At 44.6% G+C, this 57671-nt stretch carries 38 protein-coding genes (2 of these 38 cut by a window edge); 33 read left to right on the forward strand and 5 right to left on the reverse strand.

The features are described 5' to 3' along the window. From HQN88_RS14325 to lacZ, 7 genes are all read left to right on the forward strand, one after another. Positions 1-1116 carry the 3' portion of a sensor histidine kinase gene (locus HQN88_RS14325; RefSeq protein ID WP_173112879.1) on the forward strand. 651 nt of this gene lie to the left of the window's left edge, so 1116 of the gene's 1767 nt are visible here — the last part of the coding sequence; its start codon lies off the left edge, out of view; it ends in the stop codon at positions 1114-1116. Next, a complete protein-coding gene (locus HQN88_RS14330; RefSeq protein WP_173112882.1) occupies positions 1113-2678 on the forward strand; it encodes a response regulator transcription factor in 1566 nt (521 codons plus the stop codon). Before HQN88_RS14325 ends, HQN88_RS14330 begins: the two co-directional genes overlap by 4 nt. Positions 2679-2735: 57 nt before the next feature. After that, the gene (locus HQN88_RS38650) at positions 2736-3038 is read left to right on the forward strand and encodes a hypothetical protein (protein ID WP_420874466.1); all 303 of its coding nucleotides are present in this window, start codon (positions 2736-2738) and stop codon (positions 3036-3038) included. A 361-nt stretch (positions 3039-3399) separates the two neighbouring features. Continuing rightward, on the forward strand, positions 3400-4326 hold the full coding sequence (locus HQN88_RS14340) for an ABC transporter permease (RefSeq protein ID WP_173112885.1): 927 nt from the start codon (positions 3400-3402) through the stop codon (positions 4324-4326). An 18-nt stretch (positions 4327-4344) separates the two neighbouring features. After that, complete coding sequence (locus tag HQN88_RS14345; protein WP_173112888.1) at positions 4345-5250, forward strand: carbohydrate ABC transporter permease; 906 nt, start codon at positions 4345-4347, stop codon at positions 5248-5250. A 65-nt stretch (positions 5251-5315) separates the two neighbouring features. Continuing rightward, on the forward strand, positions 5316-6869 hold the full coding sequence (locus tag HQN88_RS14350) for an ABC transporter substrate-binding protein (protein ID WP_173112891.1): 1554 nt from the start codon (positions 5316-5318) through the stop codon (positions 6867-6869). 139 nt (positions 6870-7008) lie between these two features. After that, positions 7009-10131 carry a beta-galactosidase, LacZ type gene (gene lacZ / locus HQN88_RS14355; protein WP_173113128.1) on the forward strand — a complete coding sequence of 1041 codons (3123 nt, stop codon included), beginning with the start codon at positions 7009-7011 and terminating at the stop codon, positions 10129-10131. 56 nt (positions 10132-10187) lie between these two features. Here the strand turns inward: lacZ and HQN88_RS14360 are convergent, their stop codons facing one another. Continuing rightward, entirely contained in the window at positions 10188-11372 is a 1185-nt protein-coding gene (locus tag HQN88_RS14360) for an RCC1 domain-containing protein (protein WP_173112894.1), read from the reverse strand. 221 nt (positions 11373-11593) lie between these two features. Here HQN88_RS14360 and HQN88_RS14365 point away from each other — a divergent pair, with 221 nt between their 5' ends. After that, positions 11594-12382, forward strand: a complete 789-nt coding sequence (locus HQN88_RS14365) for an SDR family oxidoreductase (protein ID WP_173113131.1) — start codon at positions 11594-11596, stop codon at positions 12380-12382. Between the two features lie 69 nt (positions 12383-12451). On the opposite strand, the gene HQN88_RS14370 is transcribed toward HQN88_RS14365, so the two are convergent. Continuing rightward, positions 12452-13321, reverse strand: a complete 870-nt coding sequence (locus HQN88_RS14370; protein ID WP_173112897.1) for an AraC family transcriptional regulator — start codon at positions 13319-13321, stop codon at positions 12452-12454. Positions 13322-13385: 64 nt separating this feature from the next. On the opposite strand from HQN88_RS14370, the gene HQN88_RS14375 reads away from it, so the two are divergent. The 11 genes from HQN88_RS14375 (at position 13386) to HQN88_RS14425 (ending at position 29890) form a co-directional block, all read left to right on the forward strand. Beyond that, a complete protein-coding gene (locus HQN88_RS14375; RefSeq protein WP_338118529.1) occupies positions 13386-15698 on the forward strand; it encodes a GH92 family glycosyl hydrolase in 2313 nt (770 codons plus the stop codon). A 3-nt stretch (positions 15699-15701) separates the two neighbouring features. Continuing rightward, positions 15702-16406, forward strand: a complete 705-nt coding sequence (locus HQN88_RS14380) for a GDSL-type esterase/lipase family protein (protein WP_173112900.1) — start codon at positions 15702-15704, stop codon at positions 16404-16406. A gap of 174 nt (positions 16407-16580) precedes the next feature. Further along, the gene (locus tag HQN88_RS14385; protein WP_173112903.1) at positions 16581-18650 is read left to right on the forward strand and encodes a polysaccharide lyase family 8 super-sandwich domain-containing protein; all 2070 of its coding nucleotides are present in this window, start codon (positions 16581-16583) and stop codon (positions 18648-18650) included. 5 nt (positions 18651-18655) lie between these two features. Further along, a complete protein-coding gene (locus tag HQN88_RS14390; RefSeq protein ID WP_173112906.1) occupies positions 18656-21220 on the forward strand; it encodes a polysaccharide lyase family 8 super-sandwich domain-containing protein in 2565 nt (854 codons plus the stop codon). Positions 21221-21321: 101 nt separating this feature from the next. Further along, positions 21322-23031, forward strand: coding sequence for an extracellular solute-binding protein (locus HQN88_RS14395; RefSeq protein ID WP_173112909.1), 1710 nt, complete (start codon positions 21322-21324; stop codon positions 23029-23031). A gap of 104 nt (positions 23032-23135) precedes the next feature. After that, positions 23136-24092, forward strand: a complete 957-nt coding sequence (locus tag HQN88_RS14400; protein ID WP_173112913.1) for an ABC transporter permease — start codon at positions 23136-23138, stop codon at positions 24090-24092. Positions 24093-24104: 12 nt separating this feature from the next. Continuing rightward, positions 24105-24983, forward strand: a complete 879-nt coding sequence (locus tag HQN88_RS14405; RefSeq protein ID WP_173112915.1) for a carbohydrate ABC transporter permease — start codon at positions 24105-24107, stop codon at positions 24981-24983. Between the two features lie 117 nt (positions 24984-25100). Beyond that, entirely contained in the window at positions 25101-26828 is a 1728-nt protein-coding gene (locus HQN88_RS14410; protein WP_173112918.1) for a sensor histidine kinase, read from the forward strand. Positions 26829-26836: 8 nt separating this feature from the next. Further along, positions 26837-28444, forward strand: a complete 1608-nt coding sequence (locus tag HQN88_RS14415) for a response regulator transcription factor (RefSeq protein ID WP_173112921.1) — start codon at positions 26837-26839, stop codon at positions 28442-28444. A gap of 24 nt (positions 28445-28468) precedes the next feature. Further along, positions 28469-29572, forward strand: a complete 1104-nt coding sequence (locus HQN88_RS14420) for a glycoside hydrolase family 88 protein (protein WP_173112924.1) — start codon at positions 28469-28471, stop codon at positions 29570-29572. 105 nt (positions 29573-29677) lie between these two features. Next, complete coding sequence (locus HQN88_RS14425) at positions 29678-29890, forward strand: alpha/beta-type small acid-soluble spore protein (protein WP_173112927.1); 213 nt, start codon at positions 29678-29680, stop codon at positions 29888-29890. Positions 29891-30244: 354 nt separating this feature from the next. On the opposite strand, the gene HQN88_RS14430 is transcribed toward HQN88_RS14425, so the two are convergent. Further along, positions 30245-31627: an extracellular solute-binding protein gene (locus tag HQN88_RS14430; protein WP_173112930.1), complete on the reverse strand. Its 1383-nt coding sequence runs from the start codon at positions 31625-31627 to the stop codon at positions 30245-30247. A gap of 141 nt (positions 31628-31768) precedes the next feature. Between HQN88_RS14430 and HQN88_RS14435 the strand changes: the two genes are divergently transcribed. From HQN88_RS14435 to HQN88_RS14445, 3 genes are all read left to right on the forward strand, one after another. Further along, entirely contained in the window at positions 31769-34018 is a 2250-nt protein-coding gene (locus HQN88_RS14435) for a hypothetical protein (protein WP_173112933.1), read from the forward strand. Beyond that, positions 34012-34893 carry a DMT family transporter gene (locus tag HQN88_RS14440; protein ID WP_274319336.1) on the forward strand — a complete coding sequence of 294 codons (882 nt, stop codon included), beginning with the start codon at positions 34012-34014 and terminating at the stop codon, positions 34891-34893. Before HQN88_RS14435 ends, HQN88_RS14440 begins: the two co-directional genes overlap by 7 nt. A 93-nt stretch (positions 34894-34986) precedes the next feature. Continuing rightward, on the forward strand, positions 34987-36204 hold the full coding sequence (locus tag HQN88_RS14445) for a multidrug effflux MFS transporter (RefSeq protein ID WP_173112939.1): 1218 nt from the start codon (positions 34987-34989) through the stop codon (positions 36202-36204). A gap of 153 nt (positions 36205-36357) precedes the next feature. Here the strand turns inward: HQN88_RS14445 and HQN88_RS14450 are convergent, their stop codons facing one another. After that, positions 36358-37728, reverse strand: a complete 1371-nt coding sequence (locus HQN88_RS14450; RefSeq protein WP_173112942.1) for a DUF455 family protein — start codon at positions 37726-37728, stop codon at positions 36358-36360. Between the two features lie 121 nt (positions 37729-37849). Here HQN88_RS14450 and HQN88_RS14455 point away from each other — a divergent pair, with 121 nt between their 5' ends. The 5 genes from HQN88_RS14455 to HQN88_RS38380 all read left to right on the forward strand — a co-directional run bounded on the left by HQN88_RS14455 (position 37850) and on the right by HQN88_RS38380 (position 41820). After that, on the forward strand, positions 37850-38710 hold the full coding sequence (locus HQN88_RS14455; RefSeq protein ID WP_173112945.1) for a helix-turn-helix transcriptional regulator: 861 nt from the start codon (positions 37850-37852) through the stop codon (positions 38708-38710). 219 nt (positions 38711-38929) lie between these two features. Continuing rightward, positions 38930-39676: a phytanoyl-CoA dioxygenase family protein gene (locus HQN88_RS14460; RefSeq protein ID WP_173112948.1), complete on the forward strand. Its 747-nt coding sequence runs from the start codon at positions 38930-38932 to the stop codon at positions 39674-39676. A 4-nt stretch (positions 39677-39680) separates the two neighbouring features. After that, positions 39681-40658, forward strand: coding sequence for an aldo/keto reductase (locus HQN88_RS14465; RefSeq protein ID WP_173112951.1), 978 nt, complete (start codon positions 39681-39683; stop codon positions 40656-40658). A gap of 39 nt (positions 40659-40697) precedes the next feature. After that, on the forward strand, positions 40698-40919 hold the full coding sequence (locus HQN88_RS14470; RefSeq protein WP_173112954.1) for a hypothetical protein: 222 nt from the start codon (positions 40698-40700) through the stop codon (positions 40917-40919). A 37-nt stretch (positions 40920-40956) separates the two neighbouring features. Next, entirely contained in the window at positions 40957-41820 is an 864-nt protein-coding gene (locus HQN88_RS38380) for a helix-turn-helix domain-containing protein (protein WP_173112957.1), read from the forward strand. A gap of 89 nt (positions 41821-41909) precedes the next feature. On the opposite strand, the gene HQN88_RS14480 is transcribed toward HQN88_RS38380, so the two are convergent. Continuing rightward, positions 41910-44000 (reverse strand): beta-galactosidase, encoded by a 2091-nt coding sequence (locus HQN88_RS14480; protein ID WP_173112960.1) that lies wholly within the window; start codon positions 43998-44000, stop codon positions 41910-41912. A 122-nt stretch (positions 44001-44122) separates the two neighbouring features. On the opposite strand from HQN88_RS14480, the gene HQN88_RS14485 reads away from it, so the two are divergent. The 6 genes from HQN88_RS14485 to HQN88_RS14510 form a co-directional block, all read left to right on the forward strand. Next, on the forward strand, positions 44123-44965 hold the full coding sequence (locus HQN88_RS14485; protein ID WP_173112963.1) for an AraC family transcriptional regulator: 843 nt from the start codon (positions 44123-44125) through the stop codon (positions 44963-44965). A gap of 164 nt (positions 44966-45129) precedes the next feature. Continuing rightward, a complete protein-coding gene (locus HQN88_RS14490) occupies positions 45130-50577 on the forward strand; it encodes a family 43 glycosylhydrolase (protein WP_173112966.1) in 5448 nt (1815 codons plus the stop codon). A gap of 30 nt (positions 50578-50607) precedes the next feature. Beyond that, positions 50608-51660: an S-layer homology domain-containing protein gene (locus tag HQN88_RS14495; protein ID WP_173112969.1), complete on the forward strand. Its 1053-nt coding sequence runs from the start codon at positions 50608-50610 to the stop codon at positions 51658-51660. A 747-nt stretch (positions 51661-52407) separates the two neighbouring features. Continuing rightward, positions 52408-55212, forward strand: a complete 2805-nt coding sequence (locus tag HQN88_RS14500) for a family 43 glycosylhydrolase (RefSeq protein ID WP_173112972.1) — start codon at positions 52408-52410, stop codon at positions 55210-55212. 187 nt (positions 55213-55399) lie between these two features. Further along, on the forward strand, positions 55400-56431 hold the full coding sequence (locus HQN88_RS14505; protein WP_056615286.1) for an ABC transporter substrate-binding protein: 1032 nt from the start codon (positions 55400-55402) through the stop codon (positions 56429-56431). Positions 56432-56537: 106 nt separating this feature from the next. Continuing rightward, on the forward strand, positions 56538-57671 hold the 5' portion of the coding sequence (locus HQN88_RS14510) for a sugar ABC transporter ATP-binding protein (RefSeq protein ID WP_173112975.1). 387 nt of this gene lie beyond the right edge of the window; only the first 1134 of its 1521 coding nucleotides appear in the window; its start codon is at positions 56538-56540; its stop codon lies beyond the right edge, outside the window.

A 57671-nucleotide genomic window follows, 5' to 3' on the forward strand; every position in this document is an offset into this window, starting at 1 on the left:
GCCAAATATCCAGAGCAGGGTCTTGGCTTACGTTTCTACGACCAGCGGACTGGCCATACGTTATTCGAGCGTAATCCTGGGGAGAGTGGCGAGAAGTTTCTGAATTTGCGGGAAGACATTGAAGGCAATTCGTTTACGATTGAAGTTCGCGTTCCACTCGATTATTTGAACAAGGATGCGAAGCGGTTGCAGGTGACGATCGGGCTGATCTGTGCAGTAAGTTTTCTTGTGATGGGGCTAATCGGATTTGTCGTAGCGACATTGTCTGGACGAAGAATGAAACGAATTGTCTTGTTCATTCGATCCTTTCAGGAGGGCAAACTCGATCGACGGCTTTCTGTGAGTGGCAACGACGAGTTTGAACTCATCGCCCATTCCTTCAATCGCATGGCAAGCAGTATTCAGCAACTCATTCAAGATGTGTACAATCAAGGGGTTCAAAAAAAGCAGGCAGAACTTGAGGCCCTGCAAGCACAAATTAATCCTCATTTTCTATACAATACCTTGTCGACAATCAGCTCCTTAAGCAATCTGGGCAAGACACGCGAAGTGACAGAGATGGTAAAGCTGCTCTCTCGCTTCTATCGATTGACGCTAAACGAAGGGCAAGTTCTTATTCCGCTGCAAAAAGAATTAGATCAGGTTGAGGCGTATCTTGACATCCAAAAGGTTAAATATGCGTCTGCGTTTCAAGTGTTTATTGACATGGACCCGGAAGTCAAAGATGTGCAAATCATTAAATTGCTGGTGCAGCCATTCGTTGAAAATGTGTTTAAACATGCTTGGTTCGGTGAAACCATCGCGATTCGTATAACGGCGAAGCGTGTAGAGGAGCGGTTGGAGTTGAAGGTTATTGATAACGGCATCGGCATGCGGCCAGATACCGTAGACAAGTTGCTTCGCGGCGGGGCACAATCCAACGCATATGGATTGAAGAACGTGAATGAAAGAATAAAACTCCGATATGGCGCTGATTATGGCGTGCAAATTGCCAGTATTTTCGGCGGCGGGACAACCGTTCAGATTTTGTTGCCTTTTCATATAAACGCGTTTCCAGAGGTCGACATAACGAGTTTCTCTCTAAATCCTACAGGAAGGGGTGGCGATCAAACGTGAACATTCACATACTGCTTGTCGATGACGAAGCGATTGATTTGGAATGGCTGCGGGTAAGGGTAGAGGCAACTCATCCTCAAGGACTGCGAGTTGTAGGTACGGCGAAGAGTGGTTTTGCCGCACTTGCTTTAATGAAGGAAGAAAGAGTGGATATCATCCTGTCTGATATCCGCATGCCGATTATGTCGGGGTTCGAATTCGCGCGCAAAGCGAGAGACATTAACCCGGAGGTCCGGATTGCTTTTATAAGCGGACATGAAGACTTCAGCTATGCGAAGGAAGCCATGCAACTAGAAGCCTATGACTACTTGTTGAAACCCGTCGATGACGGTGAGCTGGCTAAGATGATTACAGGTCTTTGTGCGAAGGTAGAGGAGGATCGTCGTCATCGCTCCACGCTAATTGAGGCATTGCCCTATGTACAGCGGGAATTGCTGCTTCGCTGGTTCCAAGAAGCGTCTTCGGCTGCAGCTGAAGAGCGATTGAACGAGTTTGTGGCGCCTTTTATTGAAAAGGGTACCGCGGTGGCTTTAATTGAGGCTGATGACTTTGAAAGACATTCGAAAGAACTGACCGTAGAAGAGCGGCGCGAATTATGGACAAGCGTAGAGCAATATCTGATGGATACGGTTAAGAAGAATGGATTGGGAAGTCTAATGAACGGTTTCGCAAATCGATTCGTTCTTTTGTCAACGGGAGGCGTCGAAACAGAGCTAGAAGATTTGATACGTGTTTTCCGGGAGGCTTTTCCGTTCACCATAACCATTGGCCTTGGTGTTCGCGCGCATAGCCAAGATGAGCTTCATAATTCGTATCGTCAAGCAGAGGTGGCGCTCAGCATCAAGTGGATGCTGGGTAAAAATAGAGTGATCCGCGAAATGACATCCCAACAACTTATGAGAACGGGAACTGTTCAAGTTGAACAGATTTTTGATGAGTTACTGCAAGCCATACTCGACTATGATTTGGTGAAAATTGATGATTGCTTAATGGCTATATTCCGTCCCGACTTTGCGCCACATCGCAAGAGTGAGGCCTATGATCTGATTATCCGTATGACATCCAAATTACATGGGGATATACAACAATTACAGGAGAATTTGTATGAGCTTCTCAACTGGGAATCCCATCAACCCGATATTCTGTTCGAATTCGAAACGATGAATGATATTGTATCCTGGCTGCGCAGAAGACTATTCGAGTTGTCTGAGCTGCTGTTTATGAAGAGGCGGAAACAGGACCGCAAATTGATTGCGGATATGATGAACTATGTGGAAGGATTAATAGAGAACAAAGTGACGCTGAAGGAAGTTGCCGCGAAATTCGACTTTACGCCCAACTATTTGGGTCATTTGTTTAAAGCGGAGACGGGGATGGGCTTCAGTGACTTTATGAATAACGTCCGCATGAAGCGTGCTTGTGAGCTGCTTGATGATCCACGGATGAAAGTGTACGAAATCGCAGACAAAATTGGTTACAAAAATGTTATTTATTTTAATCGCTCCTTCAAGCAGGCAACAGGTATGACGCCAAGAGATTATCGTAAAAAGAACAAAATTTAAAATGGCTTAGATTTTGTATTAATCTTAGTTGTTCTGCTAACTAATATCTTATTATCTATCCCTCTATACCCATTTAAAGGTCGAAGTAGGCGGAGATATTTTTTCCACAAAGGAACAGAGCCAACCCACGCGAGAACGAGGGAGGAGCTTGCCAATCCCAATATGCGTCGCGGATACGAGCTTTGGTTAATGCGCGAAGCGAAGAAGCGGAATCCGAAGATTAAACTTGATATTTTGCAATGGGGAGCCCCTGGTTGGATTAACGATTTACGACAACATTGTAATTACAGGAAAAGCAGTAGAGGAATGATCCTCTGCTGCTTTTTACTGTTCAAGTATAAACTTATAAGTTTGGCATAATTGAGGGTTCGTAGTCGAAGGGGAACGGTGGTGCGCTAATTGAAGCAAAAGTACCGTTTCGTTTGTCGCAGGGGAATGAGGATGCGCTATTGATGCAGGTAGCAGTGGTTTTAAGCTGTTTCGGAGGAAATAGAACATCTAAGTTCCCTTCCCAAGGGAACATAGATCATTGGAGATAAAATAGCGGCGCTACGTTCCCTTCAAGTTACCAGAAGAATATATCCTGAGACATGATTCGTAAAATTGTTTCACAAGAACAATTTTATATATTCGTAGATTTAGTATTAATTTTAGTTGTTCTGCTGAATGATATCGAATTATGGATCCCTCTATAATAAGAAACAGAGAGAGGAGTAGAGATATGATAAAGAGACAACAAAGATTCTGGCATGAACTAGTAAAGAATAGAACCTTGCTTCTTATGATAATGCCAACTGTGCTTCTATGTTTACTGTTTTCATATATCCCAATGGCTGGGATCGTAATTGCTTTCAAGAAATACAACTACACTGGGGGTATTTTTGGAAGCCCGTGGGCAGGGTTAGATAATTTCAAATTTTTCTTCCAATCCGGCAACGCTTGGCTGGTGACGCGGAATACGGCGCTGTATAACCTAGGCTTTATTATTATCGGCAATGTATTGCAAATCTCAGCGGCGATTCTGCTATTTGAAGTCGGCGGCAAATGGTTTCGTAAAATCATCCAATCAGCGATGTTCCTGCCTTATTTCATCTCTTGGGTGGTCGTCGGCTCGATTGCTTACAGTTTCTTCAGCTACGACATTGGCACAATCAACAATTTATTGACATCGCTTGGCATGGAGAAGATCGATATTTACAATACGCCGGGGTATTGGCCGTACATCTTGTTATTCTTCAATATCTGGAAGTCTCTCGGTTATGGCACAGTGATGTATCTAGCGGCTATTACAAGTATTGACACCGAAATGTACGAAGCAGCTGAAATTGACGGAGCGAACGTGTTCCAGCGTATATGGCATGTGACTGTTCCCAACTTAATACCGACACTGACGATTCTAGTGTTGCTATCTGTTGGCCATATCTTCCGCGGCGACTTCGGTATGTTCTACAATTTGGTTGGCAACAACGGCATGCTGTTCTCGTCAACGGACGTGATTGATACTTTTGTCTTCCGCTTACTGATGACCACCAATGAGATCGGCATGTCCGCCGCTGCGGGTGTCTATCAATCAGTGCTCGGCTTTGTGACAATTCTATTGGTCAACTATGCGGTACGTAAATACGATAAAGATCGTGCTTTATTCTAAAAGAGGGGGACAAATCATATGCACGCGACAGCCGTTAAACGCGGCCTACAGAAGGATAGGTTCTTTCTCTCCATCATCGGGTACATCACGCTAATTAGTATGGCTCTAATAAGCATCATACCCTTTTGGATCGTTCTGGCCTCGTCGTTCAACGATGAGAACGCAATCCGTATAGATGGATATAGTATGTTTCCGAAAATATTTGCGACTGAAGCCTATCGCTTGATCTTCGAATTTCCAGATGCGATTCTTAGGGCATACGGCGTAACCATTACGGTTACCGTCGTCAGCACCGTGCTCGGCTTGTTCCTGACAGCAATGACCGCATATGTGCTATGCCGCAAAGATTTCAAGTGGCGTAATCATTTCGCCTTTTACTTCTTTTTTACCACGCTGTTCAGCGGAGGGCTTGTTCCGTGGTACTTGCTAATCGTCAACTATTTGGACATGAAAGATAAATTGATCGTACTTATTTTGCCGACGCTGGTGAATGTGTTCAACATTCTTGTCATGAGAGCGTTCATGAGCGGTATTCCTGATGCGATCTCGGAGTCAGCCAAAATAGATGGCGCTGGCGATTTTCGAATCTTCCTTAATCTGATTCTTCCGCTTTCCAAGCCCGCGCTGGCGACCATCGGTCTCTTCATCGCACTCAGTCATTGGAACGATTGGTATATGGCCTTGCTGTTTGTTTCCGACGAAAATCTGATGCCGCTGCAATACTACTTGTATAAGATGCTAGGCAACCTGGAGGGTATGCGTGATGCTATGGCAGGATCTGGGTCGAGCGTGACGGTCACGATTCCGGGGGAAAGCTTGAAAATGGCCATGACCGTCGTTGCCACGGGTCCAATCATCCTTGCCTATCCGTTCATCCAAAAGTATTTCGTAAAAGGATTAACAATCGGTGCTGTTAAGGGGTAATCCCAGGGAAACCTGGTTATCAATATAAATACGTGAAGTGGAATCGAAAGGGGCTTGCAATAATAATGAGTACAAAAAAATCACTAGGGATCGTGTTAACAAGTCTTTTGGCAGCATCTATGATGCTTAGCGCATGCGGAAATAGTGACAAAACGAACACCGCTGCGAATAATGCCCAGAGCACAGCTACGGCAAATCCGAAAGATGGGGCTATTGATACTTCCAAAGCCGTTACTTTGAAGATGATCTTGCTCGGACCGAAACCAGCCGATTACGATCTGGTATTCGGAGAAATCAATAAAGTCTTGAAACAAAAAGTAAACGCTACCCTTGAAACAGAGTTCTTGGATTGGTCCGACTGGAAGCAGAAATATCCGCTGAAATTCGCGGCTAATGAAGATTTCGACCTCGTCTTTACGGCCAACTGGGCGAATTACGCTGACCAAGCCAATAAAGGCGGCTTCCTTGAACTAACGGATGCAAACCTTGCCAAGTATGCGCCGCTAACCTGGAAAGCCATGGATAAAGTAAAGTGGGATCAAGCACGAGTTAAAAGCAAGGTTTACATGGTTCCTTACAATATCGCGAACGAATATAAGGAGAAGCTCGTCATTTATCGTGAAGATTTGCGCGAGAAGTATAACTTGCCACCTATTACAGACGCGGCTTCATTCGCGAAATTTACGGATGCGATTGTGAAAAATGAAAAAGGTGTAACGCCATTTGGCCCTACGCTTATGAGTATGAATGCGCTCGACACGCCGTTGTTGGTACAGAAAAACAATTGGAAGCAGATTGATGGTACACCGTTCGCATTCAATATTGGAGATGCAACGGGCAAAGTGTTTAATGTCTACGATACGCCAGAATTCAAAGACCTGCTCCCTTACTACAAAAATCTCGCTGACAATGGCGCATGGATGAGAGATGTGCTGACTTACAAAGGAAGCCAGTCAGAAGACTTTAAATCAGGTAAAATTGCGTCCTATTCCCATACGTTATCTTCAGGTGCTTCATCTGTTTCTGCTGTTAAAAGTGTACACCCGGATTGGAAAATCGGCATAGCGGATATCGCTCCAGACAGCAAGAAAACAACGGCAATTTCGACGCAAAACGGTATGGCTATCCATGCGACATCCAAATCCCCAGAACGCTCGCTCATGGTGCTCGACTTGTTCCAAAATGACAAGCAACTTCATGATCTAATGATGTACGGAATCGAAGGCACGCACTATACGGCTGTCGGCAACGATCAATTTACGAAAACGGATAAATTCGGAAGTTTCAACACGTTCACGAATTGGAGCTTCCAATCTCCGATGAATCGCATTGAGACGACTTATCCGCAAGCGGCGAAAGACATCGAGGGCAAATGGAAAAACCAAGTTACGCATTTCAAACTAGAAACGTTCGTGTTTGATAACTCCAAAGTTGTGAATGAAGTTTCGAATGTTAGTAATGTGATGACTCGCTATGGACTGCCACTCGAATACGGTCTTGTAAAAGAAACGGACAAGGGATTGGCTGACCTACAAGCGCAACTGAAGGCAGCAGGCGTAGAGAAAATTCAAGCTGAACTTCAAAATCAAATTAACACGTTCCTTGCAGAAAATAAATAAATAGGCCATGCAGTAAAAGGCATGGGTCCCACGAAGTAAACCGTAACCCGAGAGTAGAAACCTTTAACGGAGGTGTCTATCTGTCGGGTTACTGTTTGGTTACGCACTTCTTGCTTACAAAAGACGAAGGTTATCGATGATGAAACAAAAATTTAAACATACGCCACCGGCAAACGGATACCCCGAATGGAATAACAATCCAGAAACCTTTGAACTTAATCGCATGAAAGCACACGCAACCCTGATGCCTTTCGTATCCGTGGAAGAGGCGCTGCAGAATGACCGTACAGCATCGCGCAGTTATTTATCGCTTAACGGTACATGGAAATTTGCTTTCGCAGAGTCCCCGTCCACGCGCATTAGGAATTTTTATGAGGACAGTTTTGCTCACACTGGATGGGATGACATTCAGGTGCCTGGACATTGGCAACTTCAGGGTTACGATTACCCGCAATATTCGAATGTTCGCTACCCGTGGGAGGCATCAGAGCCCGAACTGGTTCCCCCCTTCGCGCCAACCTTGTACAATCCTGTAGGTTCGTATTTCCGTACGTTTACGGTGCCAGATCAATGGCGGGGTCAACCCATTTTTATTAGTTTCGCAGGCGTAGAGTCCGCATTCTACGTGTGGGTCAATGGCGAACTCGTGGGGTACAGCGAGGATACGTTTACTCCAGCTGAATTCGACCTCACGCCATATGTAAGAGCTGGTGAGAATAAGCTTGCGGTTGAAGTTTATCGCTGGTGCGATGCAAGTTGGTTGGAGGATCAAGATTTCTGGCGGCTGAGCGGTATTTTTCGTGATGTCTACTTGTACACGGTACCTAAAGCGCATGTGTATGATTTCTTCGTAACAACGGAGCTTGATGAGGCGTACAAAGATGCAGAGCTGAAAGTGAAAGCGACGCTGATGAACTATTGGGCAGATGATTTGGGTTCAGTTACGCTAGAAGCACAATTATTTGATGCTCAGCGTAACGCTTTGTTTACAGAGCCGATGACGGTAAGTACAACACTTGGCAGCAGTCATGCGGAGGTTCAAGTGGAGGTTTCGGCTCATGTTGCCAATCCGCTGAAATGGAGCGCAGAGCAGCCGAACCTGTACATGCTCGTTATCAGCTTGAAGGATAAGAATGGGGAACTGCTTGAAACACTCAGCACGCAGACAGGGTTTCGTAAATTCGAGATTAAAGATGGACTCATGCTTATTAATGGGCAGCGCATCGTATTCAAAGGCGTCAATCGCCATGAGTTTGGCGCTAAAGCTGGCCGCGTGATGACGCTGGAAGATATGTTGACCGACATTACCCTTATGAAGGCGTACAATATCAATGCTGTGCGTACTTCACACTATCCGAACAATCCGCTCTGGTACGAGTTATGTAACGAATATGGCTTATACGTGATTGACGAAACCAATCTGGAGACACACGGCACTTGGAGTGGCGGTCAGACGGAACTGCTGCCAACGACGGTGCCTGGCAGCAATCCAGCGTGGACGGCGAATGTTATCGACCGCGCGAATTCGATGATGCAGAGGGACAAAAATCACCCTTCCATCATCATGTGGTCGCTAGGCAATGAAGCGTTCGGCGGTGATAATTTCATATTGATGCATGACTTTCTGCGCGAGGCGGACCCGACCCGACTTGTACATTATGAAGGTGTTGTGAATTGGAAGGAGTCCGCCGCTGCAACGGATGTTGAAAGTTACATGTATACGAGACCTGATGGCTTGATTCATTATGCGAAAAAGGCAGGGCCGAAAAAACCGTATATGCTGTGTGAGTACAGCCATGCAATGGGGAATTCCCTTGGCGGTTTGCATATCTATACCGAGTTGTTTGATCGATATCCGGTACTGCAGGGTGGATTTATTTGGGACTGGGTTGACCAAAGTTTGTGGAAGACAGAAGCAGACGGCACGAAGTATATGGCTTACGGTGGAGATTTTGGCGAATCGGTACACGCCGGTAATTTCTGTGGTAACGGACTTCTGCTTGCTGATCGTTCCATTACACCAAAGTTGATTGAAGCCAAGAAATGCTATGAAAATATAGACATTACCGAAGTGGATGGGGCAGAGGGCATCTATCGTTTTACGAATAAAAACCTGTTTACGAATTTGGATGCGTATCTACTTCAGTGGACGATTGCGGTAAACGGCGATGTATGTGCAGAAGGTAATCTGACCGTATCGGTTGTACCTCTTGACAGCAAGGAGATAAAACTAGCGTTACCGAAGCGCGAACAAATCGGAGAAGCCGTGCTTACGATCAGTTTTGTAACGAAGAAAGCGGAGCAATGGGCAGATGCCGGTCATGAAGTGGCATTCGAGCAATTCGTGCTTCCGGCTTTGAAGCCAGTAAGAGCTATTATTGAACCTGTGAAGAGCTACAGTCCGGTTCATGTTTCGTTGCAAACCGATAGGTTGATTGTAAGCGGTGAGGGCTTCACTGCTGGATTCGATACAGGGAGCGGCAGCTTGTTTTCCTATAAAGTCGACGATATTGAACTTCTAATGGGGGAGCTCGTGCCGAACTTCTGGCGCGCCTATACGGATAACGACCGCGGTAATAAACAGCATGAGCGCTGCGCTACATGGCGAAGTGCAGGCGAAGAACGTATTCTCCAATCATTGCGTTGGGAGCCGCTGACCGATCGTGTCATCGTACATGCTGTTTATGTGCTGCCTACAACATCAGAATCGGTTTACTCGATGACGTATACCGTACTTGGCAGCGGAGCGATCCACGTGCAGCAGCAGTTAATTCCAGGTAGCAACCTGCCGGAAATACCTGAAATTGGCATCATGTTTAGACTGGAGGCCTCCTTTACGGATCTGGCTTGGTACGGCAAAGGGCCGCATGAATCGTACTGGGATCGTCAGTTAAGCGCAAAACTCGGACTTTACCACGGGAAAGTTGCCGATCAATTCGTGCCTTATCTAAGACCGCAGGAGTGCGGCAACAAGATGGAAGTCCGCCGTGCTGCGATCTCGAATCCAAGCGGCGGTGCACTGCACATCACAGGCGAACCTACCTTCGAGCTAAACGTTCTGCCTTATACACCAAGTGAGTTAGAGGCCAATGATCATGTCTATAAACTGCCGGCAACTCACAAAACGGTTGTTCGTATCAATTATCGTCAGATGGGGGTTGGCGGTGATGATAGTTGGGGTTCCAAGCCTCATCCGCAATACTTACTGTTGGCTGACAAGAGCTATTCATTCAGTTTTACGTTGCAGGGTAGAATAGACTAAGTATATCAAATTAAAAGCCTCGGCTAGCAGCCGGGGCTTTATTGTCCATTTGGATATCATTTTTTTGGAAGACTAAGCATCCACGCTGGTTTCGGAAATGAAACGTTGACTGGACTATATTGAGGGGTATTGATGTTGTCGTTTACCTGTCCGAAATTATTAGCTCCCCATGCCCAAAGTGTTCCATCTTGCCGTGTGGCTGTATTAAAGCCTAAGCCTGAGCTAATCGCAATGATGTGGTCCAATCCCTTTACTTGCACAGGTGTGGTAAGACGTTTAAAATCATCAATGCCATTAATAGTTAAATATCCCCACTCCCAGACCGACCCATCTTTTTTGAGTGCAAGACTATGCGTATATCCGGATGTTAACGAGATAATATCAGAGAGCCCTGGCACCTTTATGGCTTCTACCGGTACAGCCTCCCCGTGTTTGCCAGTCAATTGACCATAATAGTTTTCGCCCCATGCCATGACTGTCCGATCTTTTTTCAAAGCTAGCAGGTGCCTCGTATTCGTTCCTTTTCCTAATTCAATAATATCCGATAAGCCTGGAATTTGCTTTGTTGTAATGTCATAGGTTGTATTTTCATTAATCTGTAGATTCCAATTTGCTGAGAAATTGTAGGTGTAATCTTCAAATCCAGAGGAACTAAATACGGTCCCGTCTTCTTGTAGAGCAATAACCTTATCGTTAAAAACGGTAATATCTTTTACCTTTTTCAGCCCAGGAATCGGCACAGGTGCTTTTTCTTCTCTTTTCTCCAAGCTGTGTTTAGAGTTCCAGACCCAAACAGTACCCTCTTTATCCAAAGCTGCATTTAAATGTTGAGCATTTTCAGCTACCTTAACAATATTTTTTAATTGTGGAATTTGGACCGGAGATGAAACTGGAAAATACCAGGTTGTATCCTCAGGTGAATTATACTGATAGGACCATTCCCACACCGTCCCATCTTCCAGAGCAGCTAACCCCCGGTCATTGAAAGTAAAATCAGAAACTTTCTCCAGCCCTTTTACTTTTGTAGGGACACGCTTGCCCATTATCCAAATATGTCCCTCATTGTCAAGGATGCTGTACGATTCCAAACCAGCAGATAACTTTACTGGTTGCGGAGAAGTAGAAGATTCCGTAGCAGCTTGTGCGGACGATACGATAATCGGACTTGTACTTAACAGTCCAACAGCAGCACTAATTAACAAAAGCTTCTTGAGATGCATGGTATGAATGTGCGTTTTCATGGTTCAACCTCGTTTCTTTGGTATAAATGGATAATAATTGAAATCAATTCTTTATACTGTAAAATATAGGAAAAGTTTCGGTGGACATCGATTGAGTTTGGATGACGCGAAGCATGGGTATAGTAATTTTAGTAGGAAGTTAAACCAAGAGGAAATTCATGCCGTCTACCAATACAGGTGAGGAGTGAACAAAAACCGTGCAAACAGGACAGAAATCTAGGATGGTACTACCAGATTTAAAAGACAGGGTTGCATTGATTACCGGCGCAGGTTCCGGTATTGGAAGGGCTGCTGCCGTACTGCTAGCGCAGCAAGGGATGAAAGTGTGCCTTGTAGATCTGAAGGACGATCGGCTAGAACAGACGAAACAAGAGATCGAAACAGCAGGTGGCCAGGCTATAACGGTCGACATCGATATTTCCGATCCGAAACAAGTTGAACAGGCGTTTGAGCATACGGCACATACGTGGGGGCGGATCCACTTTGTTTTTGCCAATGCTGGTATCAACGGGGTGTTGGCGCCAATCGAAGACATGAAGTCTGAGGATTGGGATCGCACGCTGGCGGTCAATCTAAAAGGGACTTTCCTATGTGTCAAACATGCCATACCTCATATGAAAGAAAATGGTGGCAGTATTGTTATCACGAGTTCCATTAACGGAAGTCGCACCTTCTCGGGGTTCGGTATGACCGCTTATAGCTCATCCAAGGCTGGTCAAGTTGCATTTGCAAAAATGGCCGCGTTAGAATTAGCCCAGTACCAAATACGCGTCAATGCCATCTGCCCAGGCTCCATTAAGACACATATTGGTGAGAATACGCAGCCGACGCCAGAGCTTGAGAAGATTAAAATTCCAATCAAGTACCCAGAGGGGAACCAGCCCTTGGAACATGCGCCTGGAGAGCCTGAGCAAGTTGCGAATCTGGTAGCTTTTCTTGCTTCAGATGCTTCTCATCATATTACGGGCACTGAACTGTTCATTGACGGGGCCGAATCATTGTTAAGATGATATGAAATAATGTACTAAGTAAAAAAAAGAAGGGAGAGCACGCTTACGTGCTCTCCCTCTTTTTCTTATTCATAACTTCGAACCATGATTGAGCTTTCGATAATCTGATGGAGTCATGCTGAGCCGCGCTCTGAATACGCGCGAGAATGTAGCATACGAGGTAAATCCGACTTCGAAGCAAACGGAGGTCACGGGTTCATTGCTGGAAATGAGCAAACTGCAAGCATGCGATATGCGTATTTTTTCTAGAAAATTATGGAAGTTATCCCCGATCATTGATTTGAAGGAAGAACTGATATGTGGAACGCTTAAATAAAAGCGCTCTGCCAACGATTCTAATTTAATGTCGTCGCGGAAATGTTGGTAGACATAGAGAATGATCTCCCACATTTTCCCCTTCTTATTAGGGGTTCTATAGGTATCCATGTCTTTATTGGCAAAACAGCCCCGCTCCAATAAGATCAATGCTTCCGTTAATTTGGTTATGAACATGAGCTGGCTCAAGGGTCTACTGCTCAGGATTTCCTGATGCATACATTTGAAAATAGGAAGAAGCTGCCCGGAAAGTTCATCCTCCAACTGGTAGGAAGGATCTCCTTCCGTACCCGCACGAAGCAAGATGTCGCTAAAAGAGGCAGCACCCTCATCGGAACCATAGATAGCTTGCAGCCCAATGGCTCCAATATATAAATGCAACTCTTGTCCTCGGTCTATTCGAATTTGATGGACTTGATGTGGAAGTAAGAGGGTAAAGGTGCCTGGCCCAATTGGACGCTCAATGCCATTAATAATTTCAGTGCCGCTTCCGTAATAGGCGTAGGTGTATTCAAGAAAATTATGTGTATGCGGAGGGACATCGGCGGTTAATTTATGGATTTTGAATGTATATGGAAATGAATTGTGCAGCTCCTGGTCGCCAGGCAAGTTGAAAGGAATCATGGAATCACGCGCCTTAGAAGAGAATCGGTTATCCCTATCATAATCTAAAATCTTAAAAAATGAGATACTTTTCATAATTTTGATAAGAAGTAAAATGACCTACTGCTTACAATGTAAGAAAAGAAAGTCCGAAGGGAAGGTTGTTACAGTCATGAATGTTTTGCATTATGTGAATCCTTTGCAGGGGACAGCTTCTACATTTCGATTCTCCAATGGAAATACACTGCCTCTCGTTGCACGACCATTCGGTATGGCGGCATGGAGTCCTCAAACGGATGAAGCAGGTAAAGGCTGGTTCTTTCATCCATCCCATCGCCATTTTGAAGGTATTCGGCTGACGCACCAACCAAGTCCATGGATTGAAGATTATGGGCATCTAACCATTCTGCCGCAAACGGGCCCACTTATCGTATCCGCCGCAAAACGGTCATCCTCATTCCGTAGCGAGGATATGTCCATCAAGCCCGATTATTTCCGTGTAAAGCTGCAGCGTTATAACACGTTATTGGAACTAAGCCCGACAGAACGTTGTGCAAGTATGCGAATGACTTTTGGGGCTACACAAAAAGCGAGAGTTTTGGTGGCGCCATTTGCTGGAGAATCGTCCATAACCATAGACCCTCAGAGAAGAAGGTTGACGGGGTATACCCGTGCGAATTCGGGTGGTGTTCCTGAGAATTTTGCGATGTATTATGTGATTGAATTTGACTGTGATTTGGATGTGCAGGCGAGTGGTACTTGGGATCAGGATGGTAAGGCATCCATACACTTACATGAAGCAGGGAATCGTACAGGTGCATTTATTGGACTGAATATCCCAGATTCAGGTGAGGTTAATCTTCGAATAGGAACTTCTTTTATAAGTATAGAGCAAGCGATAAGCAATCTTACACAGGAAATTGGTTCAAAGTCATTCGATTTGGTAAGGGCGGAAGCAGCCCAAGCGTGGGAAGCGACACTGAATCGCATACAGGTGGAAGATCCGGATGAGGACCAATTAAACACTTTTTATACCTGCTTGTACCGAGTCTGCCTGTTTCCTAGGATGTGGCATGAGTTTACTGACAAGGGGGAAAAGGTGCATTACAGTCCCTATAATGGTCAAATCGTTCAAGGACCGATGTACTGTGATAATGGATTTTGGGATACGTATCGCACCTCTTATCCTTTGTTCAGTCTGCTATGTCCATCTCGTTTAGGCGAAATCTTAGAATCTTACGTCAACGCCTATAAGGAAGGCGGTTGGATGCCAAAGTGGTCATCACCTGGAGAACGAAGTGCTATGCCAGGTACGTTAATTGATGCTGTTTTTGCAGATGCTTTTGTAAAAGGGATAGAGGGGTATGACGCGCAGTCGGCTTATGAAGGCTTGCTTAAGCATGCCTCACAAGCGGCGGAAGATGCTCATTTTGGCAGGAAAGGCGTTCGTGCTTACCAAGCGCATGGATATTTGCCAGCGGATCAGTTTCACGAGAGTGTCAGCAATACGTTGGATTATGTATATGGCGATTTCTGTATTGCTCAGTTAGCCCGAAGTCTCGGAAAAGATGAGGAGTACACGCTGTTAATGGATAGGGCTAGGAATTACGCCAAATTATTGGACCCTTCTGTAGGATTTATGAGAGGGAAAAGAGCAGATGGCAGTTGGGATGAACCCTTCGACCCGATCGAGTGGGGAGGTGCTTATTGCGAAGGCGGCGCCTGGCAGTGCAGTTGGGCAGTTCAGCACGATATTGTTGGATTAGCTGAGTCATTGGGAGGAAAAGATGTTTTCTTAGCCCGCATGCATGAGTTAATGTCGACTGCCCCCTCGTTTAAAGTAGGCAGTTACGGTTTAGAAATCCATGAAATGTCAGAAATGGCTTCAATTAATTTCGGGCAATTTGCCATCAGCAATCAACCGAGTTTTCATATCCCGTACCTTTTTGCGGCAGCAGGATCGCCTGCTGGAACGCAGTACTGGGTCAGAAAAACAGCAAAGGAGCTGTTTAGTTCTGCCCCTGACGGTTTGCCCGGTGATGAAGACAACGGGAGCTTATGCGCCTGGTACATTTTTGCCAGCATGGGGATGTATCCGTTATGTCCCGGTGTGCCTGAATATGTGATCGGAAGTCCGATGTTTGATCGGATGACACTTCACTTAGAGAACGGTAAACAGATTGTGATAGAAGCTGCTAATAACGCGGCAAGTCATTGTTATGTGCAGAGTGTACAAGTGAACAATGAGCCACATCAGCCTTTGTTTATGACGCACGATCAGCTAATCGATGGTGCATTCATTCAATTCGCTATGACGGACACGCCGCAAGTTACACATGTTGAGGATAAGAATTTACCTTATTCGATGTCACTCCGAATTCAATCAGAAGGGAAATGAAACATGACTACAAAACGTGAGCCTATCGTAAAACCAGGTTTTTTTGCTACGGCTGCTGCAGCGGATAGCCGCAGAGGTGAATTTGATTTAGGTAACGAGGTTTTGATTGCGCACAAAGTGCCCGTTGATTTTGTGTTTATTGGCGATTCGATCACGCATATGTGGGAGCTGAATGCTTATTTTGGTCGCGACGGTCGTTTTATTGTAAATCGTGGGATTGGCGGGGATATTAGCAGCCATGTGTTAAGAAGATTTGATGCTGATGTGATTCAATTGAAACCAAAGGTGGTGGTGATCAAAATTGGCGTGAACAATTTCTGGGCGTTAGATGGCGCAATAACCGAGCATAGAAAAGGAGCGGAGCAAATCATACCTGCACTTGTTGAGGATATTCAGAAAATGGTAGTAAAGGCGAAAGAACACGGGATTATACCAGTGATCTGTTCTATTCTGCCAACGAATATGCCACATTCGGGAAACAATACGATACGCAACTCGAGTATTTGCCAAGTCAACGAGCAACTACAACAAGTTGCTATCGAACGAGAGGCTATATATGTCGATTACCATTCGCGAATGATTGCGGCAGAAGGCAATGCGTTGCGCGATGGACTTGCAGATGATGGGCTTCATCCACATGTGGTAGGGTACGATATCATGGCGAATGCTTTGCGTGAAGAATTAGCACGTAAAGGAATAGAAATCTAAGCATACAAGATGTATAAACTGTGGACTCGTACCTGTTGGGTACGAGTCTTTCTCATTTTCCATTAATGAAAGTTCATGATCTTTAGAAGTGATCATATCCATTGATGAGCCGCTGGTGAAATAATGATGGGGAAACGAAGCTGTTTCAATACGAGGAAAGATGGTGGTGAAATAATGATGGTAAGGCGAAGTGGATGGCAAGTGATCTCGATCGTGATATTAGCAGTAATCCTAACATTGGTAGGACTGTTAGGCACAACACGAGTACAGGCGGCTGGCGATGATTATGACACGATGCGAATCAGGTGGATGAACTATTTGACAGGAGGAGCAGCATTAGATACATCTGACCCAGACATAGCATCTAAGCTGAGCTCTATAAGCCAAACGAGTGCAGCTACGATGAGTACAACATCAGCGTACTTATGGAGCGATTTAGCCGCAACGGGGGATACTGCTACGATTACTGCGAATTACGAACGCATTAAGAGAATGGCACTGGCTTACAAGACGGTTGATTCCGGTGTTTATGGTGATCTCGATCTAAAGGCGAAAATTATTTTTGCGATGGATTGGATGTATACGAACCGTTATAATGAATCAACTGTACCGATTGAAAATTGGTGGGATTTAGAGATCGGAACTCCTCTAATTATTAATGATATTGTCGTTCTTATGTATGATGACCTCATTGCAACACCAGGAAAAATAACAAATTACATGAATGCGATTGAGACATTTTCTCCAGATCCGAGCAAAGCCAATAAGGGAGCAGTTGCGGCAACAGGAGCGAACTTGGTATGGAAATGCCAGATCGTTGCTTTACGGGGCGTGATTCTAAAGTCAGCTGCGAAGCTGACTTTAGCCAGAGATGCTTTGAATCCAGTGTATGATTATGTGACAACGGGGGATGGCTTTTACCGGGATGGATCGTTTATACAACATGAGATTTACCCTTATAACGGTAGCTATGCTGTAAGTTTATTGCAAGAATTGTCGTATCTGCTTCTGCTGCTGAACGATTCGCCTTGGCAGCCAACAAATAGTGGCGCAGAGAATGTTTACAATTGGATTTACCATTCTTATGAACCGCTTATCTATAACGGTGCCATGATGGATATGACTAGAGGGAGAGCAATTTCTCGCAGCGACTACCAAGATCATACCACTGGACATAGTGTCATGTCCTCTATTATTCGCCTAGCGCAGCACGCTCCTGCGGCCGATGCACAGCGAATGAAAGCGATGGTGAAAGCGTGGATTATCGCTGATAGCCAGTTTAATTTCTATAAGGATATTAATTTAAGTACGCTTGTCCTGGCCAAGGCAATTATGAATGACAGCAGTGTAATACCAAGAGAAGAGAAGGTACTTTCCAAAGTTTATGCTGGCATGGATCAAGTCGTACATCTTCGGCCTGGATTTGGTTTTGGCGTTAGTATGTCGTCGCATCGTATAGGGACATACGAGTATGATGAAAAATATAATGAAAATCCTAAAGGCTGGTACACAGGTGTTGGTATGACCTATCTATATAACAAGGATCCGTTCCAATTTACCGATTATTGGGCAACTGTCAATAAATATCGGCTTCCTGGAACAACTGTCGATACAATGCCGAGGGAAGATGCGGAAGGCGCTGGGTATCGGAGTCCGACAACTTGGGCAGGAGGTACAGAGCTTCAAGGACAGTATGCCACAGCTGGTATGGATTTGAAGGGATATGGAAGCACGTTAAAAGCGAAGAAATCCTGGTTTATGTTTGATGATGAAGTCGTTGCGCTAGGGACAGGCATTGCAAGTACAGACAACCGTACGATTGAAACAACGGTTGAGAATCGCATGCTTACAACAGCAAGAGTCACACACGGGATTGATTTGGATTCACCTCCTTCTTCACCAATTGGCAGTGAACCATTACGTCACAAAGTCTACGCCGTAAAGGATAGCGGGAATGATGGGAATGTGCCTGAGAATACATTTGATAATAATCTTGGATCTAGATGGTCGGCGTCAGGTGATGGACAATGGATTCAATATGATCTTGGAAAGATACAAGCCGTCGGGTATGTAGGAATTAACTTCTATCTTCAATCTGCAAGAACGACTGATTTCGAAATACTGACTTCAGAGGATGGCGTAGTATGGAATCAAGAGTATAGGGGGATTTCCAGTCTGGTTAGTGACACGCAGCTTCAAGTCATCGATTTCCCAGATACGCAAGCTAGTTTTGTAAAATTATAGGTCATATGAACTCGACGGGACCTTGGAACAGCATCACGGAAGTTCAACTCTATGCGCCATGTACAGCAGGAAATCTTCTCATCCTGCCATCAGTGACTCCACTGTATGTAAACGGTGTGACGGATAGCACAGGATCTAGTCAATCTGCGAAGGTGAAGGACAATGACATTCGAACCGTCTGGTCAACGACTGGCGATGGACAGTGGCTGAAGTATGACTTAGGCAGCTCTCAGGAAATCGGGCATGTAGGGATCAGCTTTCCGAATGGCAAGGATAAAACTTCTGCCTTCGATATTCAAACATCTGTCGATGGGACCACATGGACGCCTGTGTTCAGCGGTCACAACACCGTGCTTTCCGCAGAGGTAGAAGCCTATGATGTCGTGGATACGACGGCCAGATTCATCAAATTCATTTTCCACGGCAATGATAGCGATTTGTCCAATGATGTTTCTGAAATTCAAGTTTACGCCCCGCAGGCGGTTGGTCCTGTGTTAGATCCTCTGCATGTTTCGAAAAGGGTCAAAGGGGATGAACAGCTTGTTGTGAACGGGGTAACGAAGTCCGCTGGATTAGGATGGACAGAGGCAATGAGCAATGTATCTTATGCGTATTTGGAAGGAACAGGCGGGTACTACTTCCCGCAACCGACAGCCTTAAAGGGAAAAAGAGATGTTTCTCAGGGCAGTTGGTCACAGATTAATAATGGCGGCGCTTCGACGATATTAAGTAAGAATTATTTGACGCTTTGGCTGGACCATGGAACAAATCCGTTCTATCAAGATTACACTTACGTCTTGCTGCCGAATAAATCAGCAGAAGAAACAGCGAGTTACAGCCTTAATCCGAACATTGAAATCTTGGTGAATAATACGAATGTGCAAGCTGTGAAGGAGAAAACACAAGGTATTCTGGGGGCGAATTTCTGGGTACCAAGTACGTTTGGCTATCTCACGGCATCGAATCCTTCCTCCATCCTGTTGCAGGATCAGGGCAGTATGCTGGATGTCGCGGTTTCGGATCCTACGCATCTGCAAGCTAAGGTAACTTACGAAATTCATAAAGCCGGATTATCGGTGATTGCCAAAGACCCGAGCATTACGATCTTACAGCTCACACCTACGATTAAATTTGAGGTCGATACGCAAGCGGGGGATGGGCTATCGCACAAACTAAAACTGCAATTGAACACAGCTGTGTCGACGCCTTTACCGGCGCCGACAGCACCTCCAATTCATGTCGTTGACCCGATTCCAGATACGATTGTCGATGTGTTGGATGACCTATCCCTTACGTATGCGCATAGTAGTAATCTTAAATTTGACAGAGGAGAGCCAGGTAAATTTAGTGGGGATACCTCTCGGTTAATCCGAAAAACAATAACGAATGAGTATATCATTTATAAAGCGCAGCCGAATAAGGATATTACCGGATTTACAGCGAAGGCATGGTTCCGGCCACAAGATGGCGTAACCGACTTTGCTTTCTATACCTCCACAGATAATGTGACTTATACAGCTTTTACACCAGCCAAAACAGGTGGAATTGAAAACTACAAAGAAATAAATTACAGCGGCATGCTGCCGACGGGGACACAGTATCTGAAAATCGTTTACATGATGAATGGTGCCTATAATTGGAACCCGCAGCTTGGTGAAGTCACGTTGACGAGTATTGTTCCTCCGCCGACAAGTATTACAGTCGTTGACAACGTTTACAACGATGCCAAGATGTTCGAGCGAAGTCCGAACTTGAGCATTAGTGGATCTAATCCATCGGCATTCGGTGATGATACGTCGCGATTAGTAAGACTTACGAATACAGATGAGTATATTGTGTACAAAGCTGAACCGGATAAGGAGCTGCGGAGTTTCAGCGCAGATACATGGTTCTGGCCTTACGAGGCGTCCACAGACTTCCAATTCGCGATATCTCCGGATAATGTGAACTATTCCTCCTATTCGCCGACAATTGCTACAACGTCAAGCGCTGGTGCTTGGAATAAGGTGACTTACAGCGGAACGATTCCAAGAGGAACACAGTATATCAAAATCATTTACAAACAGCACTCGTCCAATACGTGGAATGCCCAAATCGGTAAGGTGACACTAACGAGTAAAGTGCCAACGCCGTCAAGCGCTACGGTGACAGATGATGTGTATAATTTTAGCAAAATGTATGAGAATTCCGGTAAGTTGAGCTTCGACACCGCCAATGTTACGAGGTTCGGAGGGGATACTTCCAGGTTAAAGCGAAATGGGAATACGGACGAATGGATTGTATATAAAGCGGCTCCAGACATGGACATGAAGAATTATCAAGTGGAGACGTGGTTCTGGCCCTTCGAGACTTCTGTTGACTTCGAACTCTACAGTTCGCCGGGGAATGGGATTTACACGATTCTTTCACCTGTGAAAGCCGTGTCAGCAACTGATTGGAAGAAAGTTACGTATAGCGGTAATGTTCCTGCAGGTACTCAATTCCTGAAAATCGTGTATAAACAGAATACAGGTAATTATTGGCATCCACAGATCGGGAAAGTCGTCATTCATAGCGAAGCGATTGATTAACGAAAGTTCATGATCTTAAATCCCGATCATTTCAATCCTTTTTACCGGGTGCCATAATAAAAGAGTAAGATATGTAGTTTACAAGGGGGCAAACAAATAACATGAAGCGTAAGTTCACATCAAAAAAAGCAATAGTAAGCATCTTACTTGGTATGAGCGTTTTGGCAGGCTGCACGAATGCAGAGGATAGTCCGGCAGTCTCACCGTCTGCAAGTCCGGCGGCGACGAAGAGCGTGACAACTGTAGCGAAGGAGAATGATCGAACGAAGTTTGATCCACCGGTTACGATCACGGCAGCGATTGCTCTCAAACCGTCCGATAAGCTTCGCAATGGCGACACGCCTGAGAATAATCCAATCTCCCGTTGGTTTAAAGACACGCTGGGTATTGTGACGAAATATCAATGGGTGGTTACGGATGCGAGTGCACTGGAAACGAAAGTTCGTTTAGCATTAACCAGTGGCGAAGCATTGCCGGACGTTCTCAGTGCATCTGGTACCGTGTTTGAAGATCTTGTTGCCTCCAAGAAAATTCAATCCATTGACGAGGCCTTTGAGAAGTATGCAACGCCTAGGGTGAAGGAGTCCTATCAAAAAAATCCGGAAGTATGGAATTTGGTCAAACGAAACGGAAAACTGTATGGTCTGCCTACCTTGTCGAATGGCATTGTAGGGAATACCGTAATGTGGATCCGTGAGGATTGGCTCAAGAAGCTAAACCTCAAAGCACCAACGAATGTGCAAGAATATGAAGCTGTCATGGATGCGTTTACAAACAATGATCCTGATGGCAATGGGAAAAAAGATACGTACGGCATGGCCTTTGGGGCAAACACGGGCTACCATAAACCAACGATGAACTTCATGTCGGATGCTTCGTTTATTTTTGGTCAAGATCAGCCTTACCAATGGTTGAAAGGGACAGACGGTAAACTGCAATACGGATCAACGAAGCCAAGTGTGAAGGATGCTTTAGGCAAATTACAAGAATGGTTCAGTAAGGGGTATATCAGCCCTGACTTCGGTACACAAGACGCAGCGAAAGCCATGGCAGACTTTACTTCGGGTAAAGCTGGAATCGCTTTTGCGCCAGGCTGGGCTGGCGGCTGGCCAGTAGGTACGGCAGTGACTGAAGCCAAAACCAAAAATCTAGCCTTGGATTTCAAACCATATCCAATTCCAGCGGGAATTAAAGGAGAGGTAGGAAGACAGGCATCACCGCCTTCCTATGGGAATTATGTTTTCCGTGAAGGATTTAAGAATATGGAAGCCATCTTTAAATATTGGGATACGATGTATGGTTGCTCGGTTGAGGATGCCCAGTGTCCATTTGCTAACGGTAAGGGAGAAGGCTATGACTATGTCATGAAAGAGGGCAAGCCGGATTGGAAGAACATTCCTGAAGGTACGCTCAGTCTGAATGCTTACTTGTTGATGTCGCCAGGATCAGGAACAGCGCCTACGAATGTCATGCCTGGACCTAACATTTACCAACGTGTCGCAGCAGGGAAGAAAGATAATGTTTTTGAACAGAAACTAGCTGCCGAGAATGGTCAATTAACGATTGATGGGTTTGCTGTAGCATTTCAACAGCTGAACAAAGATGTGCAAAGTGGATTCTTTGGGGCAAATACACCGACCATGAAAGAGAAATGGGAGCAACTCATTGCCTTGGAAGAGCAAACCTTCCTGCAAATCATTTACGGCAAACAAAAACCGGATTATTTTGATACCTTTGTCAAGCAATGGAACGAGCAAGGCGGCGCACAAATTACCAAAGAAGTGAACGAGTATACAGCTAGCGTTAAGTAATTGTCCCATCCTTTGATAAAGAAATGCGGAGCGCTAGCATAACTTGGGTTCTCCGCATTTTCTTTTTATAGAGAAGTCCTGACGATCGATAGGAGACGAATCGGATGAAATCGGAAACGATAAAATACGCTTTGCAAGAGAGGGCAATCCCCCTTAAAAAACGAAAAGGCTTCTTCAATCTAAGACAAACGTGGCCACTGCATGTGTTCCTATTGCCTTCCGTTGTGTTATTGCTTATTTTCAGCTATACGCCGATGGTCGGATTTGCGATTGGCTTCCAAGACTTCAAACCATGGTTAGGTCTTTTTGGTTCACCTTTCGTAGGATTAAAGCATTTTAGATTTATGTTTCATGATCCAACGGCTTTGCAAGTCATTTGGAATACACTTATCATTGCTGTTCTCAAAATTATAGCAGGCTCCTTGGCACCTTTCATTTTCGCTTTATTGCTGAATGAAGTTCGTGTAGTCATCTTCAAGCGAGTTATTCAATCGCTGGTGTACCTGCCACATTTTATCTCGTGGGTCATTCTCGGTGGGATTCTTACAGATCTATTGTCTACCAATGGGATGATCAATCAGCTTCTCGTAGGGATTGGCTTGGATAAGATCTTTTTCTTGGGAAGTGGAAACTGGTATCGCTTTACCTTAGTTGTCAGTGATGTGTGGAAGGATTTTGGATTCGGCACGATTATTTATTTGGCTGCCATGGCTGGTATTAACCCGAATATGTATGAAGCAGCAGATATTGATGGTGCAAATAATTGGCAGAAAACGATTCACATCACGATTCCAGCTGTGATTCCTATAGCTATTGTTATTGTTACCTTATCATTAGGCAACATTTTGAATGCTGGATTTGATCAAGTATTTAACACCTATAATCCACTTGTTTATCCGAAAGGCGATATCATTGACACCTATGTCTACCGTATTGGTTTACAGCAAGGGTCATACAGTTTTGCAACAGCGGTTGGATTTTTCAAGTCCATCATTGGATTTATACTCATTGCTACGACTTATAAATTAGCATCCAAATATGCAAATTACAGGATTTTCTGAGGGGATATAGCCATGATTAAATTATCGTTCTCCACGAAGATGTTTCAATTCTCAAACTATATTTTCCTATCACTTGCCGCTTTTCTCTGTATTCTTCCCATGGTTCATGTCCTGGCAGTATCGTTTAGTTCAGACTATGCGACGACAGCTTACTTAGTTAAATTTTGGCCAATCGACTTTAATTTCACGGCATACGAAAAGGCGTTGAACAGTAACAACTTTATCATCGCTTTTAGAGTAAGTGTGATCAGGACAGTGCTGGGTACGGCGCTTACGATGTTTCTAACGATGCTGGCCGCCTATTCCATGTCGAAAGATGATCTATACTTCAAAGGAAGAACCTTCTATGCTTGGTTTTTTGTCTTCACGATGCTGTTCCATGGCGGACTTATTCCAACGTATCTGGTCGTTCAGAAAATAGGATTAACGAATTCCCTTCTAGCGTTGATCTTGCCTTCCGCCGTTAATGTCTTCAATGTCGTCCTGATGATGAATTTTTTCCGAGGAATTCCCAAAGAACTCCAAGAAGCAGCGATGATGGACGGGGCAGGACATTTCCGAATCCTGTTCACGATATTCATGCCAATTTCGTTACCATCCATTGCCACATTGTCTCTATTTACCATGGTATTCCATTGGAATGCTTGGTTTGACGGCATGATTTATATGAACAAAGCTGAGCTTTTTCCATTAGCCACCTTTCTGCAAGCCTTAATTGCCAGCTTCGATTTTACGAAAATTGGTCTCAATCCAGAGGACTTGGCTAAATTATCAGAACGTTCCCTGAAATCCGCACTAATCTTTATTGGTACAGTCCCGATCTTGCTCGTGTATCCTTTTCTGCAAAAGTACTTCGTACAAGGGATGACATTGGGTTCAGTAAAAGAATAAATAGGAATGAAATGGCTGTTAGGGCAATCCTAGGAGCTGTTTTCATTGTATGATTTTAACAATAATAGGCGTTCAATTGGTATAATAGAGCAAACGGAAGATAGGGAGCACCGGCTTATGAATCTAATCAAGAGAGTAATCCTTCTTATCGTGATGAGTTTAGTTGTCATTCTTGCCCTGTACGCCTATTCCTATAAACAGAGTATAAAAGTCATCGAGAATCAAATTAATACTAGAAATGAAGAGAAGCTATCGTACTTTCTCAACCGAATTGAAAGTCTATTGGATCAAAATATGATCTACGCCACGCTCGTCACCAAAGATCCGGAAATCAAAAAGGTAGCCTATGGTGAATTGCCACCTGCCAGTTATGATCGCGTAAGTGTGGTTCAATCCATTGAGAGCAAGTTGAATCTATTCAGTATGACGAATCAAATCATGAACATTATTACGCTATATTTCCCGAAAATTAATCTCGCCTTGTCTACGGTACCTTCAACAGGACTGAATCAAGAGGAGATCTTAAGGGATTACACTGCTAATTGGAAATTAACAAAAGTTGATATAAGCGGTGTCAAAACGGATGCTTTTTCACGTTTCTTCGTTTCTCCTTATCACGCAGAACCGGCAGATATCATGAAATCGGATTTCATTATACGTGTGGATTTCTTTACAAAAAATATCGCGAATTTGTTAGACGAGTTTAAGTTAGCTGGTAATGGCGATGCCTTTTTCTATGGCAGATCGGATCAAATCGTCTATAACAGCACGGCGAATATGACACTCATTCAGCAACTCATGCAAGAGTATCCCTTCAAGGATGCTAGTGAAATGACGAAACGTTCAACAATCGTAGAGCTGAGTGGCAAGAAATACATTCTTTATGTCCTTCCTTCCGAAAAGCTTAACTGGAGCTTGGTTGATATTGAACCCTTGGAGGAGATCCTAAACCCGGTCAATCACAGTCGGAATTTATTTTACATTATTCTGTTTTTACTTCTCTTACTCGGTATGGTAGCTGCTTATTTCTTATACTTCTATATCCAAGTCCCTATCCGCATTCTGATTCGCAGTTCGGAACACATAAAGAACAAAAATTTTGCCTATCGCATACAAAGCTTACGCAAGGACGAATTTAGGCAATTGTTTGATTCGTTTAACGATATGGCAAAAGAAATAGATGAATTGATTAAACGTGTATATGCAGAAGAAATTCGTTCCAGAGAAGCTGTTATGAAACAACTGCAATCGCAGATTAATCCTCATTTCCTCTACAATTGCCTAGCCTATATCGTAAATATGGCTAAAATGAACAAAAACCAATCGGTGATTGCCATGGCGCACAATTTGGGAGATTACTATAAATATACGACCCGCAATGAGACGTTGGAGACAACGCTCGGGACGGAGCTAGAGCTGGCTGTCAACTATATGAATATTATGAATCAGCAGTTGGATAAATTTCGGTACATCATTTCCGTGCCCGAGACGATGAAAGCGATGAAGATTCCTAAGCTGATGATTCAGCCGCTCATTGAAAACGCCATTGTACATGGGCTCGAGGAGATTTCGATGAACGGGATTATCACCATTGTCGGGCTCGATGACGGTCCGCTCTACCGGCTGATCATTGAAGATAACGGGCCAGGTCTATCGGAGGAAGCTTTGACGAAGCTGAGGCTTAAGACGGAAGATGAGCACAATGATTCCCCGCAGAAAGGGGTTTGGAACGTCTATCATCGCTTCCACTATTATTTTGGACAGCATTCGCGTATGCGATTGGACAATTCAGCTCTAGGCGGTTTACGTATTGAGTTAAGTTGGGAGAAAGCAGCAAGGGAGTGAGTGATACCATGTTTTCATTGCTGATTGTGGATGATCATAAGCATCAAGTAGAAACGTTAGCAGCAACTTTACCATGGGAAGAACTAGGGATATCCACGATTCATAAAGCGTATGAAGGCCAAGGAGCGCTTGCGATTATGGAGATGCACCCCATTGATATCATCATCACAGATATCCGCATGCCAGGCATGAGTGGCCTCGATTTATTAGAACAAATCCATGAATCGAATCGGAAAATTGATGCTATTCTGTTGACTGGCTATGCGGAATTCGAGTATGCGAAGAAGGCAATTGAACTCCATGCCGTTGAGTATTTGATTAAACCCGTGCGTGATCAATTGCTCATAGATGCTGTAAGCCGCGTCATTTCAAAGCGTCAGAATGATTTGCAGCATTCGCAAGCCTTTAAACAGGCCAATGCGATCCTCCATCAGAATTTACCCCTTCTCAAAGAAAATGTATTGAATGATCTTTTGCAAGGAGCGGAAATCTCACATAAGCAGCTGACAGAAAAACTCGAGATGTATCAAATTCCCTTTACATTTGGAGATTGCATTCGATTCATGGTCATTCAATTCGATCCTCATTTCTATGAATCGTACACAGCTTCCGATATGAAATTATTTGAATATGCCGTTATGAATATGGCGGAGGAATTGCTTCAAGGTCATTTTAGTCTGTGGACAAGGAAAGCGCCGCAAGACCATGTCACCTTGATGCTCAAGCCGATTCATTCGGGACGTACGGTTTGGAGTGAGGAGGGACTGGTTTCGATTGCCAATCTCTTATTGGAACAGGTTCATCGTTATTTAAAAGGCACCGTTGCCATCTATCTGTCTACGCCAGCACAGTTTCCGGAAGAAGTTCATGCCAACTATTCTTCAGTTGTCTCATCCGTTTTTAGCGCATCAGAACGCCAAGGCGTATTTAACTTGAACAAGCATGACGTGTCTAGCCGTGGATTGGAACCTTTGCGTTCCTTATATCAAGCACCAATGCTGATACAACTGATGGAGAGTAATAATCTCGACAAAATGAATGAGAAACTTCATGCGATTTTTCAAGAATTGGAGCAAAAACAGGCGGACTCACGTGCTCATCTTCGAGAAGCCTACTTACATATCCTAAGCTGTTTCACATTTTTGGCTCACAAAAAAGGCAAGGTCTTGGAAGATATTATTGGTATCGGCTCCGTACATAAAGAACACAGTGTCATTCATTCGGCGAAGCAATTAAAAGCATGGTGCATCCTTATTCTCGAAGCCCTGATTGAGGGAGCTCCCACCGTCGATGATGAGAATCACCAACAGCTAGTTCATAAAATCCAAACGTATATTCATCAGAATCTATCAAAGGATGTTACCTTACAATCGATTAGTGAGCATGTCTATTTGCATGCTGTTTATTTATCCAAAATCTATAAAGAGATTACAGGGTTAAATCTGAGTGAATACATTTTACATGCGCGAATGGAAGAAGCGAAGAGGCTGCTTGAAAAAACATCCTTTAAAATTTATGAAATCACTGAAAAAGTAGGATACCAAAGCCCGCAGCATTTTATTCGGAGATTCAAAAAATATTACGGCGTGACGCCGGACATTTTCCGTAAGCAATAATAGGTATTAGAAGGGGAGTCAAACATGGACAACGTATGGTTAGAGAAGGCTTGGGAACAAGTTGTTGATAAAATTGAACAAACAAGTCATACCTTTGGAGCAGCATTTCCGAATGGAACCGAGCACGGTCGCTTTGTGATGACTTCGGCCCATGACTGGGTAGCGGGTTTTTGGCCAGGACTGTTATGGTTGGTTTATAGCGAAACGAAGAATGAACGTCTGCAAACATTGGCTGTTGCGTGCGAAGAGCAAATCAGTCAAACCTTATGGGAATTTGAGCATTTACATCATGATGTTGGCTTTATGTTCGGACTTAGCAGTATCAAACAATATGAGCATTTGGAAGATGAAGCTGCCAAGCGGCATGCACTCATGGCGGCAAGTTTACTTGCAGGAAGGTTTAATCCTGCGGGATCCTTTATTCGCGCGTGGCCGAATTGGGGTAATGAAGATCACAGTGGTTGGGCAATCATTGATTGTATGATGAATTTGCCACTGTTGTACTGGGCTTCAGAAGTAATTGCTGATCCGCGGTACCGACATATTGCGGAGCTTCATGCGGATATGGTGCTCAAAGAATTTATGCAAGGGGATGGATCGGTCCATCATATCGTCGCTTTCGACCCAGAGACAGGCGCTCGTGTGGAAGCGCTGGCTGGTCAAGGTTATGCGGCCGATTCTGCTTGGTCAAGAGGAGCGGCTTGGGCGCTGTATGGATTTGCTCTCAGCTACAAATATACCGGCAAAGAGACTTACTTAGAGGCAGCGAAGCAAGTAGCACAATTCTTTCTTGCTAATTTGCCTGCGGATAAGGTGCCCTATTGGGATTTTCGCTTGCCTAAAGATTCGGATGACATGCCTCGCGACTCTTCGGCAGCAGCAATTGCCGCTTCGGGACTTTTAGAAATAGCTTCTCTTGTGGGAACGGATGAGGGATTACGCTATAAGCAGGCTGCCGAAGAGATCTTGTTTTCCTTGTTCCATAATTACACGGAAGGGCAGGAAGAATCACAGGGATTACTGCTGCATGGGACCGGATATTTCATGAAAGATATTCATGTAGATGCTTCACTCATTTATGGTGATTATTATTATGTTGAGGCATTATTGAAACTTAAGTATGCCTAGATTTTGATATGGAAAATGAAAAGAAAAATATTTTTTGAGCTGATGTATAATATTTTGCAAACTCCACATGATAATATCACACCAAGAAAAGGAGTGTATAACATTATGGCTAACAACACATTGGCAGTTCCACAAGCAAAAGCAGCATTGGATCAACTGAAGTATGAGGTTGCACAAGAGTTAGGGATTCAGCTTCAAGCATACAATGGAAATCTGACATCACGCGATGCTGGCTCCATTGGTGGCACGATTACGAAGCGGTTAGTGCAAATCGCAGAACAACAACTTTCTGGATCCGCAGGAAACTTCAGACGCTAAGTTGATCGTATTTGCAGGTAAACTCAAAAGACTACAAGCACCTATTCCTCCTTGGGTGAATGCAGTCTTTTTTTTATTTTATCTTGTTATTGCGCAACATAAATAAAATCGAAAAATTGAATAACTGGAAAATATACAGCTAATAGGAAGCAGACCACCTGTTTTAAGTGAATAACTGGAAAAACTCCAGCTGTTTTTGGCTATTTGCTCGGATTGAGCGAAATAGTTGGAATTTAGCAGGAGTTTTTCCATCTAAATGGACTAAAACGCAAAATCATGCGAAATTAACGGCATGATTTCCATTTAATTGAAGCTTTCAACAGAAAGATCGAGTTCTTTCTTTTTAGAAACAAGCTAAGTGATCATCTTATTCTGCAGCTTTGCTGCGATTGAGGATGCCGACTCCAGTCCTGCCCAATACAACCCCATTTCAGCCTCCATCTCCTCCAGTATAGTCCAATCCGTAAATACCTCATGCTGAAAATAGCTGTTTTCGATCGAGTCATGAACGATGTTTAGAGACTCAAGCGTGTCCTTATCCCAAAGTTTTTCGTTGACGGACGTTAGAACAGATAAGAATGGGGAGGTTCGACTGATCGTTTCCTGTACATCAAGGTCGCATGCAATTTGAAGAAATTGGGTAGCAAGCTCTAAATCATTGCAGGTGGTTGGCACCATAAAGGCATTGGCTAATAGGAGCGTTGCTTTCTGTTCCCCAAAGGGGAGAGCCGCTACTTGCGGTTCAAAGCCTAGATTTTCGTTTTTCCAACCTGCAAGCTCGATCGATGTAGTTAGAACCATACCTGCTTTCTCATGGATAAATGCTTCTGAGCTCGAAGGGTACTTCGAGGATAAAGTAGCAATTCGGAAGCGATACAATAGATCATGGATAAAGTTCAACGTTTTCACAAGGGGTTCTTTATGCGCCGAACGGTTAAAATGGACACCGTTTTGCAAGGCGAATACAGGCCAACGGCTGGAAGATGAATGAAGGGACATTCCATATTGATCTACGATGCCATCGCCATCTGTATCGACGGTTAGCTTCTGCGCAGCGCGGATGAAATCTTTTTGAGTCCAATTTGGATCCGGTCGTGGAACGCAGTAGGTATCAAATAAATTAGGGTTATACGCCAGATACACGGTGGAAAAAGTAACCGGCACAGCGATCACGGCGTCTTCACGACGAAAAGCAGATACCATTCTTGGATACATGGCTGGCAGACATTCTTTTAGCGGATTACGTAAATCAACAAAGGTGACAGCCTGATCTTCCATTTCCATAACCTGTCGGTCAGTTACAAAGATAAGGTCTGGGTTCAGTCCCATTTCACTGCTCGTCCGTATGGATGACCAAAAATCATGAGAAGGGAAGCTCAACAGTTTTACATCAACATTAGGGTGGTCCTCTTGAAACCTATCAATAATAAACGGTATGGCGTTATCAGCAAAATGGGATGGAGAGATGGCAACGATGCGCAGTGTTTTTCGCTGTTTCACGGGAATGACCAGATCAGGCGAAACAATCGTGCCTTGTCCTGGCTTTTTGACAATTAAATTTTCTTTCAGTAATTCATCTAATGATTTGCGGACGGACGTTCTGCTCAACTGATAGTGTTTGCACAATTCATTCTCAGACAGAAGATATTGACCCGGCTTCAAATAACCGGAAAGTATTTGTTCGCGTAAAATGGTAGCCAGCTGGGAGTATCTGAATTTGATTTCTCGTCTCATCATATCGTTCTTCCATTCGTATTTGGTTATTTTCATTATAACGTAAAAAGAAATAACATTTTCACTAGTATTTTAATCGAGATTGAAATACGATACAAGTATGATACATGTGTTTTATTTGATCTGTATTGTGGAGGCGAGGGAATGAATAGTTCACGATTAAAGAACGCATTTGGCGAACCCTATTTAGTTTTCGACGTGGAAGATATCAATGAGGTTCTATCACCAGAGGAATTTTGGAACAAGCTGCCTGAACTCCAATTACAACCATCTCCTCATAATTTATGGACGATTCCATTGTTTCGTTCGTTTTTCTTTGGTTTGACGGAGATGGAAGAAAAGCTTGTGACGTTCCAAGTGGTACATGACGCGCTTCAAAGGGAAGCGGAAACGCCAGTCGTCTCGAATGTCATAGGAACGACTGTCCAAGAACGTTTAGTCAAGGATGAAGCTATGCCCTATAAGCCATTCATGACAGGTCACGATAGGCAAACCCTCACCTACAGCAACCGTTACTATCCAAGACGCATGCATGATTTTGTTTTGCAGGAATATTTGCCTGCTTACGTATTAACCGAGGATCAACAGTTTTGGCGCCGTAGTGAAGAACTACTCGCCTTTCTCCGATATACGCGTTGGAAAGAAGATGGAACGAATGAATTTGTGGAGCAGTTCTATCCGAATGAGTTCCACCCACGTCCCGAGTGGGCTGGAGGGTGGGATTATGTGTTCGATTGGGAGTGGTTGGACGGGTACGGCTACAATTGGCATCTTCATGAGCCCGATCACCACGTTTGTGCAGCTATTGCCTCCCTCCACATCAATATGTATGAGCGAACAGGGATACGACATTATCTGGAGGACGCAAGATCGTTTGTCATAAACCAAATTCCCCGATACGGGTTTCACAAAGGGATTTGGAATGGCCGCGTTTATTATTGGACCGAGTATAATCCTACGGGTAGTTCGGAAGGGAATCCAGTTGTAGACGCTACGGATAACGTTGTTGCTTTAGTCGCTATGGCTGTCGCCAAAACGGGTTACTACGAATCTGATCCCGTGATAAAAGGCCAATTGTTAGAGTACGCACGCGGCTTGTTATGGTATATGATTCGGGAGTGGGAGACGGATGGCAGATGGTTTTATGATGGGGCGGAAAATCCAATGAATGAACGGAGATATCAATCCCATGATATCGTCTGTATCGTTTGCAGCATGATTGCTCTGGTGTATCTGTACAAAGCAGGTGCGGACATCACGCCATTCTTGCGTAGTTTGTCTGAAATGGAGGTCAAATACGCCGCCATGTCGGGGATTTTCCAGCGCAAAGCGTATTTAAAAATGGCTAAAGTGTATGACGGTGAGCCTGCAGCAGGAAATCAATTGATGTTCAGTACTTTCTTCCATGTAATGGGCCCTTCCTTGCAGAATGTTCAATTCAGGGATAGTCTCGCAGAGGGCTTCTCCGTTCCGGACCAATTCCCTATTCGGGTAAGCCGATTGTTGCCTCCGGATGATCTTGTTTCCGATTGGAGGCCTGATCCTGAGAAGGACCGAACGTTGCTGATTAAGAGGGAGCAGATGGAAGAGGGCATCGGATTGCCATTCGAGTTGCAAACTGGCCAAACCTATCGAATCTGCTATTGGGCCAATTGCGATCAGACTTTTGACCGGAATGAGTCGGTGAATCCAGATAGTGAACTGGCTAGCTGGCATCATGTAAAAGGTGAAGCTGTCTATGTTCGAACAACAACAGGAAGCTATGGCGATCGTCCTCATAGTTATGCTTTGCCTTTTTCATTGCGCTCGCAGTTGAATAGCATTAATTTTCTTTCTTTTGGAGCCAGACTGCTGTTTCCATTTCCAGAAGATATAGCTGCGAAAGTCGTAGAGCGTTCTTGGCCTGAGGCGGAATCCTACGTGCAAGAAGCAAAGTACGATACGGAATCTTCCTTGTATTTGTATGAGGTTCAAAGTTTATTCCCTTGGCATACAGGGGGACTTCCATTCGAGCCAGAGCAACATATTGGTAAAGGTCGGGTTTGTAAAGCTTCTGCGGCGGGGCAATTTGTTGAAATGGTTTTCCATTGGCCTAACAACACAGGTAAGGTTAAACTGTTTGCGGATTATACAATGGGAAGGGATAGGGGAATCGTTCAAGTGTATATAGACGGTATGGCTATTGGCGATCCAGTTAACCAATATTGTGATACAGAGTATGCGATACCCGTTAAGCGAATTTCCCTTGCTCAATTATCACTAAATAAAGGTAAACATACACTTATCTTTGAGGTAGTCGGCAAAGATTTGGCTTCATCCGGATATGGCATTGGCTTGCACCATGCGCTACGTATTGAGCGTGTGGCAGAAGGCGAATTGGAGTTGACGTGTTGAAGCGGGCAGACGGATTGCTCTTATGTTGTGTAACCCTTTGGGGAAGTAATTTTGTGTTCGCTTCCATGCTTTCTAAGGAGTTTTCTCCTTTGTTGCTGGCCGCGTTACGATTGACATTATCCATTATCGTTTTACTGATTTACGGGCTGGTAACAAGGAAATTAGTCCGGGTCAACCTGAAGGATTGGAAACAATTATTGCCGTTAGGGATCACAGCCGTACTTATCCATCATAGTACCTTTTTTATCGGATTAAGAGAAACAGATGCGACTACTGCTGCTTTAATCATCGCGTTAGTCCCTATTACTACCGCTATTCTAGCGGCTTTTTTTCTGAAAGAAGCGCTCACCGTGCGAGTAGCCGCAGGCTCTATCCTAGCGTTAATCGGTGTTTATTTGGTGATTGGCTTTGGGAAAGGCATTCATTTGAACATGGAAATAGGTTTGATTTTCATATCGATGATTGCCTTTAGCATCTCTATCATCCAAACCAGAAGAATAGCGGAGAGGCTAGATCCTTTTGTAATTACGGTATATAGCACATTGCTCGGGACCTGCTTGCTGTATCCTGTCGTTATGGTGTATGAACCTATCTTTCATGTTAGTGGGCAAGTCTGGGCTTGGGGATTACTCTTAATCTCAGCGGTGGTCATACAGGCGATATGTTCGCTGATTTGGGCTTACCAGGTGAAGGTCGTTGGGGCAAGCCGGGCAGCTAACTATATTAATTTAGAACCATTCATCGCTATGCTTGTTGGATTTTTGTTAGTGGGAACTAGAGTTAACTTGGCTCAAATGATCGGTTCCGCCATCCTCGTTATTGGTGTGTCACTGGTAACCTCGATGAAAATGAGAACATCCATGCGTAATAATTAACTGTTGTCAGAAACAATACAGTTATGTTATGGTGTAACCAAATACAGAGAAAAGTTCCGAATATGGAATGGGAGTATAGGAGAAACTCATATTATGACAAACAAGAACAATCAGCATGCCGTCAGACTAGCACTGCTGCTCGGTTTATTTTCGACACTTGGCCCTTTTACCATCGATATGTATTTACCAGCCTTTCCTCAGATTGTGGAGAAATTCGGTACAACAGCTTCCCTTGTCCAGCTCAGCCTAACCGCGTGTTTGCTTGGACTGGGTGTCGGCCAAGTGGTTATGGGGTCACTCAGCGATGTCTACGGCAGGCGTAAACCGCTGCTTATTTCCATGGCTCTTTATGTTGTAGCATCCATAGCTTGCGCGATCGCGCCGAGCATCTGGCTGTTGATTTTTGCTCGACTCGTGCAGGGGTTTGTTGCGTCAGCGGGTATTGTCATTTCCCGGGCAATTGCGCGTGACATGTTTAGCGGCCACGAGCTTACCAAATTTTTCTCGTTACTCTTGCTTGTTGGGAACTTGGGCCCACTTGTGGCGCCCGTGGCAGGAAGCGGTGTTCTATCACTATCGAGCTGGATTGGCGTCTTTATTGCTTTGGCGTTGTTGGGGATGTTCCTCCTTGCCATGACCAAATGGAGTCTCAAAGAAACGCTGCCTGTCGAGCGCCGTAGTCCTAGCAATTTTGTCCAGCAACTTCGCAACTATGGATCGCTTTTGCGCGATCGCTCATTTACGGGCTATATGCTCGCACAAGGGGTCATGATTGCGGGGGTATTCGCTTACGTGTCGGGTACACCTTTTATCTATCAAAATATTTATGGGGTTTCGCCTACGGTATTTGCCCTGTTGTTCGGATCCAATGGTATCACCTTGATTATCGGTTCACAGTTGGTCGGTCGAATGGCTCACCGAGTGTCGGAGCAATTCTTCTTGCTGCTCGGTCTATGGCTCGCGGGTGCTGCGAGCATTGCCGTCTTATTGGTGGCCATTTTTCATGGGCCGCTGTATGCACTCGTGATTCCGCTCGTTTTCTTCGTAGCATCCATCGGTATTACATCCACGGCAGCTTTTCCGCTTGCGATGGAGAGCCAAGGACATATGGCTGGCAGCGCAGCTGCGTTGATGGGGGTCATTCCCTTTTTGCTCGGAGCGGTCGTTTCTCCGCTAGTCGGTATTGCCGGTGAACACACGGCTGTGCCATTAGGGGTTATTATTTTAACCACGAGTGCTGCCGCGATGCTGTCTTACTTCCTCTTAGTGAAAAAAGGGTCGAAACAGCCAGTTGAGGGAAATAAGATTTAATAAAATGTATAATATTTCCATTTGTAATGCAGATATTTTTGCAATAATAAAGACGGAGCGCCGCGAGTTTGCGGGCTCCGTCTTTATTTCATATAAAACTACTTGTAAAACGTAGTCTGTTCTCCTCGAAGTACTTTGATAGAAATTTCTTCATTAGTAAGTTGTGTAATTTAACTCAACGGTAGAAAGCCCGCAGAAGCCCGGAAAGTTTTTGGCAATTTTCTTGGCTTCTTCTGGGGAAGCAGCTGCACCTAGTTGTTCAATCCTGCGCAAACGAGAGCGTTCAGACATTTCGGCAGCTGTTATTAAATCGTTGATTTGCTTATACAACTCTGGCCCCCAGATCTTGCCAAAGTCGACATGCATGCGTTCGTCCGCCATATCAAATTCACATTGAATGGCGGATAACGCATCACCGAATTTCCAGAATTGTTCCGCGCTCTTGCGTTTCTTAATAAACGAGCATGGCTCGGCAACCATGGTCAAACCAGCATACATATCGGGGAACCACTCCGCTGCAAGATCGGTTAATCCCTTCCCAGGTGAGCCTTTGAAATATTTGAATTGCGACGTCTTGTAGCCCATTTGCTCCAACCGACGAACACCCATTTGGCAGTGGCGGATTTCATCCCAAAGATGTCGGGCAAGATCAAAAAAGAATGGCTTAGGCATATGCTGAACGCCATAGTACAAATAACATAAGGACTCAGCTGCGCCCATTTCGGTGGCATTAATGTAATGCATTTGTTTAATACTGTCGTGAAGTGGCGACATGCTTGGATCTGCATAAGTTGTCTTATATTTGCTATCGAAAACGTGGATCGGGAATCTCTCTTCATTCCAGGCAGAATCCGTAGGGACAGGCCCTGCCGCTTCGTAAGCAGGAGGAACGGGCCAGTTCAGTGAGGCAGTTTCGTTCTGAGTGGCGTAAACATATATCTGCAAGACTTGATTGACATAGTGCCGCCATTCTGATGTTTGGTGTGTAAGCTGAGCATGATCACTCCCTGCAAAGTAGATGTGATCATGTGCCCATTTGAACAAATCTTGACGATCAAGCATACAAACTCGCAAGATATCTAAGGTTGGAGCATCGAGAATGGGATCCAGTTGATACTGTAATTTCTCATATTCGTTATAGAGATGTTGTAAAAGAATAAGATACCCAGTCACAAAGGATTGTTCGGATGGAGCAAGCGTGACTCTCTCCAAAGCTTCTCGTACGAGGCTAGGGCAGTTTTGTTTCTCTATTGAGGGACCTGGTAACTCTGATATCCGATGAAAGAGATACTTGGCATGTTGATTATGCAAATAGCCAAAACGGCCTAGCTGCGACTTGGACTCAAATTCTTTGACAGCAGGCAACCAGCCAAATACAGCGCGGGAAAGCTCGAACTCTAACCAGAATAGCGCAACTAAGGCATGTGCTGTATCCTTCGGCCGATAGTATCTGCCTTCCTGGTGAGAGCTTACTTTCATAACGAAATCGGTGTCCATCACATTAACGTCACGATGTTCATTCATATACCTTACCTCCCATAGTGTGAATCTATATGTTCATTGTAAGGAAAATGAAGGTAATAAAGTTTCCCGTATTTATGATAAAATATCGATATATTGCTTTTTTTGAGATAGAAGGTGCCGAGTGAAACTGATTGATAATGTGCTATGTCATAACTCGTTTCTGTTCACACATCGAAATATTACCATGGATGAGAATGGCTATGCGATGTTCCATGCCCATCAAGGATTGGAATTTCTCTATGTTGAGCAAGGAGATGGCCATATTATTATGGATAACAAGCTTATTCCCTTGTCCTCGCGAACGTTATATTGTTTTCAGCCTTATCAATTACATCGGATTCATGCTAATGTGCGCAGTAATGAGCCCTATATTCGAACTATCATGGTGATTGAACCCTTAGTATTCCAACCGTATTTGGCTGTTTTTCCTGAACTGCACACGTTATTCTTACGGTTATGGAAAGACGTTCTCCCCGTGCAATCGTTCGAGGTTAGTGAGATCGAGCAAGAATTTGCGTTTTTGCAACATGATTTGTATGAAAATGTAACAAAAAACCAAATAGAAGCGGTTGCTCTAACGTTTATTACCATACTCCGTAAACTACGAGTCATTATGGAGAAGAATATACAGGATCGGGCGAAGGGGACATCTCGCAAAATTGCTTTAGTGGAAGAAGCGATGGCATGGTTAGACAAGAATTATCGTGAGAGTTTCCGGCTGGGGGATCTTGCTGCTGACTTGCACATTTCATCGTATTATTTGTCCCATTTGTTTAAACGAAATACGGGGAGTACGTTGTCGGATTACGTGACGGTCAAACGCTTGAGAGAAGCGTGTTTACTACTTCAGAATACCGATTATTCGATGGAATTTATTGCTTTGCAGGTAGGAATGACTACGTCATCGCATTTTATTTATACCTTTAAGAAACATATGGGCATTACTCCTTACCAATTTAGATTGCAAGTATTAGAATCGTAATAGCGCCTGTTAATCCTGTAAAAATAAAAACGTAGTTTCTGCCTGTGCAGAGCTGCGCTTTTTGCTATGTATTCATAATGTCTCGCGCTATATGTCACTCTATACCTCAAAAAGAGTAAAAAACACAATGAAATAGTGTAGCCTGCAAATTGTGAAGGGGGGCCAATTGTTAGATGATTGCATTGTAAGAATACTTACTAACAAGGGAGCGAATAAAGCATGTTAACTCAAGAACAGCTGCAACAATACCAAGAAAAAGGGTTTATCATTTTCGAAAATTTATTCTCAAATGAAGAAATGGATCGCGTACGCACCATCATTGATGGTTTGGATGAGGAATCCGAGCGTCGTCTAAGTGAAGCTGGACAAGGGTTTAACAACATACCGAATCAGATCAATTTTACTAGTGGATTAAACTTTATGAGGCCTGAACTACAGCAGTTTACGGCTGATGATCGTTTCGTAGATATTACTACGTCAATTCTTGGACCAGACATTCGTTTGTATTGGGATCAATCGGTTTATAAACGACCAGAAGCCAAACGAGATTTTCCATGGCACCAGGATAATGGCTATGCACCAATTGAGCCGATGCATTATGTAACCTGTTGGCTTGCACTTGAAGACGCGACGCTTGAGAATGGTTGCATTTGGATCCAAGAGGGCTCGCATCATAAGGGCTTTGTGGAACATGTGAAAACGGACATCGGTTGGTTGTGTTACTATGGGGACGTTCAGGGGACACCAGTACCTTTGAAAAAGGGAAGTATGGTCGTATTCCACTCGTTGTTGTTCCACCGGAGTACGCCGAACCGAAGTAAGGATACACGCAAAGCTTATGTGATTCAATATTCAGTAGAAGGCTCTACAGACCCAAAATCCGGCGCTGAGTATAAGAATGGACCGATCATTTCACAGAATGGGAAAGCAGTCTATGAGCGCTTTCTATCCAAAGAGGAGGTCTAGTCCTATGAAATATAGTATCTTCCCGGCTACGGGGGATTCCATCTCTAGGCTTGGTTTTGGCGCGATGGGCCTCGGAGGCGCTTTCGGTGCTCATGATGAGAACGAGTTAATTCATGCCGTGTTGCACAGTTTGGACAAAGGTGTGAATTTCATCGATACGGCTCGCGGCTATGGGGCATCAGAAGAGCTTATCGGCAAGTCATTAAAGCAATGGAAGGGCGATCGCCCTTTCATCGCTTCGAAAATACGCCCTCGTGGACCTGGTTATTCTTGGGGGATGCCTACTCCTGTGGAGGAATGCTTCCCCAAGGGGTGCATTACCTCTGATATTGAGGAGTCACTGCGAACATTAGGTGTAGAAACGATTGATTACATGCAAATGCATCAGTATTGGGCTGGTTGGGAGAAAGCCGACTATTGGATGGAAGAACTGATTCGGGCCAAAGAGGCTGGCAAGATTCGAACAATTGGCATATCCATCACCGATCATAGGCATGATACAGCGTTAGCGTTGGTGGCGAGTGGAGCTATCGATTCGATACAAACCATTCTCAATATCTTTGATCCGCTTGCATTGGACTGTTTATTACCCCTTTGTGAACAACACGGTGTTGCTTTCTTCGCAAGATGTGTACTTGATGAAGGCGGTTTAACAGGTTTTTTAACAGAATCAACCGTATTTGCAGATCATGACTTTCGTAAAACATTTTTTGAAAATGTGCCACGATCCCAATATATGGCGAAAGTGGATCGACTTCGTCCGTATTTGGATGAAGAAACAAGGACACTTGCTCAACTTGCGATTAAGTTTGTGCTGCACTCGCCTGCCGTTACTTCGGCTTTGGTATCTATGCATATCCCAGCGCATGCTGACGATAATTTTCAGGTGCTTCAGACAGAGCCCCTTTCCGACGAGATATTCCATACACTCCGCACGAAGCATCGCTGGATTCGCAATTTTTACGACACCAAGTATTGGTAGAACTAGAACGTCCTTATGATAAGAGAGGGGGATATAATCATGGGAAAGCAGGTCCTATGCTGTATTAGAAATTTTCAGCAGTTTGAATACGGCCACGTCTTACGAGAATTGGTGGAGCAAGCTCACGAGGTTCGTTTAGAGCGGTGTCAAAGCCAATGCATCGGTTGTCGGCAGCAACCTGCAGCCATCATCGAAGGGAAATGGATGGGGTTTGATAATTCCGAACAAATACGGCAATATGTAAGTGAGAAGCTTTCATAAAAGCAAAGCTTGAAAGTGATGGTTAGGAGTGAGCTAGGTGAAGGATCCCAAAGGATTGATGGACGAATACTGGCATATTCGCTTATACCAAGTGGAGGAAGCCTTCTATAAGGCCATCGATATACAGAACCTAATATATCCGTACTGGGTTGTCAGCTTTATCGTGGAAGGACAAGTGGACGTAGAAGACGGCAGCAAGTCGCAAACGGCGAGGGCTGGACAGGTCATGCTGCACGCCCCAGGAATGCCTTTCGCTGAGAAATCAGCTACGCCCGGTCTTCACCTTTGGATGTTAATCGATGTGAGAAACAGCTATCAGGTTGATTTGTTCCGTTTATATCCCTTAACGGAAGTCATGACAATGATAGATCCAGCGGCATACTCCGCCATTTTTTACAAACTTTTGGCAGCTTGGCAGAAGAAGGACTCTCCCTTCCGGGAAATAGAAATATCAGCTATTGGCATGCAAGTTGTGCATTTATTATTGGAGAGCTGGGATCAGAACGGTCGTGTTCATCGCAATGTCCAGGCAGGCAGAAACGGTGAACGTTTAGAGAAGGTCATCTCTTATATTCATACGTCTTTTCATGAGAAAGTGACGAGAAAAACATTAGCCCATCTCTTGCATTTAAATACGAACTATTTGGATAAAATTTTCATGGAAGAATATCAGATGAACCCGATGCAGATGATACGTGAGCTTCGACTTAAGAAAGCCAAGGGAATGCTAGAGAACGGCAACGATAGTCTGACAGATATCGCTTCTGCATGCGGGCTGGGGGATGCTTCTTACCTGAGCCACCAATTCGTCAAGAGGTTTGGCGTCAATCCTGGCAAGTACAGAGAGCAGGTACGTCAAACAAGACAGTCGTATTATCACACACAGGAGAATGAAGTTTAACTTTTCTGCATGAGAGTTCTACGATCATAAAAGGAAGCCAGCAAACGGAAGAGTTTGCTGGCTTCTTGCACATCAGGTTGTCAATATGTCTATTTATATTGGAGCAGCATGACACCATAGGGGGCAATCGTAGTTTCCCCTTGAAACGATTGTCCGCTTAGCCTGTCAGTGCCCGTCTCATGAATGTCTAACGTCTGCGTCTCACTCGTATAGTTCAAGATGAAATCAAGTGGCTGACCTCCGTGTCCTCTGCGTGAAACGATTTCAAGCTCTTTGGGAGCTGTCACACGCTGCTTGCTCTTAGGAGCTGAAGCTACATGCTGCATAATGGCTTGCACGAGTTCAATGGTGAATAGGCTGCCGCAATAAATGACACTGCCTGTACCGACAGGTACACGGATGATAGCAGGCTTATCTTTGTAATAATCTTCAGTATACGTTGCCAATACTTCAGCTTGCGGATGTTCGGGTTTAAGAATCTCGTTAAATACGGGCGCTTCCATCCTCTCGCTAGACTGCTTTTCTCCTGTATCCACGAAACGGACGTAAGAAGGTTTCTCGCTGGAAACCATAGTGTATTCGGACACTTCAAGACCGCACAGTTCCCTTACGATGCCTGGAAAAGGCAGCATATAAGCACGGTTGGAACGATCCTTGTACCCGCTGCGTGGACCAAGTACTACAGTCCCGCCTTGTTCTGCGTACGCTTGCAACTGCTGCACATCTTTCGGTTCCAATAATTGAGCGTTTGGATAGAAGACAACATCATACCGTTGGACGCTTTCTTCGGTATGTAGATGACGGACAGATAAGCTATCTACGGTCCAGTGCTTCTCTGTCAAACCACGAAATATAGCGCCTACATGACTTCCTTGAGAATTACCGATGTAGCGGTCGATATGGTTGTTGCTGTCATTGTCATAGTCGGAAAGAATCGCGATTTGCGCATCTACACAGCTCTCAAGGATCGCTTCCTCGGCGAGTCTAATTTCTCTTCCGATTTGCTCAGCTTCCTTCAAGCGACGATTCGGCTGATTGCCGTAATCATTCAACCCATGCCAAAGCGTTTCTGAACCGTACGGACAGGTGCGCCAACGGAAATATAGAATGCCATCAGCACCATGTGCTATGGATTGGTAGGTCCACAAGCGCATTTGGCCTGGCTTTGGTGTGAACTGGAGATAATCCATGCCCCCAAGCAGAACAGATCCAGATTGACCACCTGGCCCTGATTGCTGCTCAAGAACCAAGAACTTGGATGACATGCCACGGACACGGCCAAGACTTTGGCTCCACCACCGGTCGCGGAAATGGCTAGGCTCTTTCGTGTTAGCCAAGGCGAAGGAAGGATAGGAATCATAAGACATGAAATCTAGCGCCGTTTCTGTCAACTTCTGATTATCGATATTAGAGAAGAGACCATTATGCGTGACGAATTGCCCCGGCGCCTTATCTTTCAGAATACGGGATTGAAGCTCGGCGAAGGCAATGGTGGAGTCGGACGTAAACCGATAGAAATCAAGCAAATGCCCAGGATTATGATAGGTAGCGGTCGGCCGTGGGAGATACACTTGCTGCCAGTCCGTGTAAGTCTGTGCCCAGAATGCTGTCCCCCATGCATCATTTAAGGTATCAAGTGATACATAACGTTCCTGACACCACTGGCGGAAAGCGATATGATCAGCTTCAGCAAAGGAAACACTCATATGACAGTTGAGTTCATTGTCGATTTGCCACCCGATAATATAAGGGTTGCTTCCATAATGCTCAGCCATCTCGGTTACGATTTTGCTGCATAGATCCAAATATTTTGGCGATGTATAGTTGTAATGTCTCCGTGAGCCGTGCTGCATCAATTGACCGTTGAAATCGGCGCGGAGCACCTCAGGATAGGCAGAAGTTAGCCAAGCAGGTGGCGCATAGGTAGGTGTTCCCATAATAACTTTCAGATCATGCTTCGCACATAATTGGATAGCCTCGTCAAACATATCAAAGCTGTAGCGACCTTCTTCGGGTTCGAAAATATTCCAAGCCGTTTCACCCATACGAACCACATTGAAGCCGAGCTCCTTCATTCTGCGAAAATCATCGTCCCATAGAGAGCGCTCCCAATGCTCCGGATAATAGCAAACGCCATATTGGAACTGGTGAGTTTTGTAACTTTTATCCTTATTTAACATCGAACATACCCGCTTTCTTCATTTAAAATAATACCTTATTGCTATTTTATGCAATTATTATTAAATTGAATATAATGAAATATTGCTTCTCATAATACAATATTGCTATTTTAGGGGGAACTATGCGAAGACAGATGTTCATTGCCCAATTGCCGAATAATCCTTATTTCTGCTTTCCGGAATCTTGTGGTTGGTATAATGAAGATCCCAATCATAGTGCAATTCGTCTCAAGGGCGAGTTGATGTATTTTAACCTCCATATCATCCTATCTGGACAAGGGACCGTAACGCTCCAAGATCAGGTTTATGAAGTTAAGGCAGGGGATTGCTTCCTATTTTTTCCTGGAGAAGAACAGAAATATGAGAGCAGTGGATCGGATCCTTGGGAGGTACGGTGGATGCATATCTATGGAGAAGGACTTCTGACGTATATGACGGAAAAAGGCTTTCATCGTACGCCATTATGGTCGTTCAGTGGTTCGATGCATGAACTAAGCGATGCGATGCATCGTGTATTGGAAGCTTTGGAAGGCCCATGGCTTCAGAATAAAAATCAGGTCTCAGCCCTGACCTATCTAGCCATCACGGAGTGGATGATGGGGGCGGTTCCATTTACTTCACGGAAATCCTATGAACGGATGGATCGCATTAAGGGAATCTTGGGTGAAATGCAGCAAAAGGCAGCGCAGCCCTTTGTTCTCGAGGAATGGGCAGATCGGGCTAAAACAAGCGCTTTTTATTTTTGTAGGCTTTTCCATCAAATAACGGGTATGACCCCGCTTACGTATATGACCGTATGCCGTATTCAGAACGCGAAGCAGTTGTTGCTTTCGAATCCAGAGCGCACCGTGAAATCGATTGGGGAAGAAATTGGCTATATACAGACAAGCTATTTCAATAGAAGGTTCCTTCAGCAGGAAGGTGTGACGCCAACCGAATACCGGAAACTGCATCTCGGCAAGTGATGATCAGGTTTCGCCCAACCACAGCATGAAATGGTTGGGCTTTTTTTGCGAATTGTCGGAAAAGTATAAAGGAATGCCAAATAATCTAAATACATGAAAGTGTTCATCAGTCAAAATAAGGATAAGCATGAATGACATTGTTGATTGTAGAGGGAGGAAATCGGTTGAAACGTGTAATGGCTTTTCATCGCAAACAGATTCGACAAGCTTGGGCGTATATGCTGCTGTTATGTATGACAATTACGTTATTGCCTGCTGCATCCGTATCAGCAGCAACGGGGGATCCATTGCCTGTGTTTAGGGAGGATTTCAATGATGGAAATGCAGGCGGATGGACAACCTATGGGTCCGATAATGCAGGGAACAGAGGGTCTTGGACAGTCAATGCCGCGAATCAGTATAGAACGACTGGTTCCCCAGGCTCTAAAACGGTATTTCAGACTACTAATTTCAAAGATCTCGTGTATGAAGCAGACCTCCAAGTCTCCGGCATTAATTCAGATCAATCGGGGTTATTATTTCGCGTCACTTCGCCGGCTGGTGACGTGGCGGATGGGTATAATGGTTATTTCGCTGCACTGCGTGTAGACAAAAAACTTATGCTCTCCAGGGTTGTTGGTGCTGGCGGCAACGAATATAAGGAATTGACGAGTGTCTCCTATCCTTATAGCAGCGGTCATATGAAAGTTGTCGCGGTGGGCAATCACATTCAAGTGTTTGTCGATGATATGATAACGCCGAAGATTGACTTTGTTGATAATGACGGCAAACAAATTACTTCCGCTGGCTCTATTGGTCTTCGAACATGGTGGGGGACAACGAACTTTGATAATCTCGAGGTCAAAGAGTATGCGGCTTCGGAGACAGCTGTTCCGGTGTTTGGTACATCCTCAGGCGTTTACAACAGCGAACAGCATGTTTCGCTCACAACGCCAACCGCAGGGGCAACCATCCGATATACGCTGGATGGCACACTGCCGAATGCTTCTTCCGCCATCTATACCTCACCAATCGTGGTGACATCGGATGTAATCATCAAAGCTTATGCAGAAAAAGCAGGCGAAATGGTCTCGAATGTGGTGACGTCTTCCTATGTTATTGCGGATAGTACACCAGCATTTACGGATGATTTTAACGATGGTAATGCGGAGGGCTGGACGAATTATTTGGGCCAACCGGTCCAAACCTCATGGTCCGTAACGCAAAGTGTTTATAACTATGTGGCTGTTAATCCAAGAGGGGCCAAGTCCGTCGTGGAGGGTGTTTACCAAGATTTTGTTTTTGAAGTCGATATGAACCCACAGGAAGCCGTGTCTTCCAATAGCGGGGTGGTTTTCCGAGCAACGGCACCGGCGGATGGTGTGGATAAAATGAATGCTTATTACGCCGGTATGAATGCTGCCGGGAAGCTTCAAATCGGAAAGATGAGCGCAACGGGAGCGACGGGCGCATGGTCAGAAATAGCTTCAGTAGTGGTAAGCGGCGTCAAGTCGAATGACTACAATCACTTGAAAGTGATTGCACTTGGAACGCATTTTTACATCTACGTAAATGACGTGTTGGCCTACGATTTTACAGATGCAACGTATGCGGTGGGGACAGTTGGGCTGAGAGCATGGAATGAGAATCTACAGGTTTCTTATGACAATGTTTCATTGAAGCAATTAACTCCTGTTGTACTGCCTGTGGCAGCACCGGTTATTAATCCGAATTCGGGTACATTCCCTAGTTCGCAAATCGTCACCATATCGACTCCGACTGTCGGTGCCGACATTCACTACACAACCGATAACAGCACGCCTACATCGGCATCACCTGTTTATGACGGTCCAATCACGTTGACAGCAACAACGACGGTGAAAGCTATGGCAACTAAAAATGGCATGCTCGACTCCTCGGTTCAGAGTGCGACCTTCACGCTAGTCAGTCATACATTCTCAGATGATTTTAACGATGACAATGCGAATGGCTGGGCGAATTATGAAGGAACATGGAATGTTGCGAACAAGGCTTATCAAATAACGGATAAAGGTCCAGGTTTTAAATCCGTTGCTGCGGGTACTTCTTTCGACAACTTTGAATATGAGGCCGACATTACGTTGAAAAACGGTGTGAATAATGATAATGCAGGCTTAATTTTCCGAGTTACGAATCCGAGCAATGGCGGAGATAACATGAAAGGTTATTATGCGGGACTTACCTCAAATGGGCGTGTGCAGTTGGGGAGACTGAATAATAACTGGAAAGAGCTCGCATCGATTATTTACCCAGTTTCGCAAAATGTCGTCTATCGCATGAAGGTTAAAGCGGTCGGCAGCCATATTGATATTTATATCAATAACGAGCTTATCGTAAGTGCGGTTGATACAACCTATACAACTGGGGCGATTGGTGTTAGAGCACATTACGTTGCAACAAGCTATGACAATATTAATGTCAAAGATTTAGGTGAAGTTCAGATGCCTACGTACGACTGGTCTTGGGTGCAAGGCGCAGTTTTCGTACCAACGAACGTTGTGAATCAGATTCAGCAATGGAACGAATATGATCACGATATTAACGATCGCGAATTAGGCTATGCGGAATTGTACGGCATCAACTTTGTGCGGGTATTCGTACATAACTTGTTGTGGGAAAACGATAGTGTGAGATTGTTAGCCAATCTGGAAGATTTCTTGCAACTAGCCGACAAACACGGTATCAAAGTAGAACTTGCCTTTTTCGATGATTGTTGGAATGACAATCCGGTCATGGGGCCACAATTAGCTCCACTTTACGGTGCGCATAACAGTCGTTGGGTAGAAGGTCCAGGGGATGCAGTTAAATCCAACTATGCAGCGAATAAAGCCGCATTGAAAGCGTATGTGCAAGGAATTGTCGGTGCACATAAGAATGATTCACGTATTGCTTTCTGGAACATTTATAATGAGCCGAGCAATGGCGAGAGTGGACTTATGGATCAAATTACGAAGCAGATTATGAACGATGCACGTATTTGGATCAAAGAAATCGATACCAATCATCCTGTATCCTCAACAGGTGGCCAATTTAGCGGTGATCCTACGTCAGACTTCATTACTTGGCATCCGTATGAGTCCGATTATCCGACACCTTACGGAGTCAGCAAGGGAATTCTTGCGGATGAAGCAATGAACAGATCGACACAAACGGTAACAGGTATTGTGGAACACTATGGTCAAAAAGATATCGGTTTCGTTATGTGGGAATTCGGTATCGGTCGAGATAACACTCGCTTTCCTTGGGGATCGGATACGAATCCATTGACGTCTGAGCCGACGATGCCATTCCACGGGATCACTTATCCAGACGGGCACCCGTGGGATGTGAACGACATTAAGGCATTAACAGGAACAGCTTTCAATACGCTGCCCGTGTTTAACGTGAGCTATTTTAAGGATGAGAATTTTACAACATTAGCTAAAACATCTTTCACACCGAAGATTGATTTCGATCTTGGAAATGAGAAGGGCACAGGTTCGCCAGACCCAACCGTAGGCATTGGTGAGGATCATTTCTCCACGCGCTGGGTGGGAACCGTGCAGCCGACGAATTCTGGGACGCATACGATTTATGTGGATAGCGATAATGTGGCTAGAGTGTGGATCGGCGACACGTTGGTCGTTAACAAAACAAGCAGCACCAAAGAGGAAATAAGCAGTACGATTGCCCTAACAGCTGGAGAAAAGTATCCGGTTAAAGTCGAGTATGTTCACGCAAGCGGTAATGCTAGTTTACATGTTAAATGGTCACATACCCAGCTAACCAAACAAGCAGTAACAGCTATTTATGCTGGGAAAAGTGTAACGTCCGTTTCCTTAGATGCTTCAGCATTAACGCTGAAAGTAGATGAAACGAAAAAGCTGACAGCAACCATCTCACCTGGAGATGCTTCCAACCAACTGCTTACGTGGAGTTCCAGTCACACAGGCACTGTACAAGTGGATACGAGCGGTAATGTGAAAGGGATCAACAAAGGAACTGCGACGATTACAGTCACGGCAGCTGGTGGGAAAACAGCCTCATCTATCATTACGGTGACGGATAGCGGCACGTTCAAGAACCCCATCGTACCTGTCTCAAGCGGTGCTGGTTCGGCGGATCCGAGCGTAGTTTTCAAAGATGGCTACTATTATTATGTGAAATCGGAAAATGATGCTGCGATTCAAGTCGTGAAAGCGAAACGTCTGCAAGATATTGGCATCGAGCCTCGTGTTACGGTCTATACTCCGCCTAGTGGACTCATGTATTCCAAAGGGTTATGGGCGCCTGAGATTCAGAACATCAATGGCAAATGGTACATCTATTTTGCAGCAGATGACGGTAACAATAATAATCACCGCATGTATGTGCTCGAAAGCGATACGAATGATGCTCAAGGCAGCTATACGATGAAAGGTAAGATAGCCGATGCCACAGACAAATGGGCTATTGATGGCACTGTCTTAGTGAAAAGCGACAATTCTATGTACTTCGTATGGTCTGGTTGGGAAGGCGATACGAATGTGAGTCAAAAGATTTATATCGCACCGATGAGCAATCCCTGGACGATCAGCGGACCTCGCGTGTTGCTATCTTCACCTGATCAAGCTTGGGAGCTTGATGGCACACCAACGATTAATGAAGCTCCGGAAGTTCTGATCAAGGAAGATAAAATCTTTATTGTGTATTCGGCAAGCGGCAGTTGGACAGATAATTACAATTTAGGCATGCTGACCAATACGGATGGAAATGTCCTTAATCCAGCTTCGTGGATGAAGTCAGGTTCCGTATTCAGCAAATCCGCGGGAGCATTCGGTCCTGGACATAACTCATTTACGAAGTCGCCGGATGGTTTAGAAGATTGGATTGTCTATCACGCGGATCTTAAATCGGGCGGAAGCTGGGCGAATCGTTCCGTTCGTGCTCAGAAGTTCACTTGGAATCTGGATGGCACGCCAAATTTCGGCACGCCGGTTGCTTATGGGGCTTTGATTCAGGAGCCATCTGGTACACCGTCAATCCCCATGTACAACTATGAAGCGGAAGATGCGATTCTTGGAGGTACGGTGAGAATTAACAATTCCGACGAAGCTTCTGGCGGCAAGGTGGCTGGTCATGTGGACACGGCTGGAAGCGACTATATCTTATTTCAAGTAAATGTTGAGAAAGCAGGCGCTTATCAAATGACGGTTATGGCTGCCAATGGAACCGGAGGTACGGTTATCGCTCAACAAGATGTTTCCGTTAATGATGGAGCCAATCAAGTCATTGATTACAAACAATTCGGATGGGGGCGTTATAATCCATCTGCGATCACGATCACGTTGAATCAAGGTTTGAACACGATTAAGTTAACCAAGAAGACAAATTTTGCTGAGATCGACAGACTTATTCTTGAGCTTTTACAGCCATCGGGTCCACCTGTCTATCATACGGACATCAACGGAAGTGCTGGTGTTACAATCGGTGATTTAGCGATGGTAGCGGCTTCTTATGGTAAACAGCAAGGCGATGCCGATTGGGATGCAGATGCTATGAAAGCAGATATTAATAAGGATAACAAAGTAGATATCGAAGATCTTTCCATTGTTGCTAGTGAAATCATGCAATAAGGATAACTGTAAGGGAGGATGTATATCGACATGAAATTTCATAAATGGTTTGTAGGTTGTCTAATGCTAATTACTACGACAAGTGCTGTACTTCCTAGTGCATTTGCGGCAACAGAAACGACAACGCCTTCTTACACACTTACACTTTCAAACCCAAATCCTTCCAAGGGAGAGAAAGTCGAAGTGCTCATCAAAGGACACGAGTTGAATGATCTTTACGCGTATGAATTGAATGTGGATTTTGACCCATCACTACTTACTTTGAAAACCGCTACGACGCAAATTTCAGGCTTTTCCGTTCCTTATGTCGTGAAGGATAACCACATTCAGCTGGCTCATACGCGGGTCGGGAAAGTGGCTGGAGATAGTGGCGATCAAACGTTGTACACATTGGTGTTCGAGGCGATTGGTCAAGGAAAAGCTGAAATGTCACTAAGCAAAGTGAAATCCGTCGATTCACACCTTGCTAGTACCAATCAGCAACCAGATGCCAAGGCTGAATTCCACATCGACAGCTCGCAGCCGTTTGATGATTTAAGTGACTTCAGCTGGGCGGAAGATGCGATAGCCTACTTAGCGGGCAAAGGTGTTGTAAACGGTACTGGCGATCGCGTATTTAGCCCAGAACTTCCTGTTTCGCGTGCAGACTATGTTGTTCTATTGATGAGAGCGCTGAATCTGAAGGGATCTGCGGGAGCACGCTTTGCGGATGTGGAGCAAGGGAAATACTACGAGGAAGCTATTAACACAGCCAGAGATTTGGGGATCGTAGAAGGAGATGAGAGCAATTTCTTCCATCCACAATCTTCTGTAACCAGAGAAGACATGATGGTACTTACTGAGCGGGCTTTGGCTAAAGTTACGAAACTAGCTAGTCAACAAGACGCAGCTGCTTTACAACCGTTCAACGATGTCGCGGATATCTCAGACTATGCGCTAAACAGCGTATCCAGTTTGGTCAAATTGGGTCTGGTTCACGGATACGGGGATGGGATCCACCCGAAAGATTCAACAAATCGTGCGCAAGCAGCGATGCTGATGTATAACATTTTGAAGACGCCAGACTTATTGCCAAAGAAGTAGTACAGAGAAGGCCTTCAGGGTACGAACCCTGGAGGCCTTTTTTCGTCGTATGCGAAGCTCATTTCAAACTTAGCATGGCGTGATGGTGGGAGATGTATGGGTTGTGAGCAGCTAGTTTTCGATGAAATGTAAAATATACAGTTAATTCTTCTGATTTACCTTTGATTTAGTGAATAGATGGAAAAAGCACATCTAATTTCACCCAGATTTGCCATAAGGTAGAATTTAGCAGAAATTAACTGTATGAAATCCATCTATTGCTTTCAAATCGAGAGAATCAGCAAAAATAGCCACATAAAATCCATCTAATTTGTTTGAGGCGGGGCGGCGGGGGGAGGTTGTTTGCTAGAGGTAGAGGTAGAGGTAGAGGTAGAGGTAGATAGAGGAAGAGGAAGAGGAAGAGGAAGAGGAAGAGGAAGAGGAAGAGGAAGAGGGTGAGGTAGAGTTGGAGTTGGAGTTGGAGATAGAGATAGAGATATAGATAGAGATAGAGATAGAGATAGAGATAGAGATAGAGATAGAGATAGAGATAGAGATAGAAGTAGAGGCTGTGGCTGAATTAAAGGAAGAAATTTGAACAAAAGAGCGGGATATTACAAATCTAAATTTGGATAAATATGCTAAGTTTAAAGCAGATGTTAAGTATGGATGAAGGAGGAACAAGGTAGGCAAGTTTAGCAATCCAATCAGATGTTTCATTAGTATGTATCCATAGAAATGAATACGAGAACGTAGGAGGAGCAACAAATGAAAAAAGCAATCATCGGCATACTCATGGCCTGCATCCTTGTCACCGGCACAGTAAACGTACCTTTGAACGTTCGTGCAGCAGATCCAACTTCGGATGGTCATGGATTAATGGGAGATTTCTACAAATGTGAGAAAAATCCAAATGATCGACAAGATATAACGGTGTTTAATTTCGATAACTTTCGTGGAGAACGAGCTGTTGCTAATCTAAATGGGGATTCATTTACAAGTATTTTTAACCAACTGTCGGGAACCCCCGATTATAATACAGCGCGATTTACTGGAACCATTGTCCCCCAATTTACAGAAGACTACACGTTCCATATGGTAGGCGATGATGGTTTCCGATTATGGATTAACGGCGAGAAGATTATTGACTTCTGGCAACAAACATGGGATGTCCCGCAGGACAGTGTTGCCATTTCGTTAGAAGCAGGCAAGCATTATGATATCAAAGTTGAATATCTGCAAGGCTGGGGCGGATCCTGGCTGCGCATGGAGTGGGAAAGCGCAAGTCAACGCAGAGAAGTCGTACCCGAATCAGCGCTGTATCTGCCTTCTGATCATATCCTCCCCTCCAAGAAAGATGATTTGACAGCAGAAATACAAAAGATTGATTATTTGACGGGCAACTTTGCAGGCGAAGTAACCCCTGGTGCTTTAAATGACCTTCGAGCAACAAAGGTTACTGCCGAGACAACGCTAAACACGATTGATTCCCAAGCTATGACTGATGATGAAAAGGTAGCGCTGCTCTCGCAAGCGATCCAAAACGTATCCGTTGCCAGATCCGCTTTTATGAAAGAAATGGGCGTCACAAGCAAGACGGTATTTAACAAGTTTAACAACCCGCTTTATCAAGGGCAGGATCCTTTCGTCACGTATCATGACGGTTATTATTATTTCGTATCTTCGAGCAACTTGGACTCCAACAATAAAGTGTATGTATCCAAATCGCGCACACTGACTGATCAAGGTGAAAAGGTACTTGTATTTGATTCACTCGGGTCACAAACGCGTATTTTCGCACCCGAAATCTTTTTCTTTAATGGCAAATGGTACATCTACTATTGTGCAGATCGTCAGGATTACGGCTATCAGCATATGGCTACGGTTTTGGAATCGACCACTTCGGATCCGCAAAGCCCATTCATAGATAAAGGGGCGATTTATGCCGGTGAGAATGGTGTTAATAAGCAGGCGAATGACTTTACAGTCTTTGAGCATCAAGGGCAATTGTACGCCGTGTGGGGAACGTTAGGTGCAGGTGAACCGATTGGACCCGCTATCGCACCCATGGATAATCCGTATACGATTTCAGTAGATCGCTCCTTCTTACCAGGCGGAGGCGGGGAAGGTCCACGTGTGTTACAAAAAGACGGCAAAGTATTTATCACCATGTCAGAAGGTGATTACGCGTCCAATGGCTATCGGTTGTCCTATTTTATGAACACCGATGGGAATATATTGAATGCGAGTTCATGGTCGCGCACGAATGATGTTTTCGTAGCAACGAGTGAAGTATCGGGTCCTGCTAGAGCAGGATTTGTGAAGTCTGCTGACGGCACGGAAGATTGGATGATCTATCATTCACGCGTGTACAAAGATACAGGACGCAATTGGTGGCGTGAAGTGAATATCAAGAAATTCGATTGGCATCCAGATGGAACACCTAACTTTGGCCAGCCCGTTTCACCTAATGAATGGCAAGACCTACCTTCTGGAGATCCTGGTCAAGGAGATATGTATCAAGCTGAAAATGCGATTCGTTACGGTGATATTACTTCGGACACTACACATGCCAACTATCAAGGTACAGGATATATTCATTTGCCGACAACATCTGGAGCTGAAGCTAGTTTCGTCGTACAGGCACAGGAAACCGGTGATTATATCGTTGGTACACGTTATGCCTATGGGGTTCAAGTGAATGGGGAATCTAACAATAATCCGACAACGCAATTGCCTGGCAGAGCCAAAGTGAATGTCTATGTTAACGGCAAATATGTAAAATCAATTGCACCCGATAAAACAGCGATAAGCTGGGATGAATGGTTTACCGATTCGCAACGATTGAGCTTGCAACAAGGGAAAAACGTCATCAGTTATCGCATTGATAATAGTTCAATTGGTAATGTGAATATGGACTATCTAACGATGTACAAGGCAGATGTGCCGAATGTTATCGAAACGAACGAAGTAGCGGGGGAATTGTCGGGTGCGACGGCCATTCAAGTTGGTCAACAATTCGAGATGACGTATGGCTTGACTCATGTACCGAGTAGAGCAGAAGACGCGATTTACGCTCAGGACCTGCTCATTAACTATGATGCGGATAAACTTGACCTTGAATCGGCGGTTTCTAAGAAGGAAGGTCTTGCTGTTCTTGGATTTAAAAAGGTAGCTCCAGGGCAAGCACATATCCTGCTGGCTAGTCTTGGCGCAGCGAATACAGTAATCACTGATGGGGATTTGTTAACGCTGCATTGGAAAGCACTTAAAGCGACAGACAATACAAGCTTATCTATTTCTCCAGTGCGAATTGCCAATTCAAAAGGTGTAGAGACCTTATTGGCACCTATCGCGTTTAACGTACAAGTAACAGGAGGCGGAACGCCAAACTCGCCGGATGTTAATGCTGATGGCAAAGTAAGTATTGGCGATCTTGCTATTCTAGCCTTCAGCTATGGCCTCTCCGCATCCAGTCCGAATTGGGGGCAAATACAGAAGTTAGATTTGAACCATGATGGTGTCATTGATATTGTCGATCTAGCGGCACTAGCAAGAGCTATTATTCAATAACATAGACTAGGTTCAGCGCGTTACAGAGAGGGGCAGATCCATGAGATCTGCCCCTTTTTACATCTATGCCTCACTTTTCAGTGGGTATGACGGAATAGTGCAAAAAATGACTTTTGCGTGTAAAGACGCTTACACCGCATAAAGCTACAATAACATTGTAAGCATTTAATTAGAGGAGGAAACACAAATGGTGCAAAAAAAGAGATTCATGGGGGCCCTAGTGGCAGCAACGGTTTTGGCTACATTGGTATCCGGATGCGGGACTAAAACAGAAACAACTTCGGCAACGAAAGCGCCTGATACGGCAAAAACATCGGAAGCGCCAGCGAAAGCAGCAGACAGCAAGCTTGTTATCGGTTTCTCGCAAATCGGTGCTGAAAGCGGCTGGCGCGGTGCTGAAACACAATCCATTCAAGATACTGCTAAGGCTGATCCGACGATTGATTTGAAGTTCTCCGATGCCCAACAGAAGCAAGAGAATCAAATCAAAGCAATTCGTTCATTTATCGCCCAAAAGGTTGATGTTATTGCCATGGCCCCTGTTGTTGAAACAGGTTGGGAAGCGGTTCTAAAAGAAGCAAAAGATGCGAAAATTCCAGTTATTCTAGTTGATCGTGGTATCGATAAGAAAAACGAAGATTTATACACAAGCTTCATCGGTTCTGACTTTATCACGGAAGGTCAGAATGCAGCTAAAGCGTTGGCCGAGCACATGGGTGACAAAGGGAACGTAGTTGAGCTTGAAGGAACAGTTGGCGCGAGTGCAGCGAATGATCGTAAAAAAGGTTTCGATGATGAAATGAAAAAACATCCAAACATTAAAATCGTCAAATCCCAAAGTGGTGATTTCAATCGTGCAACAGGTAAACAAGTGATGGAAGCGATTCTGAAATCGCCAGAGGGTAAAGACATTCAAGGCGTTTACGCACATAACGATGACATGGCTCTAGGCGCGATTCAAGCGATTGAAGAAGCAGGTAAAAAGCCAGGTACAGATGTGAAAATCGTATCCATCGACGGGATTAAAGAAGCTTTCGAAGCAATTAAAGCTGGCAAATTGAATACGGTAGTAGAATGTAACCCGCTGTTAGGGCCACAATTATATCAAGCTGCGAAAGATTTGAAAGCAGGTAAAACTGTACCGAAATGGATCAAATCCAATGAAGACGTGTTCTCTGGCCAAAAAGCAATCGATGCGCTTCCTAATCGTAAATACTAATTGAATTGGTTGACAAGATACAGGAGTCATAGAGAGAAAACGAAATCAAGAGCGGCTTCGATGCTCTTGATTTCGTTTCATAAATCGATAGAGGAGCGAGTGCCATATGCAAGAACATCCCTTATTAGTGATGAGTGGAGTCAGTAAGTTTTTTCCTGGTGTCAAAGCTTTAACGAATGTGGATTTTCAGCTTCGTAGAGGAGAAATTCATGCATTGATGGGACAAAATGGCGCAGGAAAATCCACCTTGATTAAAGTTTTGACAGGTGTCTATGAGATGGATAAAGGCACAGTCATCCTTAACGGCCAGAACGTACGCATTAAGTCACCGAAGGATGCGCAAGCACTGGGGATTAGCACGGTTTATCAAGAAGTGAATCTATGTCTCAACATCTCCGTCGCGGAGAACTTGTTTATTGGTCGGCAGCCACGCAAGCAAGGCGGGATGATTGATTGGGGCGTCATGAATCGCAAATCGGAGGAACTGTTGGCACGACTTAGCATTCAAATCGATGTCACGAAGCCGTTGGCCGAATTCTCCATCGCACTTCAACAAATGATCGCAATTGCACGTGCGGTTGATATTTCATCCGGATTGCTTATTCTAGATGAACCGACGTCGAGTCTTGATCAACAGGAGGTCAAAGAGCTATTTCGCATTATGCGCAAATTGAAAGAGGAAGGCATGGCGATCGTCTTCGTGACACACTTTATGGATCAAGTGTATGAAGTGTCGGATCGAATTACTGTGCTTCGAAATGGTGAACTTGTTGGGGAGTATCCAACAGAAGAACTTCCTAGAATGCAGTTGATTTCCAAAATGATTGGCCGAGAGTGGAAAGAAGAAGAGAAGAAGAGCAAAGTAGTTGGCATGAAGAAAAGTGAAGTGTGGGTTTCAGCGAATCAACTGGGCCGCAAAGGCTCTATTAATCCGTTCGATTTAACGCTGCACAAAGGTGAGATTTTGGGACTCGCTGGGCTGCTTGGTTCAGGGCGCACAGAGATGGCGAAGTTGATTTTTGGTATTGATAAGGCCGATGAGGGAGCATTATCGATTGGCAGTGAACAGATGAGAGCCATGTTTCCTATGAAAGCGATTGAACATGGGTTTGCCTTTTGCCCAGAGGAACGTAAGGTTGAAGGGATTGTCGGTGAGTTGACGGTTCGAGAAAATATTGTTCTCGCTTTGCAAGCGAAACGTGGATTGTTCAAACCGCTATCCCTACGCAAACAGCAGGAG

It is taken from the genome of Paenibacillus qinlingensis (assembly GCF_013204845.1).
In the GTDB taxonomy this organism is placed as follows: domain Bacteria; phylum Bacillota; class Bacilli; order Paenibacillales; family NBRC-103111; genus Paenibacillus_E; species Paenibacillus_E qinlingensis.

Coding starts and splice junctions, on each gene's coding strand:
- HQN88_RS14380 (WP_173112900.1), top strand. CDS start 15,702: ATGACTACAAAACGTGAGCCTATCGTAAAACCAGGTTTTTTTGCTACG.
- HQN88_RS14390 (WP_173112906.1), top strand. CDS start 18,656: ATGAACTCGACGGGACCTTGGAACAGCATCACGGAAGTTCAACTCTAT.
- HQN88_RS14400 (WP_173112913.1), top strand. CDS start 23,136: ATGAAATCGGAAACGATAAAATACGCTTTGCAAGAGAGGGCAATCCCC.
- HQN88_RS14480 (WP_173112960.1), bottom strand. CDS start 44,000: ATGTTAAATAAGGATAAAAGTTACAAAACTCACCAGTTCCAATATGGC.
- HQN88_RS14415 (WP_173112921.1), top strand. CDS start 26,837: ATGTTTTCATTGCTGATTGTGGATGATCATAAGCATCAAGTAGAAACG.
- HQN88_RS14445 (WP_173112939.1), top strand. CDS start 34,987: ATGACAAACAAGAACAATCAGCATGCCGTCAGACTAGCACTGCTGCTC.
- HQN88_RS14470 (WP_173112954.1), top strand. CDS start 40,698: ATGGGAAAGCAGGTCCTATGCTGTATTAGAAATTTTCAGCAGTTTGAA.
- HQN88_RS14365 (WP_173113131.1), top strand. CDS start 11,594: ATGGTACTACCAGATTTAAAAGACAGGGTTGCATTGATTACCGGCGCA.
- HQN88_RS14430 (WP_173112930.1), bottom strand. CDS start 31,627: ATGATGAGACGAGAAATCAAATTCAGATACTCCCAGCTGGCTACCATT.
- HQN88_RS14370 (WP_173112897.1), bottom strand. CDS start 13,321: ATGATTCCTTTCAACTTGCCTGGCGACCAGGAGCTGCACAATTCATTT.
- HQN88_RS14360 (WP_173112894.1), bottom strand. CDS start 11,372: ATGAAAACGCACATTCATACCATGCATCTCAAGAAGCTTTTGTTAATT.
- HQN88_RS14405 (WP_173112915.1), top strand. CDS start 24,105: ATGATTAAATTATCGTTCTCCACGAAGATGTTTCAATTCTCAAACTAT.
- HQN88_RS14420 (WP_173112924.1), top strand. CDS start 28,469: ATGGACAACGTATGGTTAGAGAAGGCTTGGGAACAAGTTGTTGATAAA.
- HQN88_RS14340 (WP_173112885.1), top strand. CDS start 3,400: ATGATAAAGAGACAACAAAGATTCTGGCATGAACTAGTAAAGAATAGA.
- HQN88_RS14350 (WP_173112891.1), top strand. CDS start 5,316: ATGAGTACAAAAAAATCACTAGGGATCGTGTTAACAAGTCTTTTGGCA.
- HQN88_RS14410 (WP_173112918.1), top strand. CDS start 25,101: ATGAATCTAATCAAGAGAGTAATCCTTCTTATCGTGATGAGTTTAGTT.
- HQN88_RS14385 (WP_173112903.1), top strand. CDS start 16,581: ATGATGGTAAGGCGAAGTGGATGGCAAGTGATCTCGATCGTGATATTA.
- HQN88_RS14500 (WP_173112972.1), top strand. CDS start 52,408: ATGAAAAAAGCAATCATCGGCATACTCATGGCCTGCATCCTTGTCACC.
- HQN88_RS14395 (WP_173112909.1), top strand. CDS start 21,322: ATGAAGCGTAAGTTCACATCAAAAAAAGCAATAGTAAGCATCTTACTT.
- HQN88_RS14345 (WP_173112888.1), top strand. CDS start 4,345: ATGCACGCGACAGCCGTTAAACGCGGCCTACAGAAGGATAGGTTCTTT.
- HQN88_RS14450 (WP_173112942.1), bottom strand. CDS start 37,728: ATGAATGAACATCGTGACGTTAATGTGATGGACACCGATTTCGTTATG.
- HQN88_RS14460 (WP_173112948.1), top strand. CDS start 38,930: ATGTTAACTCAAGAACAGCTGCAACAATACCAAGAAAAAGGGTTTATC.
- HQN88_RS14505 (WP_056615286.1), top strand. CDS start 55,400: ATGGTGCAAAAAAAGAGATTCATGGGGGCCCTAGTGGCAGCAACGGTT.
- HQN88_RS14425 (WP_173112927.1), top strand. CDS start 29,678: ATGGCTAACAACACATTGGCAGTTCCACAAGCAAAAGCAGCATTGGAT.
- HQN88_RS14495 (WP_173112969.1), top strand. CDS start 50,608: ATGAAATTTCATAAATGGTTTGTAGGTTGTCTAATGCTAATTACTACG.
- HQN88_RS14465 (WP_173112951.1), top strand. CDS start 39,681: ATGAAATATAGTATCTTCCCGGCTACGGGGGATTCCATCTCTAGGCTT.
- HQN88_RS14485 (WP_173112963.1), top strand. CDS start 44,123: ATGCGAAGACAGATGTTCATTGCCCAATTGCCGAATAATCCTTATTTC.
- lacZ (WP_173113128.1), top strand. CDS start 7,009: ATGAAACAAAAATTTAAACATACGCCACCGGCAAACGGATACCCCGAA.
- HQN88_RS14435 (WP_173112933.1), top strand. CDS start 31,769: ATGAATAGTTCACGATTAAAGAACGCATTTGGCGAACCCTATTTAGTT.